Genomic DNA, 55425 nt, shown 5'->3' with positions numbered 1-55425 from the left:
GGTGTCGATCAGCGCGCCTTCCAGGATCGAGCGCAGTCCGCGCGCGCCGGTCTTGCGCGCCAGCGCCTTGCGCGCGATGGCCTTGAGCGCGCTGGAGCGAATCTCCAGCTCGACCCCTTCCATCTGCAGCAGGCGCGAGAACTGCTTGACCAGCGCGTTCTTGGGCTCGGTGAGGATCTGCACCAGCGCGTCCTCGGTCAGCTCGGCCAGCGTGGCCACCACGGGCATGCGGCCGATCAGCTCGGGGATCAGGCCGTACTTGATCAGGTCCTCGGGCTCGACGTCCTCGAAGGCCTCGCTGATCGAGCGCTGCTGCTTGCTGCGCACGGTGGCGCCAAAGCCGATGCCGCTGGCCTCGGTGCGCGCCTCGATCACCTTCTCGAGGCCGGCAAAGGCGCCGCCGCAGATGAACAGGATGTTGGTGGTGTCGATCTGCAGGAAGTCCTGGTTGGGGTGCTTGCGCCCGCCCTGCGGCGGCACGCTGGCCATGGTGCCCTCGATCAGCTTGAGCAGCGCCTGCTGCACGCCCTCGCCCGAGACGTCGCGCGTGATGCTGGGGTTGTCGGCCTTGCGGCTGATCTTGTCGATCTCGTCGATGTAGACGATGCCGCGCTGCGCGCGCTCGACGTCGTACTCGCAGCTTTGCAGCAGCTTGCTGATGATGTTCTCGACGTCCTCGCCCACGTAGCCGGCCTCGGTCAGCGTGGTGGCGTCGGCCATGACGAAAGGCACGTCGAGCTGGCGCGCCAGCGTTTGCGCCAGCAGCGTCTTGCCGCTGCCGGTGGGGCCGATGAGCAGGATGTTGCTCTTGCTCAGCTCGACGTCGCCGCCCTTCTTGTCGCTCTTGTGCTTGAGGCGCTTGTAGTGGTTGTACACCGCCACCGCCAGCGTGCGCTTGGCGCGCTCCTGGCCGATGACGTAGTTGTCCAGGTTGGACTTGATGTCGGAGGGCGTGGGCAGGTCGCTCTTGGGCTGGCCCTCGGCCGCGCCCTCGGGCACTTCCTCGCGGATGATGTCGTTGCACAGGTCGATGCATTCATCGCAGATGAACACCGACGGGCCGGCGATCAGCTTCTTGACCTCGTGCTGGCTCTTGCCGCAAAAGGAGCAGTAAAGCGTTTTCTCGCTGGAAGAGCCTTTTTTCTCGGCCATTGACGAACACTCAGTGGATGGATCGAACCATGATAGCGAAATCTCGCCGCGTCGCCCGCGTCACGGACGCTGGGCCAGCACCTGGTCGATGATGCCGTAGTCCTTGCTCTCGTCGGCGGTCATGTAGTAGTCGCGCTCGGTGTCGTGCACCACCTTCTCGTAGGGCTGGCCGGTGCGCTCGGCCAGGATGCGGTTCATCTGCTCCTTGGTGCGCAGGATGTCGCGCGCCTGGATCTCGATGTCGGTGGCCTGGCCCTGCGCGCCGCCCAGCACCTGGTGGATCATGATCTTGCTGTTGGGCAGCGAATAGCGCTTGCCCTTGGCGCCGGCGGCCAGCAAAAAGGCGCCCATGCTGGCGGCAAAGCCCAGGCACATGGTGGACACGTCGGGCTTGATGAACTGCATGGTGTCGTAGATCGACATGCCGGCCGTCACGCTGCCGCCGGGCGAGTTGATGTAGAACGAAATGTCCTTGTCGGGGTTCTCGCTTTCCAGGAACAGCAGCTGCGCCACCACCAGGTTGGCGGTCTGGTCGTTGACCTCGCCCACCAGAAAGATCACGCGCTCCTTGAGCAGGCGCGAGTAGATGTCGAACGACCGCTCGCCGCGGCCGGACTGCTCGATCACCATCGGGATCAGCCCGAGGTTCTGGGGGGTGGCAAGTGCGCTCATGAAAGCTCCGTCAGGGAAATCAAATGGCAAATGGGGCCGGAACCGCCGGATTCCAGACCCCATTGTCGCCGCCGGGCCGCACCCGGCAAGTTCATCAATCAAAACAGGCTTTGGCCCGCGTCCAGCAAGCGCCAAATGCTCCGTTTTCAATAGTCGTCAAGCCTGCTGACCCATCAGCTCGTCGAAGCCCAGCGCCTTGTCGGTCACCTTGGCCTGGCCCAGCACGTGCTCGGTCACGTTGTTCTCGATCACCATCGCCTCCACGTCGGCCAGGCGGCGGTTGTCGGCGTAGTAGTAGCGCACCACCTCGGCGGGCTTCTCGTAGCTGGCGGCCAGCTCCTCGACCTGGGCCTTGATCTGCTCGGGCGTGGCCTGCAGCTTGGCCGTCTTGACCAGCTCGGCCACCACCAGGCCCAGGCGCACGCGGCGCTCGGCCTGCGGGCGGAAGGCGTCCTCGGGGAAGGGGAACTTCTCGATGTCCTTGTCCTTCAGGCCGCGCGCCTTCAGGTCGCCCCGCGCGCTTTCGACCATGCGGTCCACCTCGGCCTGCACGCTGGCCTTGGGCACGTCCAGCTCGGACTTGGCCAGCAGCGCATCCATCACGGCCTGCTTGTTGCGCGCGTTCAGGCGGAACTTGATCTCGCGCTCCAGGTTCTTCTGGATGTCGGCGCGCAGACCCTCGACGGTGCCGCCCTCCACGCCCAGCGACTTGGCCAGCTGCTCGTTGACCTCGGGCAGGTGCGCGGCCTCGATCTTCTTGACCGTGACCATGAAGTCGGCCGTCTTGCCCGCCACGTCCTTGCCGTGGTAGTCGGCCGGAAAGGCCAGCGGGAAGGTCTTGCTCTCGCCCACCTTCAGGCCGCGCACGGCGGTCTCGAACTCGGGCAGCATCTGGCCCTCGGCGATGACGAAGGCAAAGTCCTCGGCCTTGCCGCCCTCGAACGGCTCGCCGTCGATCTTGCCGGCAAAGTCCACCGTCACGCGGTCGCCGTCCTCGGCCGGCGCGCCTTGCGCGCGCTGGGCGAAGCTGCGGCGCTGCTTGCGCAAAATCTCCAGCGTGCGGTCGATCGCCTCGTCGCTCACCTGGGCGCTGGCGCGCTCGATCTCGGCCGTGGCCAGGTCGCCGATCTTCACCTCGGGAAACACCTCGAACACCGCGTCGAACGCCATCTGCCCCTCGGGCGCGCCGTCCTTCTCGGTGATGGTGGGCTGGCCCGCCACGCGCAGCTCGGCCTCGTTGGCGGCGCTGAAAAACGCCTCGCCCACCTTGTCGTTCATCACCTCGTACTGCACCGAATAGCCGTAGCGCTGCGCCACGATGCTCATCGGCACCTTGCCGGGACGAAAGCCGTCCATCTTGACGGTGCGGGCCAGCTTGCGCAGACGCGCATCCACCTCGCTGCGGATGGTGTCCATCGGCAGGGTGAGCGTCATCTTGCGCTCGAGTTTTTCCAGGGTTTCGACATTCACGGCCATGGGGATCTCTCAGTCATGTTGATGGTGGTGCGCGGGGGGGGACTCGAACCCCCACACCCTCGCGGGCGTCAGGACCTAAACCTGGTGCGTCTACCAATTTCGCCACCCGCGCGAACAGGGTTCAAACGAATCGGACGGCTGGCGCCCCTTGGCGCGAGCCGCCTCATTGGAATGCGGCGAACCGAGTATTTTATCCGCATGACGCGCGCCGGACGGCAATCGCGCGGAAGCGGGCGCGCGGGCGGGCCCGCCGGCGCCGGTCCATCCGCGGGGCCAGGCCGCGCCTTTTGCGCCGGTGGCACGCGGCACCGGCAAACCGCTATAATGGCGGGTTCTTCACGGACACGAGCGGCACCGCAGCCGATCGGGCACCGCGAAGCCCACGGGGCCACCGCCACCCCTTTTCATGGCGAGGTGAGGTCCGAGCGAGTCGCGCAGCAAGGCGCGGCGCCAGCAAAGACCGGATGGACTGGAGAGCATTTCTCATGGCACGCGTGTGCGAAGTCACGGGCAAGAAGCCCATGGTCGGAAACAACGTTTCCCACGCCAACAACAAAACCAAGCGTCGTTTCCTGCCCAACCTGCAGTACCGCCGCTTCTGGGTCGAGAGCGAGAACCGCTGGGTGCGCCTGCGCGTGTCCAGCGCCGCGCTGCGACTGATCGACAAGAATGGCATCGAGTCCGTGCTCGCCGACATGCGCGCACGCGGCCAAGCCTGAACCACTGAAGGAACACCATCATGGCCACCAAAGGCGGACGCGAAAAGATCAAGCTGGAATCCACGGCCGGCACCGGTCACTTCTACACCACCAGCAAGAACAAGAAGACCATGCCCGAGAAGATGTCGATCATGAAGTTCGACCCCAAGGCACGCAAGCACGTCGAGTACAAGGAAATCAAGCTGAAGTGATCTTCGGCCCCTGAAGCGACGAAAACCCGCTGCCTGCAGCGGGTTTCTTTTTTCCAATTCACGGCCGGGCCCACGCCCCGGCCGATAGAATTTCAGCCTTCACCCGCGGAAGGGTGGCAGAGTGGTCGATTGCACCGGTCTTGAAAACCGGCGACGCGCAAGCGTCCGTGGGTTCGAATCCCACCCCTTCCGCCAGATCGGGCCCTCGAGGAGACTCTCGCCGCGGCTCGCGAGAGTCTCTCCCGGGATTGCCGGCTCAGAACGATGCCGGCAACGTGTTGGAGGCCGCGCGGAACGTCAGGGTGCGTGCGTTCGAGCTGGCCTTGACCAGCCAGACCGTTCCGCCGTCGGCCACGCTACCACCCGATACCGTGGTTGGCCTGAGATAGCGAGCCTTGGGCAGGCGCCAGACCATCTCCTTCAGGCTGACCGGATGCGAGGCGCTGAACTGCGTCACCCCGTTGGCCAGGCTCTGCTGATTCCACTGCACCTGGTTGCGCTTGGCCATGAAGTCGGCCAGTCGCGGCATGGTGTACCAGGCGACCTGCGAGCTGCCCTTGCCACGCACATAGGCTTCCAGGGTCTGGACGACGTCGATCCAGTCGTAGGCACCCGGCGGGTGGGCGTAGACCATGCGCGCGGTGTTGTGCGCGAGATCGAAATCCACCAGGTCGAGGTACCAGTTGACGACGTCCGCCTTCGGCACGTTGAAATCCTGGAACTCCTCGAAGGTGGCGTAGTTGCCCATCGGGGTCACCGGGACCACCCACAGGCTGGGGGTGTGCAAGGTGCCATCGCGATAGTCGCGCGTCACGCCAAGCCCGGTATGGCCGGCGAAATACGCGGACACGACGCCCTGCTGCGCGAGCCAGTCCATGGCCCAGAGCGGATTGTTGCCTTCCGGCGCCGAATAGTCCCGGGTGGCATGTCCCACGGCGTTGTCCACCGCCTGGCGATTGAGCACCAGGTACGGCAGGAAGGTGGCGCTGTTGGTTTCGTTGGCGTTCAGGCCGTAGTAGTCATGAATCCAGCCTCCATGCGAGCCGATCGAGTGTCCCTTCGCGTCCATGCGACGCAGGAAGGCCTGCATGGTCGGGTTGTTGTTCAAATCGAAGCCCAGCTTGTCCCCAGGGGTCACCGCGTCCGGGCCGGCGGTCATGTGGATGCTCATCGTCCCGACATTGAAGATGCCGGCGCGCTCCAATTGCAGCGCGGGTTGCTGGGCCTCCTTGGAGTCCAGGTGCCAGTTGAAGATCATTCCCGCAACCCCGTTGGGCATGCTGGAAAGCTGAGCACCGCCCAGCAGATGCTGCACGAAGTATTGAAGGAACCCGTGCATGGGCAAGGCGTCCGTACGCCCCTTGAGGTAGGTCAGCGGAAGGTTGACGAACAGCACGCGGCCGGCACCGAACGACTGCACCCCCGCCACCAGGCCGAACTGCGGCGAAGTCGCCAGGACGGTCCCGGCGTACGAGCCTTCGGTGACGTAGCTCGGGTAAACCAGAAATCCCAGCGCGTACCCGTTGTAGGCCTGCAGGACGTCGGGGCCATTGTCGCCAAGCCCATTTCGAACGACGGCACGGCCACCCGCAGTGCTTCCGGAGCCGCCGCCAAAAGCGCCGAACGCCTTCGTGCCGGCCGGGAAGAACCGACTGGCCTGATCCGGCGCGGCGGCCCGCACGGCCTGGCCAAAGCCAACCCCCGCCTTCAGCTCCTTCAACCGATCCGGCGACCGAAGTTCGCTGGGCGACGCCATCGGCTGGATCTGGTACTGCTGCGGGTCGAAGCCATGGACACCGCCCGGGTCACTGGGACTCACCGGAAGATAGAGGGCCTGCCCGGGCCCGACGCCCGCTGCCTTCAACAACGGCACCTGGCTGCCCAGATCCGAGGCGCTGGCGGGAGCAGCGAGCATGCGATCCTTGGTCGTCCCCGAGGTGCCGGCTCCACCGTTGGCGGTCAGCGAAGCAACGGAGGCCGTCGTGGGGAAGGGCTCGGACTTGCCGGGAGGAACCAGCAGCTCGCGCAGGGTGCTGCGCATCGCCGTCACCGGCCCCAGGCCCACCGTATGGTCGAGGTACTTGTCGTACAGGACGTAGTCCACCCCGGCCAGATCGCTGAGGCGGGATTTGGGGATCGGATAGACCAGGGGTCCGTCGGCGCGGCGCGTCAATGCGGCAAAGTCGAACGTCAGCAGGGTTCGGCCGCCGGCGCTCGTGAAATCGCGCACCGCCTGCACCAGCTGATCGGTGGCCACGGTGTGAATCTGGTCAGGCAACACCAGGCCGGCGTAGGCCAGGGCGCCACTTGTACCCAGGCCCAGGAACTGGGAATCGGTGATGGGCGCCATGCGGACGCCCACTTCGCGGGCGGCATCCTCCCAGGCCATGATTCCGGGATCCTGGTCATCGATGCCGTCGGGCACCAACAGAAGCAGCAAGCCCGGATCGGGCGCCGCCAGGCTCACGGCAGCCTTGACAGGCTGGTCGGCGGAGCCGTTCGCCGCCGCAGGTGCCGCGCTGTCCCCGGCATTGCCTTGCGGCACGCTGGCGACGGCGCTTTGTGGATTGGCGGCCTCCGTATCGGCGCCTCCGCCGCAGCCGACCAGACTCACGCACAGCAGCAACGCCGCGAGCCAAGCCACCGGAGCAGGCCGGAACCTGCCTGAAAACCGGGTACTGGGGCCAGCAAGGGTGAGGGTCGGTTTCATGGTCTTCTCCTGGGAAAAAAACGTTGTGCGGGCAGCAATACCTGGTCAACCCGGCGTCGGCGGCCGATGGACCAGGCTCATGAAAAATCCATACACGCCAAGCTGCCCCAGCAACTGAGGCAGGAAACTTGCCAGCAAATGGATGGGCAACACGACCAACTGGCTGCCATGCGCAAGCAGCCAGGCCAGTGTCCCGACCTGCAACGGAATGCCGACGGCGACCAGCAGCAGCGCCGCCAGCGTGGCGGCCAGCTTCTGCAGCAGGCTCTGGGGAAAGATGTACAGAACCAGGGCGTGAATCAAGGGCAGCGACCACAGCAGCGCCATTCCCAGCGTCAACAGCTGATTGAGCACGGCGTCGGCGGGCATGATGGCGTCCGGCCCGAGCGCGGCCGCCACGACCAGGCTGGCCGCGCACAGCGCAGCGACCAGGCGCAGGAAGTAGATCGCTGGCAGCCGCTCGCGCGACAGCCGCAAGGAAGCCGCCGTCAGGGCCAGCGCCACGCCAGCAACGGCCCACCAGTGAATCAACTCAGGCCCCGGCACCGACAGCGCCACGTCCAGGGACTGCATGGACCCGCCCGGGACGGCCACCTCGACGAGGTGAACCTGCGAGGCCTCTCCGATGCCCAGGTGGGGCCACGCCCATGCAAGCGCACGCCACCAGGCTTCGATCACGCTGTCGTAGGCCACCACCACGACGGCCAGGGAAACACCCATCGTGCCCAGCACACCCAAGGTGTCGCGACCGCGCCAGACGTAGCTGCGCAAACCGCGGTGCTGCGGCGTCAGGCGCGGCGGCTGGCGTTTCATCGGCTGCGCAACGGCCAAGGGGCGGACATCAGAAGTCAAAGAACACCTCCACGGTCACGCCGGCGCGCTTGTAATAGGGATTGCGGTAGTACTGCAGGCCCACCGTGTAGCCAAAGTCCCGGCGCAGCCATTGCCGCCAGACCGTGCCCACTTCAGTCGACGTGAACGCGACGCTGCTGGGAGCCCCCCCGACGGTGGCACCCGCTGGAAGGTAGGCCTCCCGGCCATGGTCGATGCGCGTCATCCACAGGTGGTGTCCTTGCTGGCCGACCGTCAGCGCCCCGTAGGCGCGCGCCGCACGGACGGAACCGGGTTGCGATCGGTTGAACATCGCCCCGCCCTCGGCGACCCAGCCGTTCGTCGAGTAATACGCCACGGTGAGGCTCGGCATCGTGTCGCGGTGGACGTGATCGCCCCCCAGGCCCCGCATGAGCGTCAGGCCCGTGACCCACTGCCGCGTGGCGCCCCACTTGCGATAGATGCCGACGTCGCCTCGCAGGCGGTACTGAAACTCTGCGCTGCCACTGCTCACGCCGGCCATCACGAACCAGTCCGCGGACAGGTCCTGCAGGATCGAGATGGCGCCCAGCGTGCCACGCTGATTGAAATGCCCCTGGCTTGCAAGCTCGGCGTTGATGGTGGTGCCGGGTGCCGGGCGCACATAGCCGCGGACATACACGTCGCGCCAGTCGCCGTCGGCGCCATTGAGGTGCGCCGCACCCACGCCCGCCTCGATTCTTCCGGTGGTGGGCGGCGGTGGCGCGGCCGGGGCTGGCGCGGCATGGTCTGCCAGCGCCGGCTTTCCAGCGTCGGCCTGAGCCAGCGCCGGCAACACCGGCACCAGCACGCCCAGCACCACCATGCCAAGCCATGGGCGGATCGCGATCGGGATGCGGGTCATCGTGTGCCGTCCTGTTGTTTCGTTGGGGTCAGCCTGGGTCATGGTCGCTCGGCCGTCAGCGGGGACACCCGACACCGATGCCGCTGTGCTGCAAGGCCGCATCCACGCCGGCATCAAGCACCGTCCAGCCGATGGCGCTTGAATAAGGGCGCACGGAGTGCCGCCAGCAGGCGGCCTCGATGGGCGCCAGCTGGTGCAGGTTCCAGGCCACCAGGCCCCAGGCAAAGTGGTCGTCCATGCGGCGGCGCCAGCGGTCACCGTACTGGGCCATCCAGCTGGCCATGTCGGCCCCCGCCTCGGCCGGGGTGGTGAACAGGCCCGGAACCCAAAGAAAGCTGCGTGCCAGCGCGTGCGGATAAAAACTCGGCTGGTCGAAACGAGGCCAGGCAGGCTGCCAGGTGCCTGCCTGGTCGAACTGCTGGCGAATGGCCTGCGCCAGTGCGTCGGCCGCCTTGCTGCGGCCGCTGGCCACCAGGGCGGTGTAGACCTCCACGTTGTCCATCAGGTAGTACGTCGGGGTGTCCACGAACACCTGGTAGATGCCGGTCTGCGGATTCTTGAGCCGGGCCAGCATCGCCTCGCTGCCGCGGACCGCCGCTGCCAGTTCCGGCTTCACGCGGTCGGAAACCAGGCCGCCACGCATCGCCCGATGCAACAGCTCGAGGGTGGTGGCCGCCGTGGCATCGTCGGCGTCCGCCTTTCGGCACGCCGTCCAGTCACGGTCGTCCGCCCGGCAATAGCGGTCGAACCCGCCGTCGGCACGCTGGCGCGGCAGCAGCCAGGCGAGCCACCGATCCAGCGCAGGGCGCACGTCGACGCGCGCCTGCAGCAGGACGATGAACGTCTTGTTGACAAAATACGGGTCGACCAGGTCTCCACCCACGGTGGTGACGTAGGCGCCATCACCGGTCTCGAAGTCGGCCATGCCCGGCGGCTGGACCATCGCATGCGCCGGCCCCGCAAGCAGGGCTGCGACCAGCCCCGCGGCCAGCAGCCGGGCAGGCCCGCGGCCCATGACGGACAAGCCGCGCGCCATCACAGGGCTTCTCCCGTTTCGACACAGGTGATGCGCCCGAACACGGTCACGTCGTGCTCCAGCCGGACTTCCCAGGCCGAAACGCTCCCTGCGGCGTGCGCGTTGCCGACCACGGAGTCCGCCCTCAGCCAGACGCTCCGGCCGGCCGCCAGCGGCCCCGACAACCGATTGCGGCCGTGGCAGTGCACGGAGCCCTGCGCGAACAGCGCCCCGTCCAGCGCGGCACCCGCCAGCAAGCAGGCGTCGCCATGGACCTTGACGTTGCCCACGAGAATCGCGTCCTGGCCCAATGTCAGTGCTCCCTGGACGACCAGGTCGGCCACCAGCGTCGTCGACGCGGGGAGCTCGAAATCTCCCGCGTGGCAATGGCGTGGTCGGCTCGGCGCATCGGCCCGTGAAGGCTCGAGCTTGTCCTCGCGCGGGTGGTCCGGGCCACGCACCTCGGTTCGTATGACGGGGGCGCAAAGGACGCCAAAGCGCGAGCCCGCGCCCAGGTCGATGGCGATCGTGGCGCTGACGGTGTGCGGCAGCCGTGCGCCATGGCTGCGCACGTGTCGGGCACGCAAGGCCGAGTCGATCCGCGCGCCGGCTTCGACGGTGACATCGCCACCGTGATCAACCTCGTGACGGCGATCGCCGCTGCGCAAGGTCAGCTCATCTGCGGTCTGGCTTGCGGCCGATTCAGGCCGCGGCCCGGCCTCCTGCCCCTGCAAGCCTTCCCCGCCAACGGCCAGCCCCGAGGGAACCGGCAGCGGCGTCACGTCGCTGGGGCGACGGACCTCGCGCCAGGCCGGCCACAGGGGCATGCCCAGGACCAGCATCGTGGCACCCAGCCACAGCACGACCCACAGCGCGCGCAGCCCATCAGGTTCCATGGTTCAACCTCTGGGCGGCGTCCTGGCCGATCGGGCGATAGCGGACCGTCTTGTCCCACGTGAACTGGCGCCGCAGGAGCCGGTCCAGCACCAGGCCATCGATGGCCGCCTTGGACAGGGAAACCATGCTGACCAGGAAGCTCGCGAACAGCAGGGGCAGCAACCGGATCCGGGCCCGGTTGCCGTCGAGGTGGACCGCCGCCGCGACCTCGAAGAAAGCCGCAAAGTTACCCAGGCAACTGCAGGCGGCCAGCCCCATGAACGCCAGCAGGCCGATCGGCACCAACTGGCCGGAACTCAAACCTGCCGTCAGCACGACGATGATGGACAGCATCCAACCCAGCAGCATCACGGGTGCCATGGCGTAGACCCCCAGCAGCGCCAGCCCGTCCCAGTGCGCCATCGGGTTCATGGCCCGGCTGCCCGCCACCCCGCCGGCGTAACGGGCCAGGGCCTGGTTGTGGCCCTTGGCCCAACGCCCGATCTGGCGAAAGCGCACCGGCCAGCTTTGCGGCACCTCTTCATAGCATTCCGCATGCGCCAGGTAGGCCACGCGCCAGCCGCACATGAGCAGGCGATAGGTCAGATCGGTGTCCTCGGCCAGCACGCCGTCGTGCCAGCCTCCCACATCGTCCAGCGCACTCAGGCGCACGCCGCCCACGGTGCCGCCATACTGCGCCACCGCGCCCAGGTTGAACCGGGCCTGCTGGTCCACCTGATAGCCACCCGAGCGCTCCAGGTCGAGCAGGCGCGTCAGCAGGTTGACGCCGGCGTTCTGGGGCACGACACGGCCCATCACGGCGCCGATCTCGGGGTCGAGAAACGGCACCACCAGTTCCTTGAGCAGTTTCCGCCCCGGAAGATAGTCGGCATCAAAGATCAGGATGACATCGGCCAGGTTCTCCCGGATCACGATGTCCGTCGCATCCTTCAGCGCGGCGGCTTTGCCCGGCGGACCGGACTCCCGATGGAAAGGCCGCAGGCGCCCCGGATTCGCGTCGCAGCAGCGCTCGATGATGGCGCGCGTGCCATCCGTCGAGCGATCGTTGACGGGCATGATGACCAGACGATCGCGTGGATAGTCGGCCGCGAGCAGGCTGGCGATGCAGTCACCCACCACGGCCTCCTCGTTGTGCGCGGCGATGAAAACGGTCAAGCGCGGCCACTGGGAGGCCTCGATGTCGGCATAGAGCGAGCGCTGGCGCGCGAACAGGCGATTGAGCGTGAACAGGTAGTGCCTCGCCGTATAGAGCCCCAGGAGGATGGCAATCAGCACCAGCAGCGCCATCAACAGCATGGGCAGCCAGCCCGTCGCAGGCTGCATCGTCTCGACCGAACCATGCCGCATGGTGGATGGACACAGGTTCGCCACCGCAGCCGTGGTGGCGTACCGCGCGAACGTGCGCATCAGGTTCTTAAGCGCAGGCATGGTCGTCCACTTGCACGAATGGAGCCTTCCATGCGCCCACCGCGCACATCACGCCACGCCACTCCGGGCGTGTTCGATGGCTGCCGCGGCCGCGCACGCGCCGGATGCGCCGCCCAGGTCGAGCACGATGCCAAGAACCCCGTCGAAGCGGCGGATGCCCAAGGCGTCCATCACGGCCTGTTCCTGCGCCATGGTTTCCATGCGCAGGAAGCAGACGGCCTGGCGCCCCCCATCGTGGTTCGCCAGAAGGACATCGAGCTTTCGGACCCGCCCGAAGCGTGCGCACGCACTGCCCAGGCAGCGCCGCACGGTGGCAATGTCCGGATATTGTTGTTGTTCGCGAAGGGTGGTCATGCTCTCTCCCTGGCAACCGACGTACTCCATGCAACACCTCGAACCCTTGGGTTGCCTGCTGACCTTACTGCCCGGGCGCTGGCGCGGAAATACCCAGAAATATCGGCATCCCACTACCGCAGCGCGACCGCAACCACGTGTTACTTGCGCCCATGGTTGGCGTCAAAAACAAAATCGACAAAACCAAATGGGTAGTTAGAACATCATTCAAGTGTTTCTAATTGCAATTTTTCGATGGGTATCGGGCTTGCACAGGCAAGTAGCAGTCAAGAAAAAGCAAGTGCCGCTGCCCGCCTCGGCGCCACCGGAGTCCAGGCGCGACCTTTACAGCTTCAAGCGGCTTCAGCGCGCCGGCTCGCTCGGCCGGGCACGCACGCCGCCCGCCGGGAACTCGACCGCAAACACCGAGCCGCACCCCAGCACGCTGCTGATCTGCAGCTGCGCGCCGTGGCGCTGCAGCACGTGCTTGACGATGGCCAGGCCCAGGCCGGTGCCGCCGGTGTCGCGCGAGCGGCTGCGGTCCACGCGGTAAAAGCGCTCGGTGATGCGCGGCAGGTGCTCGGGGGCGATGCCCGGCCCGCTGTCAGCCACGACCAGGCGCGCGCCGCCGCCCACCAGGGGCTGCCACTGCACCTCGATGCGCCCGCCGGCGGGCGTGTAGCGCACGGCGTTATTGACAAGGTTGGCCAGGGCGCTGTGCAGCTCCTGCGGACTGCCGGCCACCTGGCCCGCCGAGCGCAGCACCTCGGCGGCCGGAAAGACGATCCGCTGCGCGGCACGGCCCGCGCCCTCGTTCAGGGCGTGGGACAGCGCGCGCGCTTCCTGCTCGCAGCGCGCCAGCAGCAGCGCCACGTCGGTCCATTCGTGCATGTCGGGCAGCGGGCTGCCTTCCAGGCGCGAAAGGGTCAGCAGGTCCTGCACCAGGTGGTGCATGCGCGTGGCCTGCTGGGCCATCAGGCCCAGGTAGCGCTGGCGTTCGTCGTCGGGCAGCGGCAGGGTTTGCAGCGTCTCGACAAAGCCCATCAGCACGGTGAGCGGCGTGCGGATTTCGTGCGAGACGTTGGCGACGAAGTCGCGGCGCATGGCCTCGGCCTGCTCCAGCGCGGTGATGTCGCGCGACAGCAGCAGCAGCCGGCCCTCGCCATAGGGATGCAGCTGCGCCGACACGCGCACCGGGTGCGAGTCGGTGCTGTGGCGCCCCGGCAGCACCACGTCGTGCGAGAAGTCGCGCGCGGCGCAGTAGGCGCTGAAGGCCGGGTCGCGCACCAGGTTGCCGATGGACTGCAGCGCGTCGCGCTCGGCGTCCAGGCCGAAGTGCTCTTGCGCGATGCGGTTGCACCACTCGATGCGGCCCTGCGCGTCGAGCAGCGTCACACCATTGGGCGAGGCCTGCAGCGCGGCCAAGATGCCGCGCAGCTGCGCCTGGCTGGCCGCCTCGCGCTGCTGGCCCTGGCGCAGCAGGCGCCGCGCCCGGTCGGCCACCTCGCCCCACAGGCCGCGCAGGCGCGGAGCCGCCGCGGCATCGCCCTGGCGCAGCCAGGCCAGCACGCGCGCGCCGCGCCACGCGTCCCAGGCCAGCCACAGCCACGTGCCCACGCAGGCACCCGCCAGGGCGCCCCAGGCGCCGGCGCGCCACCCGCCCAGGGCCGCGCCCAGGACTTGGGACACCAGGAACGTGGTCAGGCGCAGCAGCATGAACCGACGGTTACTATCATTGATGTAGCTAACGGGGCTTGATCGACGCCGGCTGCAGGCATGAAAAGCTTGAAATGAACGCCGCCATCATCGCATGCGCCGCGGTTTACTTGCCGCTGTGCGCCGAGGGCGCCGCCGTCAGCCGGTAGCCGGCACCACGCACGGTCTCCAGCATGGCGCTGGCCTCGCCCAGCGCCTCGCGCAGGCGCTTGACGTGCACGTCCACCGTGCGCTCCTCGATGAACACGTGGTCGCCCCAGATCCTGTCGAGCAGCTGGGCGCGGCTGTGCACGCGCTCGGCGTGCTTCATCAGGTAGTGCAGCAGCCTGAACTCGGTGGGCCCAAGCTTCAGCGGCTGGCCGGCGTAGCTGGCGCGGTGCGTGGCGGCGTCCAGCTGCAGGCCACCGACGGCCACGCTGTCGGCCACCTGCTCGGGCGCACGCCGGCGCAGCACGGCGCGGATGCGCGCCAGCAGCTCCTGGGTGGAAAAGGGCTTGGTGACGTAGTCGTCGGCGCCGGCGTCCAGCCCCGCCACCTTGTCGGGCTCGCCGCCGCGCGCGGTCAGCATCAGGATGGGGATGGACTTGGTGCGGGCGTCGGCACGCCACCGGCGCGCCAGTTGCAGGCCGCTGGCGCCCGGCAGCATCCAGTCGAGCAGCACCACGTCGGGCAGCACGGCGTCCAGCTCGCGCTGCGCCGCCTCGGCGTCCTCGGCCCAGACGGGCGTGAAGCCGTTGTGCCGCAGGTTGACGGCGATCAGCTCGGCAATGGGGGCTTCGTCCTCGACGATGAGGACGCGGGGAGAAGGTTTCATTGGACGACGGATTCGATGCTTTCCAGCGCCTGATGCCGGATGTCCTTGCCTTCGACCAGGTAGATGATGAGCTCGGCGATGTTCTTGGAATGATCGCCGATGCGCTCGATGGCCTTGGCCAGGAACAGCAGGTCCAGGCTGGGCGAGATGGTGCGCGCGTCTTCCATCATGTAGGTGATGAGCTTGCGCACGAAGCCGTCGAACTCACGGTCGATCAGGTCGTCCTCCTTCAGGATGGCCAGCGCGGCCCGGGTGTCCAGGCGCGCGAACGCGTCCAGCGCCTTGCGCAGCAGGCCCGAGGCCAGCTCGGCCGCCACGCGCAAATCGCTCGACGGCAGCGCGCGCGCCGCGCCGCTCTCGATGATGGAGCGGACCATGCGCGCCATGCGGGCGGCCTCGTCGCCCATGCGCTCCAGGTTGGCGGTGGCCTTGGAAAAGGCCATCAGCAAACGCAGGTCGCGCGCCGTGGGCTGGCGCCGGGCGATGATGGTGATGAGCTCGTGGTCGATCTCCACTTCCATCTGGTTGACGCGGTTCTCGATGAACTGCACGCGCTCGGCGGCCTCGGTGCTGAACTCCGACAGCGCGACGATGGCCTGGCGGATTTGCGATTCGACCAGGCCGCCCAGCTCCATCACGCGGGCCGAGACCTGGTTGAGTTCGCTGTCGAACTGGGTCGAAAGGTGTTTGTCGGTCATGTCTGTTCCTTGTCATGAATGGCTAGGCGCAGTGCGTATGCTGCTGGCGCAGCCTAGGCCAGGGCCGCCGCGCAAGGGCCGCCCCGCCGCGCTGGCGGCGTCCCCCCTCCGCGTAGCGCAGCGGAGCAGAGAGGGGGGAAGCGGCGCAGCCGCTCAGGGGGGTCATCCAAACCTCCCGGTGATGTAGTCTTCCGTCTCTTTGCGCTGCGGCTTGAAGAACAGCTGCTCGGTGGCGCCGAACTCCATCAGCTCGCCCAGGTACATGTAGGCCGTGTAGTCGCTGCAGCGCGCGGCCTGCTGCATGTTGTGCGTGACGATGACCACGGTGTACTCGCTTTTCAGCTCGGCGATCAGCTCCTCGATCTTGGCGGTGGAGATGGGGTCCAGCGCCGAGCAGGGCTCGTCCAGCAGCAGCACCTCGGGCTGCACCGCGATGCCGCGCGCGATGCACAGGCGCTGCTGCTGCCCGCCCGACAGGCTGGCGCCGCTTTGCGTGAGCTTGTCCTTGACCTCGTCCCACAGCGCAGCCTTGCGCAGCGCCCATTCCACGCGCTCGTCCATGTCGGTTGGACTCAGGTCCTCGAACAGCTTCACGCCGAAGGCGATGTTGTCGTGGATCGACATGGGAAAGGGCGTGGGCTTCTGGAACACCATGCCCACCTTGGCGCGGATCAGCGCCACGTCCTGGCGGCTGGCCAGCAGGTCCTCGCCGTCGAGCAGGACCTGGCCCTGCGCACGCTGCTCGGGATACAGCTCGAACATGCGGTTGAAGGTGCGCAGCAGCGTCGACTTGCCGCAGCCCGAGGGGCCGATGAAGGCGGTGACCTTGTGCTCGGGAATGTCCAGGTTGATGCCCTTCAGGGCGTGGAACCTGCCGTAGTAGAAGTTCAGGTCGCGCGCCGCCAGCTTGGCGGGCGGCATGGACGAATCGACGGACATGGAGCATTTTCCTTATTGGGGGCGCGTCAGCAGACGAGCCAGGATGTTGAGGCCGAGCACCGCCAGCGTGATCAGAAACACCGCCGCCCAGGCCAGCTGCTGCCAGTTCTCGTAGGGGCTCATGGCGAACTTGAAGATGGTCACCGGCAGGCTGGCCATGGGCTTGGAGAGGTCCCCGTTCCAGAACTGGTTGTTCAGCGCGGTGAACAGCAGCGGCGCGGTCTCGCCGGCGATGCGCGCCACCGCCAGCAGCACGCCGGTGATGACGCCGGCGCGCGCCGCGCGCAGCGTGATCCGCGTGACGACGCGCCACTTGGGGGCGCCCAGGGCATAGGCCGCCTCGCGCAGGCTGGCCGGCACCAGGGCCAGCATGTTCTCGGTGGTGCGGATGACCACCGGAATCACGATCAGCGCCAGCGCCGCGATGCCGGCCCAGGCCGAGAAGCTCTTCAAGCGCGCCACCACCACCGCGTAGACGAACAAGCCGATGACGATGGAAGGCGCCGACAGCAGGATGTCGTTGACGAAGCGCGTGATGCCCGCCAGCCAGCCGCGCGGGTCGTACTCGGCCAGGTAGACGCCGGCCATCACGCCGATCGGCGTGCCGATGAAGGTGGCCATGGCCACCATCACCAGCGAGCCGAAGATGGCGTTGGCCAGGCCGCCCGCCTCGTTGGGCGGCGGCGTCATCTCGGTCAACAGGGCCAGCGACATGCCGCCCAGCCCCAGCCGCAGCGTCTCCCACAGGATCCACACCAGCCAGAACACGCCGAAGGCCATGGCGGCCAGCGACAGCGCCAGCGCCACCCGGTTGACGCGCTGGCGGGCGGCGTAGCGCGCCTGGCGCGCCTGCGCCGCTTGCGGGGCCGTCGTCATGCCCGCCCTCCCTCGGCCTTCTTCAGGCGGCCCAGCAGCAGCTTGGACAGCGCCAGCACCACGAAGGTGATGAAGAACAGCACCAGCCCCAGGTACATCAGCGAGGCCTGGTGCAGCCCCTGGCTGGCCTCGGCAAACTCGTTGGCCAGGGCCGAGGTGATGCTGTTGGCCGCCTCGAACAGCGACAGCGACTGCAGCTGGTTCATGTTGCCGATGACGAAGGTGACCGCCATGGTCTCGCCCAGCGCCCGCCCCAGGCCCAGCATGATGCCGCCCAGCACGCCGGTCTTGGTGTAGGGCAGCACCACCTGCCACACCACCTCCCAGGTGGTCGCGCCCAGGCCGTAGGCGGACTCCTTCAGCAGCGCCGGGGTCACCTCGAACACGTCGCGCATCACCGAGGCGATGAAGGGAATCACCATGATGGCCAGGATGATGCCGGCCGACAGGATGCCGATGCCCACCGGCGGGCCCGACACCAGCGCGCCCAGATACGGCACGCCCTGGAAGAGCACCTGCAGCGGCTGCTGCACCCAGGCCGCCAGGATGGGGCCGAACACCATCAGCCCCCACATGCCGTAGACGATGGAGGGCACGGCGGCCAGCAGCTCGATGGCGGTGCCCAGCGGGCGCTTGAGCCACGCGGGCGACAGCTCGGTGAGGAACAGCGCGATGCCGAAGCTCACCGGCACGGCGATCAGCAAGGCGATGGCCGAGGTGGCCAGCGTGCCGTAGATCATCACCAGGCCGCCGAACTCGCCGGCCACCGGGTCCCACTGGCTGCGCACCAGAAACGACAGGCCGTAGCGCTCGATGGCCGGCCAGGCGCCGATGAGCAAGGACATCAGGATGCCCAGCAGCAGCGCCAGCGTGAGCAGCGCGGCGGCGCGCGCCGCGCCGGCAAACAGGCGGTCGGCCAGGGCGTTGCCGAGCCAGGGCGCGCGCGGCGTTGAACCCATTATTTCAAGGCCACCGGCTGGCCCGCCGCGTCGGTGATGCGCGCCCAGGACTTGGCGATCACGCCTTTGACGGCCTCGGGCATGGGCACGTAGTCCAGCGCCATCGCCGTCCCGTCGCCATGACTGTAGGCCCACTGGAAGAACTGCAGCGTGGCGGCGGCCTGGGCGGGATTGTCCTGGCTCTTGTGCAGCAGGATGAAGGTGGCGCCGGTGATGGGCCAGGCGGCCTTGCCGGGCTGGTTGGTGAGGATCTGATGAAAGCTCTTGCTCCAGTCGGCGCCGGCGGCGGCGGCCTTGAAGTGAGCGTCGTCGGGCGCCACGAACTGCCCTTCGGCGTTCTGCATCTGCGCCCAGGCCATCTTGTTCTGCTTGACGTAGGCGTACTCGACGTAGCCGATCGAGTTGGGCAGGCGCCCCACGAACGCCGCCACGCCCTCGTTGCCCTTGCCGCCCGCGCCGGTCGGCCAGTTGACCGCCGTGCCCTCGCCCACCCTGGCCTTCCACTCGGCGTTGACCTTGCTCAGGTAGTTGGTGAAGATGAAGCTGGTGCCCGAGCCGTCGGCGCGGCGCACCGGGGCAATGGCGACATCGGGCAGCGGCAGGCCGGGGTTCAGCGCCTGGATGGCCGCATCGTTCCAGCGCGTGATCTTGCCCAGGTAGATGTCGCCCAGCACCGGGCCGCTGAGCCTGAGCTGGCCGGCCGCGATGCCCTTGATGTTGACCACCGGCACCACGCCGCCGATCACGGTGGGAAACTGCACCAGGCCTTTCTTGGCCAGATCCTCGTCGGTCAGCGGCGCATCGGAGGCGCCGAAGTCCACCGTCCTGGCCTCGATCTGGCGCAGCCCGGCGCCCGAGCCGACAGACTGGTAGTTGATCTTCACGCCCGTGGCCTTGTGGTAGTCGGAGGCCCACTTGGCGTACAGCGGCGCCGGAAAGCTGGCGCCCGCGCCCGTGGCCTCGGGCGCCGGCTGGGCCCACGAAACAGCGGTGATCGACAGCAGGGCGGCCACCAGAGCCGGCTTGAACGTTGGAGTCATCACAAGGACCTTCTTGAGTGTCGGGTTGAACAACAACCCGGACTCTAGAAGCGCCGTGTGACACCCGTGTGACGGCAGCGCACCCGTCAAAGGTCGTAAAAGCGCCGGATCACCTCCCAGGCCTCGGCCGGCTCGTCGACCACGTCGTACAGCTGCAGGTCTTCCGCCGCGATGGCGCCCTCGTCCACCAGCATCTGCAGGTTGAGCAGGCGGCTCCAGTAGTCCTTGCCGAACAGCACGATGGGCACGCGCTTGACCTTGCGCGTCTGCACCAGGGTCAGCACCTCGAACAGCTCGTCGAGCGTGCCGAAGCCGCCCGGAAACGAAACCAGCGCCTTGGCCCGCATCATGAAGTGCATCTTGCGCAGCGCGAAGTAATGGAACTTGAACGAGAGGTAGGGCGTGATGTAGGGGTTGGCGTGCTGCTCGTGCGGCAGCGCGATGTTCAGCCCCACCGAGGGCACGCCCACGTCGTGCGCGCCGCGGTTGGCCGCCTCCATCACACCGGGGCCGCCGCCGGTGCAGATGAACAGGCGGTCCTGCGGCTGCTGGTGCTGGCTGTGCTCGGCCACCATGCGCGCGAACGCGCGCGCCGCCGCGTAGTAGCGCGCGCCCTGCCGGGCCCGCTCGGCCCGGGCAACGGCCGCCTCGTCGCCGGCGGCGCGCGCGGCGGTCCATTGCGCCTCGGCCGCCTCGGGGTCGACCACGCGCGCGCTGCCGTACACCACCACCGTGTTGTGCACGCCGGCAGCGGCCAGGCCCATGTCGGGCTTGAGCAGCTCGAGCTGGAAGCGGATGCCGCGCGTTTCGGTGCGCAGCAGGAACTCGGGGTCGGCAAAGGCCAGGCGGTAGGCGGCGGGCTCCAGCGGCTGGCCGTTCTGCGCGTGCGCCTGCAGCGTGGCCCAGGCGTCGACGATGGCTTCGCGCGACGATTCCTTGATGTCTTGTGTGGTTTCCATGGGCGCCATGGTATTCAATGCGCACGCACCAACGAAAAAGCGCCGCAAGCGGCGCTTTTGAGAGGAGCGAATCCGGATCAGACGCGCTTGCGGTATTCGCCCGTGCGGGTGTCGATCTCGATGCGGTCGCCCTGGCTGACGAACAGCGGCACGGGCACCTCGAAGCCGGTGGCGATCTTGGCCGGCTTGAGCACCTTGCCCGAGGTGTCGCCCTTGACGGCCGGCTCGGTCCAGGTGATCTCGCGCTCGACCGAGGTGGGCAGCTCCACCGAGATGGCCTTGCCGTCGTAGAACACCACCTCGACGGCCATGCCGTCTTCCAGGTAGTTCAGCGCGTCGCCCATGTTCTCGGCCTCGACCTCGTACTGGTTGTACTCGCCGTCCATGAAGACGTACATCGGGTCGGCGAAGTACGAATAGGTGCAGTCCTTGTGGTCGAGGATGACCTGCTCCATCTTGTCGTCGGCCTTGAAGACGACCTCGGTGCCCATGTTGTTGAGCAGGGCCTTGAGCTTCATGCGCACGGTGGCGGCGCCGCGGCCGCCGCGGGCATATTCGGTCTTCAGGACGATCATGGGGTCCTTGCCGTGCATGATGACGTTGCCGGCGCGGATTTCCTGGGCGATTTTCATGGGTCGAATTCCAGTGAGTGGGGGAGCGTGGGCCGCTCGTGCACGGAGTCCGGGGCGGACCGTGAAAAATTCGCGCGCGCGGGCGACATGCGCTGCAAGCCGGCTTGCGTGCACTCGTCCAGGCGAGCCGGCTGTTTTTGCAAAGCCCTCTATTCTATCGTTTTTCGGCCACGAAGCCGATGAGCTGGCTGGCCAGGTCGGCCTGCCGCATCAGCCGCGCGCGCGCGGCGCGGACGCAGGCGCGCCAGGCCGGCTCGTCCAGCGGCGGCAGCGGCTCGGCAGGGGCGCCCGACCAGGCGCGGTGAAAGGCGCGCAGCCCCGGCGGCGCCTGCAGCCAGTCCAGCCAGGCCGCCAGCTTGGCGTGGTGCGCGCCGTCGTGCTGCGGATAGGGCTGCCACACCAGGGGCCGGCCGGCCCACAGGGCGCGCACCAGCGAGTCCTCGCCGCGCACGAAGTTGACGTCGCTGGCCCACAGCAGCCCGTCGTAGGCCCGCTGATCCAGATACGGCAAGTATGAAATCGATAGCTGACCGCGCTTGTCTTGTGCCGGATGCAGGCTGTTTTGATGCCAAAAAACGGCGCGCACGGCCTGCGTGGCACGCCCCGCCGTCACCAGCAGGCGCGCGGGTTGCGGCCCGTGCTCCAGCTGCGCCAGCAGCGCCGCCAGCGCCGGCGGCTCGTAGCAAAACAGCGACAGCAGCCGCTCGCCCTGCCAGGGCACGCCCTGCGCGGCCAGCCAGGCCGCGCGGTCGAAGGCGGCCTGGCGCGCGGGCAGGTCGGCCTCGCGCAGCAGCCCGCCGGTGCGCGGCGTGAAGCCGGGGTAATAGAACCACTTGGTCCAGCCCGCCGCCGGCCCCTGCAGCACGGGCGAAGGCAGGCCGTGCATGCGCTCGACGTACGGCTCGGCGCTGAGGTATTCCAGGTTGATCCACACCGGCGCCGTGCCGGCCCGCGCGCCGTGGGCCACGAAGGCCGGCGGCAGCTCGCAGCCGAAGGCCTCGATCCACACGTCGGCCGGCGGCAGGCCGGCCAGGGCCGCGGCATCGAAGGGCTCGCGCCACGGCCGCACCTGCACCCCCGGCACCTGGCCGCGCAGGCCCTGCGGCGCCATCCAGGCCAGGGCGCTGGCGTCGTCCACCCACAGGCGCGCCTGCTGGCCGCGCGCCGCCAGCTCGCACGCCAGGCGCCAGCACACGCCCAGGTCGCCGTGGTTGTCGATCACGCGGCAAAACAGGTCCCAGACGGTCGGCGCGGCAGGCATGGGGCCATTGTGCCCACGCCCATGCGGCCAGGCGCCCGCCCCGTAAACTGCCCGCCATGAGCGACCCCACCGCGCCGCCCCCCGACCCCGGCCACCCACCCGAGCTGCTGGCCCAGGTGGCCGCCCTGCCCGGCCTGCCCGGCGTGTACCGCTACTTCGACGCGGCCGGCGCGGTGCTGTACGTGGGCAAGGCGCGCAACCTGAAGAAGCGCGTGTCCAGCTACTTCAGCAAGAACCACGGCGGCACGCGCATCGGCCACATGGTGGGCAAGATCGCGCGGCTGGAGACCACGGTGGTGCGCTCCGAGGCCGAGGCGCTGATCCTGGAAAACAACCTGATCAAGCAGCTGGCGCCCAAGTACAACATCCTGTTTCGCGACGACAAGAGCTACCCCTACCTCAAGCTCACCGGCAGCGGCGCGCCCCGCCCCGACCCCGGCCCCGGCGCGCCCGACCCGGCGGCCTACGCGCGCGTGGCCTACTACCGCGGCGCCACCGACAAGCGCCACCGCTACTTCGGCCCCTACCCCAACGCCTGGGCGGTCAAGCAGACCATCGAGCTGCTGCAGAAGGTGTTTCGCCTGCGCACCTGCGAGGACACGGTGTTCGCCCACCGCACGCGCCCCTGCCTGCTGTATCAGATCAAGCGCTGCACGGCGCCCTGCGTGCGCCTGATCGGCGACGCGGACTACGCCGAGGACGTGGCGCACGCCGAGCAGTTCCTGCGCGGGCAGACGCAGGAGCTGCTGCAGGTGCTGGAGCGGCGCATGATGGCGCACTCGGACGCGCTGCGCTTCGAGCAGGCGGCGCTGATCCGCAACCAGATCCAGTCGCTGTCGCGCGTGCTGCACCAGCAGGCGGTGGAGGTGGGCAGCGACGCCGACGTGGACATCCTGGCCGTCAAGGTGCAGGGCGGCCGCGCCTGCGTCAACCTGGCCATGGTGCGCGGCGGACGCCACCTGGGCGACCGCGCGCATTTCCCCAGCCAGATCGAGGACGCGCAGGCGCTGGCGGCCGAGCGCGAGGACGCCGAGCTGACGACGGTGGAGGCCCAGGTGCTGGACGCCTTCATCGCCCAGCACTACCTGTCGGTGCCGGCGCCGGCGCAGCTGATCACCAGCGAGCCGGTGGCGCGCGCGCTGCTGCAGGCGCTGTCGGACAAGGAGGAGCGCGCCATCACCGCCACCCATGCGCCGCGCGGCCAGCGCCGCATCTGGCTGGAGATGGCGCAGCAGAACGCCGCGCTGCAGCTGACGCGCCTGCTGGCCGAGGAAGGCTCGCAGCAGGCGCGCACGCGCGCGCTGGCCGAGGCGCTGGAGCTGCCCACCGACCAGCTCGATCAGCTGCGCATCGAGTGCTTCGACATCAGCCACACCGCGGGCGAGGCCACGCAGGCCAGCTGCGTGGTGTTCCAGGGCCACCGCATGGCCAGCGGCGAATACCGCCGCTTTCGCATCGACGGCATCACCCCCGGCGACGACTACGCCGCCATGCGCCAGGTGCTGCAGCGGCGCTACGGCAAGATCGCCGAGGCGCTGGCCGAGCAGGGCAACGCCGCCAGCGTGCGCATGCCCGACCTGGTGCTGGTCGACGGCGGCAAGGGCCAGGTCAGCATGGCGCGCGAGGTGTTCGCCCAGCTGGCGCTGGACGTGTCGCTGATCGTCGGGGTGGAAAAAGGCGAAGGCCGCAAGGTGGGCCTGGAGGAGCTGGTGTTCGCCGACGGCCGGCCCAAGGTCTATCTGGGCCACGACTCGGCCGCGCTGATGCTGGTGGCGCAGATCCGCGACGAGGCGCACCGCTTCGCCATCACCGGCATGCGCGCGCAGCGCGCCCGGGTGCGCGTGGGCGGCGGCCGGCTGGAGGAGATCGCCGGCGTGGGGCCCAAGAAGCGCGCGCGCCTGCTGCAGCGCTTCGGCGGCGTGCGCGGGGTGGAGGGCGCCAGCGTGGAAGACCTGATGACGGTGGAAGGCATCTCGCGCACGCTGGCCGAGCAGATCTACCGCGCCCTGCACTGAATCTTAAGGTCCAATCGGGCTCCAGCCGGCACCGATCAAGCGACATAAGCTATCCAATCAATAGCATTGGCCCGACCCGCGATGCACCGGCAGGCCGCGGCCAGCGCATGCCACAATCGACGTCATGTTCCTCACCGTGCCGACCCTGCTGACCTGGACGCGCATCGTCGCCATCCCGCTCATCGTCGGCGTGTTCTACCTGCCGCTGCCGGCCGAGGTGCGCAACCTGGCGGCCACGGTGATGTTCGTGGTGTTCGCCTGGACCGACTGGCTGGACGGCTACCTGGCGCGCAAGCTCGAGCAGACCTCGGCCTTCGGCGCCTTCCTCGACCCGGTGGCCGACAAGTTCCTGGTCTGCGCCAGCCTGCTGGTGCTGGTGCACCTGCAGCGGGTGGACGTGTTCGTGGCGCTGATCATCATCGGGCGCGAGATCGCCATCTCGGCGCTGCGCGAGTGGATGGCCAAGATCGGCGCCAGCAAGAGCGTGGCCGTGCACATGCTGGGCAAGCTGAAGACGGCGGTGCAGATGGTGGCCATCCCCTTCCTGCTGTACGACGGGCGCCTGCTGGACGTGGACACGCGCCTGTGGGGCCAGTGGCTGATCTGGCTGGCGGCCATCCTCACCGTGTGGTCGATGGTCTACTACCTGCAGAAGGCGCTGCCCGAAATCCGCGCGCGGGTGCGCTGACCCACCGATGGGCCCCATGCCCAACAACCGCGCCCTGCTGCGCTGGATGCCGGCGGTGTTCGTGCTCATCTGGGCCACCGGCTTCATCGTGGCGCGCTACGGCATGCCGTATGCGCCGCCCTTCACCTTCCTGCTGCTGCGCTACCTGCTGTCCATCGCCTGCTTCGGCGCGTGGATCGCGCTGGCGCGCGTGCGCTGGCCGTCCACGCGCCAGCAGTGGCTGCACCTGGCCGTCACCGGCATGCTGATGCACGGCGGCTACCTGGGCGGGGTGTGGGCCGCCGTCAAGGCCGGCATGGGCTCGGGGCTGTCGTCGCTGATCGTCGGCATCCAGCCCGTGCTCACCGCCGTCTGGCTGGCGGCCTTCGGCAGCGCGCAGCACCGCGTCGGCGCCCGCCAGTGGCTGGGCCTGGCCCTGGGCTTTGCCGGCCTGGTGCTGGTGGTGTGGCGCAAGCTGACCGAAGGCAGCCCGGGCGACCAGGTCAACGCCGCCAACCTGGCCTGGGCCGTGGGCGCGCTGCTGTGCATCACCGCCGGCACGCTCTATCAAAAGCGCTGGGTGGCGCCCTGCGACGTGCGCAGCGCCAACACCGTGCAGCTGATGGCCGCCGCGCTGGTGACGGCGCCGCTGGCCTGGCTGGAGCCCGAGGCCATGCACTGGAACCTGCAGTCCGCCGGCGCCATGGCCTGGTCGGTGCTGGGGCTGACGCTGGGCGGCAGCTCGCTGCTGTTCATGCTGATCCAGCGCGGCGCCGCCGCCTCGGTGGCCAGCCTGATGTACCTGGTGCCGCCCACCACGGCGCTGCTGGCCTGGCTGCTGTTCGGCGAGCCGATCACCCCGGTCACGGTGGCCGGCATCGCGCTGACCGCGCTGGGCGTGGCCCTGGTGGTGCGTTCGGGCCCGGCGACACCTGGCAAGACCTGAGTCAAATAGTCAGCCGGCACGCAACTTTTCGCACGCTTGTTGCGCCGTCGCAGCAGCCGGGGAAAACCGCGAGGGACAGCCCCCGGAATCGGTCTAGAATCCATCGCTCGCTGACGTCGCTTTCGTGAGCCAGCCCTTGTGCCACAAGGCTTGGGCATGGATCAAGGATGCGGCTTGGGCGCACGTCAGGCGAACGAGGGGGCCGGCATGATTGGCGCAGCAATCCCGACGTCGCCATTTCCGGACTCCTGACACATTCTTGAAGAGGGGCACTTTCGTGAACAAGACCGAGCTGATCGAACACATCGCCAAGAACGCCGACATTTCCAAGGCCGCCGCCACGCGCGCGCTCGAGGCCACCATCGGCGCCGTCAAGACCACCCTGCGCAAGGGCGGCACCGTCTCGCTGGTGGGCTTTGGCACCTTTGCCGTCGGCAAGCGCGCAGCTCGCACCGGCCGCAACCCCCGCACCGGCGCAACGATTAAAATCAAGTCCGCCAAGGTACCCAAGTTCCGTCCCGGCAAGGCGCTGAAGGACGCGCTGAACTGACATTTGCATCGGTTCGGCTGGGGTGCTTAGCTCAGTTGGTAGAGCGGCGCCCTTACAAGGCGTAGGTCGGCGGTTCGACCCCGTCAGCACCCACCAATTGATGTGAAGGCGAACGACGGTTCGCCTTTTTTCTTGTTCCCCGCGCAGCCCCCGCACGCAACCCAGAGCCTCCCGCATGTTCGACGCCATCCGCAAGCACAACAAGATCATCATGTGGATCTTGGGTCTGCTGGTCTTTCCCTCGTTCATCTTCTTCGGCATCGAAGGCTACGGCCGCTTCAACGAGGGTGCCAACAAGGTGGCCGAGGTGGACGGCCACGCCATCACGCAGACCGAATGGGACAACGCCCACCGCCTGGAGGTGGACCGCGCGCGCGCGGCCAACCCCGCGCTGGACCTGAACCTGCTGGACTCGCCGGTGATGAAGTACGCCTCGCTCGAGCGCCTGGTGCGCGACCGCGTGCTGGCCGCCGCCGCCCAGGGCGAGCACCTGATGGTGAGCGACGCCGCGCTGGCCGCGGCGCTGGAGCAGGACCCCGCCATCGCCAGCCTGCGCGGCGCCGACGGCCGGCTGGACATGGAAGGCTACAAGCGCCTGCTGGCCGCCCAGGGCCTGACGCCCGAGGGCTTCGAGGCGCGCATGCGCAGCGACCTGTCGATGCAGCAGGTGCTGGCCGGCATCGCCAACTCCGAACTGGTCAGCCAGGCCAACGTGGACGCCGCCATGAACGCCTTCCTGGAGCGGCGCGAGGTGCGCGTGCTGCGCCTGGCGCCCAAGGACTTCACCGCCAAGGTCAACCCGACCGAGGCCGACCTGCAGGGCTACTACAAGACGCACGAGATGCAGTACCAGGTGCCCGAATCGGTCAACATCGAATACACCGTGCTCGACCTGGACAGCGTCAAGAAAGCCGTCAACGTCAGCGAGCAGGACCTGCGCACCTACTACGAGCAGAACGCCGCCACCCTGGGCTCGCCCGAGGAGCGCCGCGCCAGCCACATCCTGGTCGCCGCGCCCAAGGACGCGCCCGCGGCCGAGCGCGAGAAGGCCAAGGCCAAGGCCGAGGCGCTGCTGGCCGAGCTGCGCGCCGCGCCGGGGCAGTTCGCCGAGATCGCCAAGAAGAATTCCAGCGACGACGTCAGCGCGCCCAGCGGAGGCGACCTGGGCTGGTTCCAGCAGCAAAAAGGCACCGACCCCGCCATCGCCCAGGCCACCTTCAAGCTGGCCAAGGTGGGCGACATCAGCGACCTGGTGTCAAGCGACTTCGGCTACCACATCATCGAGTTGACCGGCATCAAGCCGGCCAAGGTGCCGCCCTTCGAGCAGGAGCGCCCCAAGCTGGAGGACCAGTTGCGCACGCAGCGCGCGCAAAAGCAGTTCGCCGAACTGGCCGACACCTTCACCAACGGGGTGTACGAGCAGTCCGACAGCCTCAAGCCCGTGGCCGACAAGCTGGGGCTGGCCATCCGCACCGCCGATGGCGTCACCCGCGCCCCGACCAAGGACGCCACCGGCGCCCTGGCCAACCCCAAGTTCCTGGGCGCGCTGTTCAGCGCCGACGCGCTGAACAACAAGCGCAACACCGAGGCCATCGAGGTGGGCCCCAACCAGCTCGCCTCCGGCCGCGTGCTGGCGCACACCGCCGCCCACGCCAAGCCCTTCGCCGAGGTTCAGGATGCCGTGCGCACGGCCTTCATCGCCCAGCGCAGCGCCGAGCTGGCGCGCGAGGACGGCCAGGCCAAGCTCAAGGCCTGGCTGGCCAAGCCCGCCAGCGCCACCGGCCTGCCGGCGCCGATCGCCATCTCGCGCGACGCGCCGCAGGACCAGTCCGCCGCCCTGGTCGAGGCCGTGCTGCGCGCCGACCCCACCAAGCTGCCCCACTTCGTCGGCGTGGACCTGGGCGCCGAAGGCTACGCCCTGGCCCAGATCGACAAGGTGCTGCCGCCGGCCGAGCAAAGCGCCGAGCAGAAGGCGCAAAGCCGCACCCGCTACACCCAGCTGTGGACCCTGGCCGAGGTGCGCAGCGACTACGACCTGCTCAAGGTGCGCTACAAGGCCAAGATCCTGGTGCCCATGCCCAAGGTGGACGAGCTCGGCGCCCCGCGCCGATAGGCCGAGCACGGTCGATAAAAAAACCGCCCTCGGGCGGTTTTTTTATCGACCAGGCATCGGTCACATGTGATCGATCATCACCTGCCCAAAGCCCGAGCAGCTCACCTGCGTGGCGCCCTCCATCAGGCGCGCGAAGTCGTAGGTGACCTTCTTGCTCTGGATGGCCGCCTCCATGGCCGCGATGATGGTGTCGGCCGCCTCCACCCAGCCCATGTGGCGCAGCATCATCTCGGCGCTGAGGATCTCGCTGCCTGGGTTGACGTAGTCCTTGCCGGCGTACTTGGGCGCCGTGCCGTGCGTGGCCTCGAAGCAGGCCACCGAGTCGCTCAGGTTGGCGCCGGGCGCGATGCCGATGCCGCCCACCTGCGCGGCCAGCGCGTCGCTGATGTAGTCGCCGTTGAGGTTGAGCGTGGCGATCACGCTGTACTCGGCCGGGCGCAGCAAAATCTGCTGCAAGAAGGCGTCGGCGATCACGTCCTTGACGACGATGGGCTTGCCCGTCCTGGGGTTCTTGAACTGGCACCACGGCCCGCCGTCGATGGGCTGGGCGCCGAACTCGCGCTGCGCCAGCGCGTAGCCCCAGTCGCGGAAACCGCCCTCGGTGTACTTCATGATGTTGCCCTTGTGCACCAGGGTCACGCTGGGCTTGTCGTTGTCGATGGCGTACTGGATGGCCTTGCGCACCAGGCGCTCGGTGCCCTCGATCGACACCGGCTTGATGCCGATGCCCGACGTGGCCGGAAAGCGGATCTTGGTGACGCCCATGTCCTGGGTCAGGAACTGGATGATTTTCTTCGCCTGGGCGCTCTGCGCCTCCCACTCCACGCCGGCGTAGATGTCCTCGCTGTTCTCGCGGAAGATCACCATGTTGACCTTCTCGGGCTCCTTGACCGGGCTGGGCACGCCCTTGAAGTACTGCACCGGACGCAGGCACACGTACAGGTCCAGCTCCTGGCGCAGCGCCACGTTGAGCGAGCGGATGCCGCCGCCCACCGGCGTGGTCAGCGGTCCCTTGATCGACACCACGTACTCCTTCAGCGCGGCCAGTGTTTCCTCGGGCAGCCAGACGTCGGGGCCGTACACGCGGGTGGACTTTTCGCCGGCGTAGACCTCCATCCAGTGGATCCTGCGGCGCCCGCCATAGGCCTTGGCCACCGCCGCGTCCACCACCTTGATCATCACCGGCGTGATGTCCAGGCCCGTGCCGTCGCCCTCGATGTAGGGCACGATGGGCTCGTCGGGCACGTTCAGCGAGAAGTCCGGGTTGACGGTGATCTTCTGCCCCTGGGCGGGGATCTGGATGTGCTGGTAGGCGGTCATGCGGTGTGTCTCCGTGCAATGCGACAAAAGGGGGATGCGCGCGGTGCGGCGGCGCGCGCCCCGGACGATGGAAATTCTACCGACACCGCCATGCACGTCCTGTGTGCGCGGCGCCGTCAACGGCCGGAACATCAGCGCCGTTAAGGAGGGGCAGCACGACGATCGCCGCTCTGCATTCCATCCAACCCTGTCCGGAAAACGTCATCATGAAAAAACTCCTCACCGCACTGACCGCCGCCCTCATCGCCTGCGGCGCATGGGCCCAGGCACCGGCCGCCGCCCCCGCTGCAGCGGCCGCGCCCACCGCCGCCGAGGCCCCGGCTGCTGCCCCCGCCGCCAAGGCCACCAAATCCAGCACCAAGAAGCACGCCAAGAAGTCTTCCAAGAAGCACGCCAAGAAAGCCGCCGCCAAGCCGGCCGCCTGAGCGACAAGGGGCCACAAGCCCCCTGACCCAAAGCCTGCAAAATGCCAGTCGTTTTGCAGGCTTTTGCATGCCTGTCCGTTTTTGATTTCCGACCACCCGAGAACCCATGTCCAAGCTCGCCCGCCGCCTGTTCCTGCTCATCAGCCTGACTGCCGGGTGCGCCGGCGCATGGGCGCAGGACGCGCCGCAGCTCAACCTGCCGCGCGTGCAGCTGGGCGTCGGCATGTACCGCATCGACGCCCAGGTCGCCAGCACCCCGCTGCAGCGCCAGACCGGCCTGATGCACCGCCGCCAGATGCCGCAGACCGAGGGCATGCTGTTCGTGTTCGAGCAGCCGGGCGAGCAGTGCTTCTGGATGAAGAACACGTTGATTCCGCTGACGGCGGCCTTCGTCGCCGACGACGGCACCATCGTCAACCTGGCCGACATGAAGCCGCTGGACGAGAGCAGCCACTGCTCGGCCAAGCCGGTGCGCTACGTGCTGGAGATGAACCAGGGCTGGTTCGCCGAGCACCACGTCAAGGCCGGGCACAAGCTGCGCGGCAGCGTGTTCCAGCACCCCTGAGTCTTGTTGCTTCCCACGAAAAAGCCGCCCGAAGGCGGCTTTTGCATGCGGATGAACGCCGATCAGGCGAAGTTCTTGCCCGCGAAGTCCCAGTTGACCAGCTTGTCGAAGAAGGCCTCGACGAACTTGGGCCGCGCGTTGCGGTAGTCGATGTAGTAGGCGTGCTCCCACACGTCCACCGTCAGCAGGGGCTTGTCGCCGGCCGTCATGGGGTTGCCAGCGTTGCTGGTGTTGACGATGTCGACGCTGCCGTCGGCCTTTTTCACCAGCCAGGTCCAGCCGCTGCCGAAGTTGCCGCCCGCGCTGGCGGCAAAGGCCTTTTTGAAGTCGGCGTAGCTGCCCCACTTCTTGGCGATGGCCGCGGCCAGCGCGCCGGCGGGCTCGCCGCCGCCTTGCGGCTTCATGCAGTTCCAGAAGAAGGTGTGGTTCCAGATCTGCGCGGCCTGGTTGAAGATGCCGCCCTGGGCCTTCTTGATGATGGCCTCCAGCTCCATATTCTCGAACTCGGTGCCCTTTTGCAGCTCGTTGAGCTTGTCGACGTAGGCCTTGTGGTGCTTGCCGTGGTGGTATTCCAGCGTTTCCTGGCTGTAGGCGGGCGCCAGGGCGTCGATCGGGTACGGCAGGGGGGGAAGGGTGCGTTCCATGCGGGTTCTCCTGTTCTCAACAATGAATCGGGCGCCGGGCGGCCAGCGGCCGCCGCGGCACACCCAGCCATTGTAGGAACTCAGCGCAAGCTGCGCCCGGTGACGGTCATCTCGAGCGTGCCGTCGGCCAGCGTGGCGGCCAGCGCCTGCCCGGCCTGGGCTTGCCGAGCGCGCGTCACCGGCTGGCCCGACGCGTCCTGCAGCCAGGCGTAGCCGCGCTCGAGCACCAGGCGCGGGTCGAGCAGGCCCAGGCGCAGCTCGGCGCGCTCCAGGCGCTGCTGCTGCGCCTGCAGGGCGCGTTGCAGCGCGACGGGCAGGCGCTCGGCGGCGCGGGCCACGCGCTCGCGCTCGCGCTGCAGGCGCCCGGCGCCGGCATGCTGCAGGCGCTGGCCCCAGCGCGCCAGGCGCAGCTGCTCGGTCGCGACGGCGCCCGAGGGCCGCCCCAGCCGCGCGGCCAGCCGGTCCACGCGCTGGGCCTCGGCGTCCAGCCGCCGCTGCAGCGCGCGCTGCAGGCGCTGCCCGGCCTGCTGCAGCTCGGCCAGCGACTGCGCGCGCGGCACGCAGGCCAGCTCGGCGGCGGCGGTGGGCGTAGGCGCGCGCAGGTCGGCCACGAAGTCGGCGATGGTGAAGTCGGTCTCGTGGCCGATGCCGGCGACCACCGGCACCGGGCTGGCGGCGATGGTGCGCGCCAGCTGCTCGTCGTTGAAGGCCCACAGGTCCTCGATCGAGCCGCCGCCGCGCACCAGCAGGATCAGCTCGATCGACGGAACCTGGTTTTTTTGATCCCAATCGGCATCCAGCCCGCGCCCATTCTGCGCCAGCAGATACAATTTTGATAGCGCATCGCGCAAGGCCTGGGGCGCCCCCTCGCCCTGCACCGGCGCGGGCGCCAGCAGCACGGGGACGTGCGGCACGCGCCGCGCCAGGGCCGTCAGCACGTCGTGCAGGGCCGCCGCGCCCAGCGAGGTGACGATGCCGATGCCGCGCGGCTGCGCCGGCAGGGCGCGCTTGCGGCCGGCATCGAACAGGCCCTCGGCCTCGAGCCTGGCCTTGAGAAGCAAAAACTGCTCGAACAGCTGGCCCTGGCCGGCGCGCGTCATCGACTCGACCACCAGCTGCAAATCGCCCCGCGCCTCGTACACCGACAGCCGCGCGCGCAGCTCCACCTGGTCGCCCTCGCGCGGCGCGAAGTCCAGCAGGCTGGCGGCGCGCCGGAACATGGCGCAGCGCAGCTGCCCGCCGGCGTCCTTGAGCGTGAAGTAGCAATGCCCGCTGGCCGCGCGCGCAAAGCCCGAAACCTCGCCGCGCACGGCCACGGGGTTGAAGCGCGCATCCAGCGCGTCCGCCACGGCGTGCGCCAGCGCCCCAACCGCCCACACGGGCGGCGTCCAATCAGGCTGGCGCGGCGAAAACCCAGTGTTCATGCGCTTTGGCGGGCGGTTTGGCGCTTGCGGGCCGCGCCACTCTTCCACAGCGCGACGCAGGCCCGTGTGGGTCGGGGCATCGGCGCCCATCGCACGACCGTTCGGAGCAAGTTGTTGATTTTCAAGATGTTTTATTCGCTTATCTTGTAAGCAATTTGTCACAAGCCGCGCCAGCGCTGGATTTCGCCCGTCCCGACCCCGGGTTCTTCACAAAGTTATCCACAGATCCTGTTCATGAAACGGGCCTGCAGGAAACCCGCAGGCGGGCCGCGCGCGCCGGTGGTGGATAATCATGCGCGCCCCACCCACTGCACCTGTTTCGACCGCCCCGGCAACGCCCGGGCGGCATCCGGAGAAGTCCCTTTGCTTTCGATCATACAAGCGGCCGGCTGGCCGATCTGGCCGCTGATCCTGTGCTCGGTGCTGGCGCTGGCCTTCATCGTCGAGCGCTTCATCCAGCTCAAGCCCTCGCGCGTGCTCTCACCCGGCCTGGTGGACGAGGCCATCGGCGTCTCGCTCGGCGCGCCCCCCACGCCCGAGATGGTCAACCAGCTGGAGCAGCACAACCACCTGGGCCAGGTGCTGGCCGCCGGCTGGCGCGCCATCAACAACAACCCGCGCTGCACCGCGTCCGAGATGCGCGCCGCCATGGAGGCGGCCGGCCGCACCGCCGCGCACCGGCTGGAGCGCTACCTGCCCGCTCTGGGCACCATCGCCTCGGCCGCGCCGCTGCTGGGGCTGTTCGGCACCGTCATCGGCATGATCGAGATCTTCGGCTCGCAGGCGCCCACCGGCTCGCTGTCGGGCGGCAACCCTGCTAGCCTGGCGCACGGCATCTCCATCGCGCTGTACAACACCGCCTTCGGCCTGATCATTGCCATCCCGGCGCTGATCTTCTGGCGCTACTTCCGCGCCCGGGTGGACGGCTACGTGCTGGAGCTGGAGCTGGCCGCCGAGCGCTTTGCCCGCCACCTGGAGCCGCTGTGCCCCGGCGGCTCGGGAGACGCGCGGTGAAGTTCCGCCCGCGTCAGCCCGAGGAGCCGCAGATCGACCTGGTGCCGTTCATCGACGTGCTGCTGGTGATCCTGATCTTCCTGATGCTGACCACCACCTACAACCGGTTCACCGAGCTGCAGCTGACCCTGCCGGTGGCCAACGCCGACGCCGCGCACGACCGGCCCAAGGAGATCGTCGTCGCCGTGGCCGCCGACGGCCGCTACGCCGTCGACAAGCAGCCGCTGGCCGGGCGCAGCGCGGAGGCCGTGGCCGACGCCCTGCGCGCCGCCCAGCCCGCGCCCGACACGGTGCTGATCATCAGCGCCGACGCGGCGGCCACGCACCAGGCGGTGGTCACCGCCATGGAGGCCGCGCGCCGCCTGGGCCTCACGCGCATCACCTTCGCGGCGCAGACCGGCGCCGCCCGTTGACGTCCCCGCCATGCCCGCAGGCGCCCGCGCCCGGCTGGAGCAAGGCCTGACGCAGGCCTGGACCGCGCGCGGCCCGCTGGCCTGCGCGCTGTGGCCGCTGTCGCGGCTCTATGGCGCGCTGCTGGGCCTGCGCCACGCGCTGTACCGCGCCGGCGTGCTGAAAACCGAGCGCCTGCCGGTGCCGGTGATCGTGGTCGGCAACGTCATCGCCGGCGGCGCCGGCAAGACGCCCACCACCCTGGCCGTGGTGCAGCACCTGCAGGCGCAGGGCTGGCGCCCCGGCATCGTCTCGCGTGGCCATGGCCGCCGCACCAAGGACGTGCGCGAGGTCACGCCCGACGCCGACCCGCGCGACGTGGGCGACGAGCCGCTGCTGCTGCGCCGCCGCGCCCGGGTGCCGGTGGTGGCGGCCCGCCGCCGCGCCGCCGCCGGCCACGCCCTGCTGGCGGCCCACCCCGAGGTGGACGTGCTGGTGTGCGACGACGGCCTGCAGCACCGGGCCCTGGCGCGCGACGTGGAAATCGTGGTGTTCGACGCGCGCGGCACCGGCAACGGCTGGCTGCTGCCCGCCGGCCCCCTGCGCGAGCCCTGGCCGCGCCCGGCCGACCTGGTGCTGTGGACCGAGGCGCCGCCAGCCCCTGCCCCCGGTGGGCCAGCCCAGCCCGCCTTCACCGCCACCCGCCGGCTGGCCGACCACGCCCTGCGCGCCGACGGCAGCGCCGTGCCGCTGCGCACGCTGCAGGGCAGGCCGCTCACCGCCGTGGCCGGCATCGCGCGGCCCCAGGCCTTCTTCGGCCTGCTGCGCCAGGCCGGGCTGACGCTGGCGCAAACGTTCGCCCTGCCCGATCACTACGATTTCAATAGCTGGTTTGGCATGACTGATGAGGGCCAGACCCTGATTTGCACCGAAAAGGACGCCGTCAAGCTGTGGCGCCACCACGCCGGCGCCCTGGCCGTGCCGCTGCAGCTGGACGTGCCCGCCGCCTTCTTCGCCGCACTGGACGAGCGCCTGGCCGCGCTGCGGGCGCGGCGATAAACTGCCCCTTTCTTCCATCTCCGCGCACCGCCCCATGGACGCCAAACTGCTCGCACTGCTGGTCTGCCCCGTCACCAAGGGCCCGCTGGACTACGACCGCGACCGGCAGGAGCTGATCTCGCGCTCCGCCCGCCTGGCCTACCCCATCCGCGACGGCATCCCCATCATGCTGGAGACCGAGGCACGCACGCTGTCGGACGAGGAGCTGGAGGCCCTGCCGCCGCGCACGCCGGCGGTGTGACGCACGCGGGCGCCCCTTGCCGGGGTGCCGCCACCCCCTTACGATGCCCCCCGGGTCACCGAACCCATGACAACGAGGAGGATCGAGGCATGAAACTCACCCTGGCATCGCGCTGGCTGACCGGCGCCGCCCTGGCCACCACCATGACCCTGACTGCCTGCGGAGGCGACGATTCGCTCGTCACGCGCAACACCGCCTACGGCCCCGTCGAGGGCGTGAACGACAACGCCCGCTCGGGCACCCTGTTCTGGAAGGGCATCCCCTTTGCCCAGGCCCCGGCCGGCGCGCTGCGCTGGAAGGCGCCGCGCCCGCCCGTGCCGTGGACGGGCACGCTGCAGGCCAGCCGCTTCGGCGCCTCGTGCATCCAGAACCCGCGCCTGTACAGCCCCGGCAACGCCAACACCTTCGACGCCACGGTGGGCGACAACCTGGCGACCGGCAACACGCCCGGCAGCGAGGACTGCCTGTCGCTCAACATCTGGCGCCCGGCCCACGACGGCAAGGACCTGCCGGTGATCGTGTTCATCCACGGCGGCAGCAACATCACCGGCTACAGCGCCGACCCGCTGTACGACGGCGCGGCGCTGGCCAAAAGGGCCAACGCGGTGGTGGTGACGGCCAACTACCGGCTGGGGCAGCTGGGCTTCTTTCGCCACCCGGCGCTGCGCGACGCCGCGGTCGACCCGACGCTGACCGCCGACGACCAGTCGGGCAACTACGCCGTGCTCGACATCATCCAGGCGCTGAAGTTCGTGCAGGGCAACATCGCCAGCTTCGGCGGCAACAAGAACAACGTCACGCTCTCGGGCCAGTCGGCCGGCGCCATCAACGTGCTGGCCGTGATGACGGCGCCGGGCCAGCGGGCGGCCGGGCTGTTCCACAAGCTGGTGCCGCTGTCGGGCGGCATCTCGGTGGCCAGCAGCCCGGGCTTTCCGCAACCGCCCAACAACCTGGCCGGCAACAACGGCTACATCCCGGCGCTGAACCCGGTGGCCACCTACGAGGCGCTGTCCAACGTGCTGCTGATGAAGCTGCTGATCGACGACGGCAGCGCCGCCGACGCGGCTGGCGCCACCGCCTGGGTGCAGGGCCACTCCAACGCCGACATCGCCGCCTACCTGCGCGGCAAGCCGGCCAGCACCATCCTGAAGGTGGGCCTCAAGAGCGTGGGCGGCCTGCCCAACAGCACGGCCAGCGGCCCGATCCCCGAAGGCACGGTGGTGGCCGCCGACCCGATCGCCGCCATCCTGGCCGGCGACTACGTCAAGGTGCCGGTGCTGTCGGGCATGACCGCCAGCGAATCCAAGCTGCTGTCCAGCTTCCTGCCGCTGGTGGGCCACCCGCCGGGCATCAAGCTGCCGGACGCGCAGCTGTTCCCGTTCCTGTTCGACCCGGCCCAGGCCAGGGCCGCCACCTTCGGCGACATCGTCAACCCGGCCTACCCCGACGGCGCCACCTACGACGCCGCCATCGCCGAGCTGGACGCCAAGTTCTTCACCGCCATGCGCGACAACCACATGAACGCGCTGGCCACGCAGACGCCCGGCCAGGTGTGGTCCTACCGCTTCGACTGGAAGCAGGAGCCCGCGCCCTGGGACGAGGTCTACGGCGCCGCGCACGCATTCGACCTGGCCTTCCTGCTGGGCAACTTCGGCCCCTCGCTGTACGCCAACGCGATCGTCAGCGACGCCAACCAGGCCGGCCGGCTGGCCCTGTCCGACGCCATGATGGGCGCGCTGGCCGCCTTTGCCCGCAGCGGCGACCCCAACACCGGGGCACTGGGCGTGGCCTGGCCCAACTGGCCGCGCGTGCTGCACTTCGACGCCACGCCGACGGCGCGGCACATTTCGGTGCCATGAGCTTCACCGTCCTGATCCCGGCGCGCCTGGCCTCCACGCGCCTGCCCGACAAGCCGCTGGCCGACATCGGCGGCAAGCCGATGGTGGTGCGCGTGGCCGAGCGGGCCGCCCGGTCGGGCGCCGCGCAGGTGGTGGTGGCGGCCGACGCGCCCGCCATCCTGGAGGCCTGCGCCGCCCACGGCGTGCGCGCCATCGCCACCCGCGCCGACCACCCGAGTGGCAGCGACCGCCTGGCCGAGGCCTGCGCGCTGCTGGGCCTGGACGGCGACGAGGTCATCGTCAACGTGCAGGGCGACGAGCCGCTGATCGAGCCCGCGCTCATCGGCGCCGTCGCCGGTTTGTTGCAAAACGAGCCACTGGCCAGCATGGGGACTGCCGCACATGCTATCGAAACAGTAGAAGAGTTCGTCAACCCCAACGTCGTCAAGGTGGTCACCGACGCGCAGGGCCTGGCCCTCGCCTTCAGCCGCGCGCCGCTGCCCTGGTGGCGCGACGGCTTCGCGCAGGGCATCACCGCGCTGCCCACCCAGCCCGCGCCGCTGCGCCACATCGGCATCTACAGCTACCGCGCCGCGTTCCTGCGCGCCTTCCCGCGGCTCGCGCCCGCCCCCATCGAGCGGTGCGAGGCGCTGGAGCAGCTGCGCGCCCTGTGGCACGGCCACCGCATCGCCGTGCACGTCACGCCCCACGCGCCCGGCCCCGGCGTGGACACGCCCGAGGACCTGGCGCGCGTGCGCAGGCTGCTGGCCTGAAAGCCCCTGATCCCGCCCGGCCCCGTCAGCTTGGCGTCGGGGTGCGCATGCTATTCTTGATCGCACGGCGCCAGGCGCCAGCGGCCCGAGGGAGAACCGGCCGCGGATCGGACCACCACTCTTGAGGATTTGCATGAAACTGATTCTTCTGGGCCCGCCCGGCGCCGGCAAGGGCACGCAGGCCGCCTTCATCTGCCAGAAGTACGGCATCCCGCAAATCTCCACCGGCGACATGCTGCGCGCCGCCGTCAAGGCCGGCACGCCGCTGGGCCTGCAGGCCAAGGCCGTGATGGACTCGGGCGCCCTGGTCAGCGACGACATCATCATCGGCCTGGTCAAGGAGCGCATCGTGCAGCCCGACTGCGCCAACGGCTTCCTGTTCGACGGCTTTCCGCGCACCATCCCGCAGGCCGAGGCGATGAAGGACGCCGGCGTCAAGCTGGACTACGTGCTGGAGATCGACGTGCCCTTCGACGCCATCATCGAGCGCATGAGCGGGCGGCGCAGCCACCCGGCGTCGGGGCGCACCTACCACGTCAGCTTCAACCCGCCCAAGGTCGCAGGCCAGGACGACGTGACCGGCGAGCCGCTGGTGCAGCGCGACGACGACCGCGAGGAAACCGTGCGCAAGCGCCTGGAGGTCTACAGCCAGCAGACCCGCCCGCTGGTGGACTACTACAGCGGCTGGGCCGCGCGCGAGCCGGCGGCCGCGCCCAAGTACCGCGCCATCAGCGGCACCGGCACCGTCGAGCAGATCACCGAGCGGGCGCTGGCGGCGCTCAAGAGCTGAGCCCGCGCTTGCCCCTCCCAAAAAGCCGGCAGCCTGCCGGCTTTTTGGCTTCAAGGGGGCCGAAAAAAGGTCAGCCGGCTGATCTTGCCGCTGCGCGGGGCTCCGGCTTCAGAATCCAGGCGATGGGCTTGCCTTGACAAAAAAACTGTGCAAAACTACAGTTACTGTAAATCGATACAGGCAGCCGCCGACCCACCCGAGGATTTGCCATGCAAGACAGTCCCAAGCTCACCGCCCGCCAGCAGCAGATCCTGCAGCTGGTGCAGCGCGCCATTGCCCGCACCGGCGCGCCGCCCACGCGGGCCGAGATCGCGTCCGAGCTGGGCTTCAAGTCCGCCAACGCGGCCGAGGAGCACCTGCAGGCGCTGGCGCGCAAGGGCGTGATCGAGCTGGTCAGCGGCACCTCGCGCGGCATCCGGCTCAAGGGCGCGGCCCGCAGTGCGCTGCGCGGCGAGGGCCTGAGCCTGACGCTGCCCGGCATGGCGCAGCTGGCCCTGCCGCTGATCGGCCGCGTGGCCGCCGGCTCGCCCATCCTGGCACAGGAGCACGTCGACCAGACCTACCACCTCGAGCCCACCCTGTTCGCCCAGCGCCCCGACTACCTGCTGCGCGTGCGCGGCATGTCCATGCGTGACGCCGGCATCATGGACGGCGACCTGCTGGCCGTGCAGTCCACGCGCGAGGCGCGCAACGGCCAGATCGTGGTGGCGCGCCTGGGCGACGACGTCACCGTCAAGCGCTTTCACCGCCACAAGAACCAGATCGAGCTGCACGCCGAAAACCCCGACTACCCCACCATCGTGGTGCAGCCGGGCGAGCCCTTCGAGATCGAAGGCCTGGCCGTCGGCCTGATCCGGGGCAACATGCTGATGTAGCCCCGCCCCCTTCGGCACCTGCGCAGGTGGCGGGCGTGCAGATGGCGATCCATCCCGGATGACGGCCATTCACACCCTGCGGCGGTGCCGGCAGCGCGCACGAGCCCCAGGGCTGGCGCACGCGGCGCATCCGTCAATCTCGCCTGTGTCCGACCTCCGCCCCGAAAGGTTTTACATGGGACTCCTGCAAGACATCCGCCCCGCCTCGTCCAAGGTCCTGTACCTGGCCGACCATCGCACCCCCAGCCTCCAGCGCCGGGCCGCGCAGCTGCGCCAGCAACCCCTGGGCACGCCCGGCGCCTGGACGCGCATGGCGCAGGCGCGCGCCCTCGGCCACGCGGCCCCCGAGCCCGCCCACCCTGCCCTGCCCAAGGCCGCGGCCGTCCGCCCGGTGCGCGTGACGCACTTTGCCGAAGCCGCCGGCACCCACGGCGCCGTGCGCCGGCTGCGCATCTGCGGGCGCCTGGCCGACGTGTGTGCCGAACTCGAGCGCCTGGCCGCCGCCGAAGCGCGCCAGGCCGCGCTGCCGCGCCGCGCCTGACACCGGCCGGCGCCCGCCGGTCGGGGCTCCTTGCATTCGCGAACATCGCGCCGCGCGCCGCACGGCACAATGCGCGCATGAACATCGTCATACTCGATGACTACCAGGACGCCGTGCGCAAGCTGGCCTGCGCCGCCCGGCTGGAGCCCTACCCGGCCAAGGTCTACACCAACACCATCAAGGGCCTGGGGCAGCTGGCCGTGCGCCTGCGCGACGCCGAGGTGCTGGTGCTGATCCGCGAGCGCACGCACATCGCGCGCCAGCTGATCGAGAAGCTGCCGCGCCTGAAGATGATTTCGCAGACCGGTCGGGTGGGCGCCCACATCGACCTGGCGGCCTGCACCGAGCGCGGCATCGTGGTCGCCGAGGGCGTCGGCTCGCCCATCGCGCCCGCCGAGCTGGCCTGGGCGCTCATCATGGCCGCCATGCGCCGGCTGCCGCAGTACATCGGCAACCTCAAGCACGGCGCCTGGCAGCAGTCGGGCCTGAAAAGCGCCTCCATGCCGCCCAACTTCGGCCTCGGCAGCGTGCTGCACGGGCGCACCCTGGGCATCTGGGGCTACGGGCGCATCGGCCAGATCGTGGCCGGCTACGGGCGCGCCTTCGGCATGAACGTGATGGTCTGGGGCTCGCCCGAATCGCTGGCGCGCGCGCGCGCCGACGGCCATCACGCGGCCCCCACGCGCGCCGAGTTCTTCGCCCTGTCCGACGTGCTCTCGCTGCACCTGCGCCTGACCGACGCCACGCAGGGCATCGTCAAGCTCGACGACCTGGCGCGCATGAAGCCCTCGGCCCTGCTGGTCAACACCTCGCGCGCCGAGCTGATCGAGCCCGACGCGCTGGTCACCGCGCTCAACCGCGGCCGCCCCGGCATGGCGGCGGTCGACGTGTTCGAGAGCGAACCCATCCTGCAGGGCCATGCGCTGCTGCGGCTCGAGAACTGCATCTGCACGCCGCACATCGGCTACGTCGAGCAGGACAGCTACGAGCTGTACTTCGGCGCCGCCTTCGACAACATCGTCAACTACCTGCGCGGCACGCCCACCAACATCGTCAACCCGGGCGCCCTGCAGGTGCGCCGCTGAAATGGACCACCCCCGTTGCTCCACTCGCTGCGCGATGTTGCGGCATCCCCCCTCAAGGGGGCGCACCCAGTGGCCGGGGAGACCCCGGCCACAGGTGCCACTGGCATAGCCTGCTCCGCAGCCGTTCAATTCTTTGGGCTTGATGCGCAGCACTATAAAAAACCGAGATGAACACACCACCGCCCCTGCACCTGATCTCCTCCATGGCCACGCAAAAGCTGCTGGCCGAGCTGCTGGCCGCCGACGCCCTGGCCCACCCCGAGGTGGCGGTGCGCCTGGAGTCCGTGGGCGGCGTGGACGCCGCCAGGCGCGTGGCCGCGGGCGAGGCCTTCGACGCCGTGGTGCTGGGCGCCGACGCGCTGCAGCGCCTGATGGCCGGGGGCCACGTGCACCCGGATTCGCGCGTGGACCTGGTGCATTCGGGCGTGGCCGTGGCCGTGCGCGCCGGCGCGCCGCGGCCCGACATCGGCACCGAGGCAGCGCTCAAGGCCGCCGTGCTGGCCGCGCGCAGCGTGGGCTGCTCCACCGGCCCCAGCGGCGTGGCGCTGGCCGCGCTGTTCGAGCGCTGGGGCATCGCCGACGCGGTGCGGGCCAAGCAGGTCACGCCCCCGCCGGGCACCCCCGTGGGCGCGCTGATCGCGCGCGGCGAGGTCGAGCTGGGCTTTCAGCAGCTCAGCGAGCTGATGCACCTGCTGGGCATCGCGCTGCTGGGCCCCTTGCCCGACGCGATCCAGATCGACACCGTTTTTGCCGGCGGCGTGGCCGCCAGCGCCCGCCAGCCCGAGGCCGCGCGCGCCCTGCTGGCGCGGCTGGCGGCGCCCGCCACCGCCGCCATCAAGCAGGCCCACGGCATGACGCCCGCGTGACGCGGCGCCATCGTCCGATCGAACGAATCCCTCCACCATAATCCCCGTCATGACCACTCCCGCATTTCCCACCGTCGGCATCGTCGGCACCGGCGCCATGGGGCGCGGCATCGCGCAGATCGCCGCCCAGGCCGGCTCCGTGGTGCGCCTGTTCGACACCCAGCCCGACGCCGTCGCCAAGGCCCGGGCCGCGCTCGGCGCGCAATGGGACAAGCTGGCCGAAAAAGGCAAGCTCACGCCGGACGCCGCGGCCGCCTGCAAGGCGCGCCTGACACCCGCCGCCCAGTTGGCCGCGCTGGCCGACTGCGACCTGGTGGTCGAGGCCATCGTCGAGCGCCTGGACGTCAAGAAGAGCCTGTTCGCCGAGCTGGAAGGCATCGTGCAGCCCGGCGCCGTGCTGGCCACCAACACCTCCTCGCTGTCGGTCACGGCCATCGCCGCGGGCCTGAAGCGCCCGCAACAGTTCGCCGGCTACCACTTCTTCAACCCGGTGCCGCTGATGAAGGTGGTGGAGTGCATCGCCGGCCTCAAGACCGACCCGGCCGTGTGCCAGCGCCTGGCCGACTATGCGCGCCAGATGGGCCACACGCCGGTGCAGGCGGGAGACACGCCGGGCTTCATCGTCAACCACGCCGGGCGCGGCTACGGCACCGAGGCGCTGCGCATCGTCGGCGAGGGCGTGGCCGACTTCGCCACCATCGACCGCATCCTGCGCGACCAGGTGGGCTTTCGCCTGGGCCCGTTCGAGCTGTTCGACCTGACGGCGCTCGACGTCTCGCACCCGGTGATGGAGTCGATCTACCACCAGTACTACGAGGAGCCGCGCTACCGCCCCAGCGTCATCACCGCGCAGCGCCTGGCCGGCGGCGTGGTGGGCAAGAAGAACGGCGACGGCTTCTACGCCTACGTGGACGGCAAGGCGCAGCTGGCGCCCGAGCCGCCCGTGCCGCAGGTGGCCGAGCTGCCGCCGGTGTGGGTGTCCCCCCGCGCCGCGCGCCGCGCCGAGCTGCTGCAGCTGCTGAAGGACCTGGGCGCCCGGATCGAGACCGGCCAGTCGCCCTCCTCGCAGGCCCTGACGCTGGTGGCGCCGCTGGGCTTCGACGTCACCACCGTCGCCGTGGTCGAGCGGCTCGATCCGGCGCGCACCGTGGGCATCGACCTGCTGGTGGAGGACGCCGCCACCAAGCGCCGCGTGCTGGCCACCAACCCGGCCACGCGCGCCGACATGCGCGATGCGGCGCACGCCCTGTTCGCCAGGGACGGCAAGGCCGTGAGCGTGATCCGCGACTCGGGCGGCTTCGTCACCCAGCGCGTGGTGGCCACCATCGTCAACATCGCCGCCGACATGTGCCAGCAGCGCGTGTGCACGCCGCAGGACCTGGAGACCGCCGTCACCCTGGGCCTGGGCTACCCGCTGGGCCCGCTGGCCATGGGCGACCGGTACGGCCCGGCCAACGTGCTGGAGGTGCTGTTCAACCTGCAGACCGTGTACGGCGATCCGCGCTACCGCCCCAGCCCCTGGCTGCGCCGCCGCGGCGCCATCGGCCTGAGCCTGATGCACGAGGAGCCATGACCGCCGAACTGCGCAGCACCATGGAGGGCAGCACCCTGGTGCTGACCCTCAGCAACCCCGAGCATCGCAACGCCCTGGGGCCCGAGATCTACGCCGCGGGCGTGGAGGCCCTGGGCGCCGCCGAGAGCAACGCCGACGTGCGCGCCGTGCTCATCACGGGCGAGGGCAGCACCTTCTGCGCCGGCGGCAACCTGCAGCGCCTGCTGGCCAACCGCGAGCAGCCGCCGGCGGTGCAGGCGCGCTCCATCGAGGGCCTGCACGACTGGATCGAGGCCATCACCACCTGCCCCAAGCCGGTGATCGCGGCCGTCGAGGGCGCGGCCGCCGGCGCCGGCTTTTCGCTGGCGCTGGCGTGCGATTTGATCGTGGCCGCGCGCAACGCCATCTTCGTCATGGCCTACAGCAACGTGGCGCTGTCGCCCGACGGCGGCGGCAGCTGGCAGCTGGCGCGCGCGCTGCCGCGCCAGCTGGCCAGCGAGCTGCTGCTGGGCGGCGAGCGCATCGGCGCCGAGCGCCTGCACCAGCTGGGCGTGGTGGGCCGCGTGTGCGAGGCCGGCCAGGCGCTGGACACGGGCCTGGCCTGGGCCGCCCAGCTGGGCGCGCGCGCGCCCAACGCGCTGGCCAGCATCAAGGAGCTGGTGCAGGACGCGGGCGGACGCAGCCTGCACGAGCACCTGGCGGCCGAGCGCGAGCACTTCGTGCGCAACCTGCACCACCCCAACGGCGGCATCGGCATCGCGGCCTTCCTGGGCAAGCACCCAGCGCGCTACGAATAGCGCGCCCCCCGCGCCGGTCTCCCGCGTGACAATGGAGACTCTTGCAGTCACTCAAACGACAGGCTATGGACGAGCCCATTCTTACCATGGAGGAACGAGAGGCGATCAACGGCGGACGCTGGTTCGCCTCGCTCTCCCCATCCCTTCGCCATGACATTCTCCGATGCGCATTCGTCAAACGCTACCCCGACGGCGCGCTGATCAGCGCCCGCGGCGACGCGCCCGAGCAATGGATCGCCTGCGCCAAGGGCGCCGTGCGCGTCAGCTCGACCACGCTGGCGGGCAAGCAGGTCACGCTCACCTACGTGGAGCCGGGCGTGTGGTTCGGCGACGTGGCCATGTTCGACGGCGACCGGCGCACGCACGACACCTACGCCCATGGCGCCACCACCATCCTGTGCGTGACGCGCGCCGATTTCCAGAAAATCCTGGCCCAGCACGTCGAGCTGTACGAAGCGCTGATGCGCCTGCAGGCGCGGCGCATCCGCCTGCTGTTCGGCCAGGTCGAGGACCTGAGCAGCCTGCCGCTGCGCGCGCGCCTGGCCAAGCAGCTGCTGCACCTGGCGCGCAGCTACGGCGTGCCCAACACCCCGGTGGACGACGAGCTTCGCATCTCGCTGCAACTGGCGCAGGAAGAGCTGGCGCAGCTGCTGGGCGCCTCGCGCCAGCGCGTCAACCAGGAGCTGAAGACCATGGAGCGCGAGGAGGTCATCCGCATCGAGCCGGCCGGCCTCATCGTGCGCGACCGCGCGGCGCTGCTGCGCATCGGCGAGGGCGAGCCCTAGCGACAACATCCGGGAGACCAACATGAGCAGCAACCCCACCGACGCCTTCGTGGGCACGCGCCCGGTCTCCGCCACCCACGCCTTCGACGTCGATGCACTCGCCGCCTGGCTGGCAGGCAACGTGGCGGGCTTCGCCGGCCCGCTCACGGTCGAGATGTTCAAGGGCGGCCAGTCCAACCCCACCTACAAGCTCGTCACGCCGGGCCGCACCTACGTGATGCGCGCCAAGCCGGGGCCCGTGGCCAAGCTGCTGCCCTCGGCGCATGCCATCGAGCGCGAGTTCGCCGTCATGAAGGGCCTGGCCGGCACCGCCGTGCCGGTGGCCCACATGCATGCGCTGTGCGAGGACGAAGCCGTCATCGGCCGCGCCTTCTACATCATGGAGTTCGTCGAAGGCCGCGTGCTATGGGACCAGTCCCTGCCCGGCATGAGAGCAGCCGAGCGCGGCGCCCTCTACGACGAGATGAACCGCGTGATCGCCGCGCTGCACACGGTGGACTTCAAGGCCCAGGGCCTGGAGCACTACGGCAAGAGCGGCAACTACTTCGAGCGCCAGATCGGTCGCTGGAGCAAGCAGTACCTGGCCTCGGTCACCCAGCCCATCGCCGAGATGGACCGGCTGATCGAGTGGCTGCCCGCGCACATGCCGGCCAGCGCGCGCACCGACCTGACGTCCATCGTGCACGGCGACTTCCGCCTGGACAACCTGATCTTCCACCCCACCGAGCCGCGCGTGCTGGCCGTGCTGGACTGGGAGCTGTCGACCCTGGGCCATCCGCTGGCCGACTTCAGCTACCACTGCATGTCCTGGCACATCGACGCCAGCCAGTTCCGCGGCATCGGCGGGCTGGACCTGGCGGCGCTGGGCATCCCGAGCGAGGCCGAATACATCCGCCGCTACTGCGCGCGCACCGGCCTGGCCACGCCCGAGCAGCTGGCGCCGGACTGGAGCTTCTACCTGGCCTACAACATGTTCCGCATCGCCGCCATCCTGCAGGGCATCGCCAAGCGCGTGGAGGCCGGCACCGCCAGCAGCGAGCAGGCGCGGGCCAACGGCGCGCGCGCCCGGCCGATGGCCGAGCTGGCCTGGCGGTTTGCTCAAAAAGCATAGCTGCTCGCGCTTTATCCACCTGGGCTGGAGCCCGATTTTTATCATAAGGAGTGATCCATGGAGTTCGACTACAGCCCGAAGGTCAAGGACATGCAGGCGCGCCTGCTGGCCTTCATGGACGAGCACATCTACCCCAACGAAAACGCCTACTACGACGAGGTCGCGGCCAACCGCGCCAAGGGCAACGCCTGGATTCCGACGCAGATCATCGAGCAGCTCAAGCCCAAGGCGCGCGCCGCCGGCCTGTGGAACCTGTTTCTGCCCAAGTCCACGCGCGCCCCCGAGGGCCTGTCCAACCTCGAATACGCGCCGCTGTGCGAGATCATGGGCCGCGTGGCCTGGGCGCCCGAGGTCTTCAACTGCTCGGCGCCCGACACCGGCAACATGGAGACCATCGAGCGCTACGGCAGCGAGGCCAACAAGGACCAGTGGCTCGAGCCCCTGCTGCGCGGCGAGATCCGCTCGGCCTTCCTGATGACCGAGCCGGCCGTGGCCTCGTCGGACGCCACCAACATCGAGTGCCGCATCCAGCGCGACGGCGATCACTACGTCATCAACGGCCGCAAGTGGTGGTCCTCCGGCGCGGGCGATCCGCGCTGCGCCGTCTACATCGTGATGGGCAAGACCGACCCCGAGGCGCCGCGCCACTCGCAGCAGTCCATGATCCTGGTGCCCGCGGGCACGCCGGGCGTCAAGGTCATCCGCGCGCTGACAGTGTTCGGCATGGACGACGCGCCGCACGGCCACATGGAGGTCGAGCTGAAAGACGTGCGCGTGCCGATCGCCAACCTGCTGGTGGGCGAGGGCCGGGGCTTCGCCATCGCCCAGGGCCGCCTGGGGCCGGGGCGCATCCACCACTGCATGCGCTCCATCGGCGCGGCCGAGCGCGCGCTGGAGCTGATGTGCCAGCGCCTGAACCACCGCGTGGCCTTCGGCCGGCGCATCGCCGAGCAGGGCGTGTGGCGCGAGCGCATCGCCGAGTCGCGCTGCCTGATCGACCAAGCGCGCCTGCTCACGCTCAAGGCCGCCTACATGATGGACACCGTGGGCAACAAGGTGGCGCAGGCCGAGATCGCGATGATCAAGGTCGTCGCCCCCAACACGGCCCTGCGCGTCATCGACTGGGCGATCCAGGCGCACGGCGGCGCCGGCATCAGCAACGACTTTCCGCTGGCCTCCATGTACGCCCACCAGCGCACGCTACGCTTTGCCGACGGCCCCGACGAGGTGCACCGCAACGCCATCGCCAAGCTGGAGCTGGCCAAGCACATGCCGGGCGCCAAACCGGTGGACATGCCCATCACGCGCGGCAGCTGAGCCGGCGCGCAGGCCGCGTCAGCGCGGCACCCAGACCTGCCCCGTCATCAGCCGCCGCGCGCTGCGGCTGACGCTGACGCGGCGGATGCGCCAGACGCCGCCGGCGTCCTGCGCCGCCTCGGCCTCGGTCTCGATGCAGCCCGCCGGGTGGCCCATGCGCAGGCCGGCGCCGTCCGCGCCGCTGCCCGGCGCCAGCAGCGTGCCGGGCAGTGCCGCGGCCGACGCCAACGCGATCGCGCCGGTGCCCGGCAGCGCGTGGTGAAACTGCCCCATCGAGACCATGCGCACCAGCACATCCATCTGGCCGGCGGCCACGGCGCGGCCGTCGCTGGCCACGTAGCCGGCGGGCGCACCCACCAGCGCCAGCTTGGGCGTGGCCGGGCGCTCGCGCGTGGCCTGCGCCGGCGTGGCGGCCAGGCCCATGGCCACGGCGCCCTGGGCGCGCACCGCCTCGCAGCGCGCCAGCAGCGCCGCGTCGGCGTTCAGCGCGCGCGGCAGCTCGGTGCCGGCCAGGCCCAGGCTCGCCGCGGGCACGATGACGGTGGCGTTGCCCGAGTTGACCAGCGTGGCCGGCACGGGCCCCAGGCCAGGCACCTGCAGCACGTCCTGCGCCCGGCCCGTGGGCAGCAGCGGCAGGCCGCCCCCGCCGGCCGGGTCCAGAAAGTCGAGCCGGATCTCGGCGGCGGGGAACGGCACGCCGTCCAGCACGAAGTCGCCCAGCTCCTGCACCTGCCCGCCGCGCATCGGCACGTGCGCCACGATGCGCTGGCCCAGGTTGGCCTGCCAGATGCGGACGGTGGCCAGCCCCTCGGCAGGCGCAGGGTCGAGCAGGCCGGCGTGCAGCGCGAACGGGCCGACGGCGGCCGCCAGGTTGCCGCAGGAGCCGCTCCAGTCGATCAGCGGCCGGTCGATGGCGACCTGGCCGAACAGGTAGTCCACGTCGCAGCCGGGCTGGGCCGAGCGCTGCACCAGCACCACCTTGCTGGTGCTCGAGCTGGCGCCGCCCAGGCCGTCGATGTGGCGCGCGTACGGATCGGGGCTGCCGATGGCGCGCAGCAGCAGCGCGTCGCGCGCCGCCGGCTCGGCCGGCAGGTCGGAGGGCCGAAAGAACAGGCCCTTGCTGGTGCCGCCGCGCATGAGGGTGGCGGCGATGGCGAGGGTCTCAGTCGGCATAGCGTTGCTCCAGCGCGTCCCAGCGCGGCTTGTCGACCAGGCGCTGGCGCTCGGCGAAGGGCGCCACCAGGGCCGGGTCCTCGCTGAGCGCGCCGCTCGCCTTCAGCTGCCCCAGCGCCCGCGTCATGCCCGCCACCGCCGCCTGCAGCGCGGCGTTGGCGTACAGCACCAGGCCGTAGCCGGCGGCGGCCAGCTCGGCCTGCGGCAGCACCGGCGTGCGCCCGCCCAGCACCAGGTTCATCAGCAGCGGGGGCTCGAGCAGGCCCGGCAGCGCGCGCACCTGCCCGGCCTCGGTCAGCGCCTCGACGAACAGGATGTCGGCGCCCGCCTCGGCGTAGCGCGCGGCGCGCTCGACGGCGGCCTCGAAGCCGTGCACCGCCGCCGCGTCGGTGCGCGCCATCACCAGCAGGCCGCTGTCGGCCCGCGCGTCGACGGCGGCGCGAATCTTGCCCACCATCTCGGCGGTATCGACCACGTCCTTGCCGCCGAAGTGGCCGCAGCGCTTGGGGCTGGTCTGGTCTTCCAGCTGCACGCAGTCGGCGCCCGCGCGCTCGAGCCGGCGCACCGTGTGGTAGACGTTGACGGCGTTGCCGAAGCCGGTGTCGGCATCGACGATCAGCGGCAGCCGCACCACGTCGCGGATGCGCTGGGTGTGCTCGGCGATCTCGGCCAGGCCCATGAAGCCCTGGTCGGGCAGGCCCAGGCTCATGTTGGTCACGCCCGCGCCGGTGACGTAGATGGCGGCAAAGCCCAGCTCCTCGATCACGCGCGCCGACAGCGCGTTGAAGGCCCCCGGCACCAGGGTGGCCTGCCGCCTGTGCACCAGTTGCAACAGGGTTTTGCGGGTATCTTCGACGGTCATGTGGCATCTCCAGACCGATGATGCTACCCAACGAGGAGACCCCCCATGCGCATCCTGCTGGCGGAAGACGAACCCGACCTGGCCAACTGGCTGGCGCGCGCGCTGGAGCGCGACGGCCTGCTGACCGACTGGGTCAGCGACGGCCGCGACGTGCTGCCCAGCCTGGCCGCGCGCAGCTACGACGCGCTGGTGCTGGACCTGGGCCTGCCCGGGCTGGACGGCCACCAGGTGCTGGCGGCCCTGCGCGCGCGCGACGAGCGGCTGCCGGTGCTGATCCTGACCGCGCGCGACTCGCTGCGCGCGCGCGTGGGCACGCTCAACCAGGGCGCCGACGATTTTCTGGCCAAGCCCTTCGACCTGGCCGAGCTGCAGGCGCGCCTGCATGCCCTGATCCGGCGCGCGCGCGGCAGCGCCCACTGGCACCAGAGCTGCGGCCCGCTCGCCTGGGACGCCACCACCAAGGGCTTTGCCCTGCACGGGCAGCCGCTGGCGCTGACGCCGCGCGAGCACGCCGTGCTGCGCGTGCTGATCCAGCACCTGGGCGAGCCGCTGTCCAAGACCGAAATCCTCGACCGCGTGGTCTCCGACGCGCACGACGTCAGCCCCGAGGCCGTCGAGGTGCTGGTGCACCGCCTGCGCAAGCGCCTGGACGGCCGCGGCGTGCGCATCACCACGCTGCGCGGCCTGGGCTACGTGCTGGAGCCCGCGCCGTGACGCCGCGCGGCGCCAGCCTGCGCGGTACGCTGGTGGTGGTGCTGGCCGTCGGCATGGTGCTGGCCTCGGGCATCGGCCTGTGGGGCGCCTGGCGCACCGCCGCGGCCGCCGCCAACGCCGCCTACGACCGCTCGCTGGCGGGCGCCATCAAGGCCATCGACGCCAACATCAGCACCGCCAGCGGTGGCCTGGGCGTCGAGCTGCCCTACGCCATGCTCGAGTTCTTCGAGCTCACCGCCGGCGGCGCGGTGTACTTTCGCGTCGCCAGCGAAGACGGCCTGGTGGAGATCGGCAACACCGACCTGCCTGCGCCCGAGGCCACGCTCATCAACGGCCGGCCGCGCTTTCGCGACGCCCGCTACCACGGCCAGCTGCTGCGCCTGGGCTCGTACACGCGGGTGCTCGACCCGCCCCTGGCCGGGCACGTGGACAAGCCGCGCGTGATCATCCAGGTGGCCGAGACCCTGGCCTCGCGCCAGGACTTCACGCGCGCCCTGCTGCTGGAGGCCGTCACGCGCAACGCGCTGCTGGTGGCGCTGGCGCTGGCGCTGATGGCGCTGGCCACCGGCTGGGCGCTGCGGCCGCTGGCGCGCCTGTCGGCCGAGCTGCAGGCGCGCTCGCCCGAGGACCTGACCCCCATCCCGGAGGGCGCGGTGCCCACCGAGGCGCGTCCGCTGGTGGCCGCCATCAACCACCACATGGCGCGCCACCAGCAGGCCAGCGAGGCGCGCCGCCGCTTCGTCGACGACGCCTCGCACCAGCTGCGCACGCCGCTGACCACCCTGGTCACCCAGGCCGACTTCGCCCTGCGCGAGGCGCCGCCCGGCCCGGTGCGCGAGGCCCTGCAGGCCATGCGCCAGCAGCTCGACGAGGCCACGCGCCAGGTCAACCAGATGCTGGCGCTGGCGCGCGCCGACGCCGCCGAGCTGGACCGGCAGGCCGTCGACCTGGTGGCGCTGGCGCGCGAGCTGACGCGCCCGTGGTGGCCGCATGCCCGCGCCGCCGCCATCGACCTGGGCTTCGAAAGCGGCGTGCCGGCACTGCAGGTGCCGGTCAACGCCGCCCTGCTGCGCGAGGCGCTGGCCAACCTGCTGCACAACGCGCTGCGCTACGCCCCGGCGGGCAGCCACGTGACGGTGCGCGTGGACGCCGCCGGCGGCGAAGCCGTGCTGGCGGTGCTGGACGACGGGCCCGGCCTGGCGCCCGACGAGCTGCCGCACGCCAGCGAGCGCTTTTTTCGCGGCCGCCACGCGCGCGTCGGCGGCAGCGGCCTGGGGCTGGCCATCGTGCGCGCCGTGGCCGAGCGGCACGGCGGCCGGCTCGAGCTGGCGAGCGGCCCGGGCGGCCGCGGCCTGGCCGCGCGCCTTCATCTCCCGCTCGCTACGGCGGCCCCGCCCGAGGCACGTCCAACCGCGGGTTAACCCCGAACGACGTGCCGTGATTTGAAAGCGGGCTGAAAGCACGCCCTGGCTAGAGTCGCCTTGCGCTCCGCCATCCGCCCGCGGATGCGGCGCACGACCTTTCCCACGCACACCTTCAAGGAGACCGCTCGATGAAACTCACCCACGCCCTCGCGACCCTGGCCCTGGCAGGCGGCATGGGCCTGGCCCACGCCGGCCCGCTGGACAAGACCGAATGCATCGCCCCGGCCAAGCCCGGCGGCGGGTTCGACCTGACCTGCAAGCTGGCGCAGTCGGCCCTGCTGGACGGCAAGTTCATCGGCACGCCGATGCGCGTGACCTACATGCCGGGCGGCATCGGCGCCGTGGCCTACAACGCGATCGTGGCGCAGCGCCCGGACGAGAACAACACCATCGTCGCCTTCTCGGGCGGCTCGCTGCTGAACCTGGCGCAGGGCAAGTTCGGCCGCTACCACGTGGGCGACGTGCGCTGGCTGGCCGGCGTGGGCGCCGACTACGGCGCCATCATCGTGGCCGACAGCTCGCCCTTCAAGTCGCTCAAGGACGTGGTGGCCGCCATCGGGGCCGATCCCAGCAAGGTGGTGTTCGGCGCCGGCGGCACCGTGGGCAGCCAGGACTGGATGAAGGCCGCGCTCACCGCCAAGGCCGCCGGCCTGGACCCCCGCAAGATGCGCTTCGTCGCCTTCGAGGGCGGCGGCGAAGCCATCACCGCGCTGCAGGGCGGCCACGTGCAGATCTACTCGGGCGACGCCTCCGAGGCCGAGGAGCAGATCAAGGCCGGCGCCAAGATCCGCGTCATCGCCGTGCTGGCCGACAAGCGGCTGGAAGGCGGCCTGGCCAAGGTGCCCACCGCCAAGGAGCAGGGCATGGACGTCGAGTGGCCCATCATCCGGGGCTTCTACATGGGCCCGAAGGTGAGCGACGCGGACTTCAAGGTCTGGGTCGACACCTTCAACAAGATGATGGCCACGCCCGAGTTCGCCAAGCTGCGCGCCGACCGCAGCCTATTCCCCTTCGCGCTGACCGGCGCCGAGCTCGACGCCTACGTGAAGAAGCAGGTCGAGCGCTACAGCAAGCTGGCCGCCGAACTCGGCCTGGCCGTCGCCAAGTAAGGGCGGCGCAACGCCCCGACGGCGGCCGCTGCCCGCGGCCGCCCCATCCGGAGACCCGACATGAGTGACCGCATTCTCGGCGCCGCCTGCCTCGCGGCGGGCGCCGCCATGGCCTGGGCGGCCAAGGACTACGCCGCGCCCATCTCCTACGAACCCGTGGGACCGCGCGCCTTTCCCATGCTGCTGGCGGCGCTGCTGGCCATCGGCGGCGCCTGGCTGCTGGTGCGCCCCGGCGCCCACGGCCGCTGGCTGCACACGGTGCCGCTGAAGGCGCTGTCGCTGGCGATCGCCGCGGTGTTCGCGTACGTGCTGCTGTTCCAGTGGCTGGGTTTCACGCTGGCCACCCTCGTGATGGCGGTGCCGGTGGGCATGGCCTTCGGCGGCAGCCTGCTGCAGTCGCTCGGCGGCGGCCTGGGCCTGGGCCTGGTGGGGTTCTTCCTGTTCGACAAGGCGCTCGACGTGGTCCTGCCGACTGGTCTGTTGTCCTTCCTGCTCGGAGGCCGCTGATGGATACCCTGCAATACCTGCTCAACGGCTTCGGCGTCGCGCTGACCGTGACCAACCTGGTGGTGGCCGCGCTGGGCGCGCTGATCGGCACCATCGTCGGCATGCTGCCGGGCCTGGGGCCGATCAACGGCGTCGCCATCCTGATGCCGATCGCCTTCGCGCTCAAGCTGCCGCCGGAGACCGCGCTGATCCTGCTGGCGGCCGTCTACATGGGCTGCGAGTTCGGCGGCCGCATCTCGGCCATCCTGCTGAACGTGCCCGGCGACGCGGGCGCCATCATGACCACGCTGGACGGCTACCCCATGGCCAAGGCCGGCCAGGCCGGCGTGGCGCTGTCCATCTCGGCCTGGTCCTCGTTCATCGGCGGCATGGTGGCCACCACCGGCTTCGTGCTGTTCGCGCCCCTGCTGGCCCGCTGGGCCCTGGCCTTCGGCCCGGCCGAATACTTCGCGCTGATGGTGTTTGCCTTCGCCTGCATCACCGGCCTGATGGGCGACGCGCCGATGAAGGCCGCGCTGGCCGCCGTCATCGGCCTGGCGCTGGCCACGGTGGGGCTGGACTCCAACTCGGGCGTGTACCGCTTCACGGCCGACAACGTGCACCTGTCCGACGGCATCCAGTTCATCGTCGTCGTGATCGGCCTGTTCTCGGTCAGCGAGGTCCTGCTGATGCTGGAGCAGCACTTCCAGAGCAGCGGCATGATCAAGTCGACCGGCCGCTCCATGTTCAACCTCAGGGAGCTGGCCCACACCTGGTGGGGCACGGTGCGCTCGTCGGTGGTGGGCTTCGTCGTCGGCGTGCTGCCCGGCGCCGGCGCCACCATCGCCAGCGCCATGACCTACACGATGGAAAAGAACATCGCCGGCGCCAGCGGCACCTTCGGCAAGGGCGACATCCGCGGCGTGGCCGCGCCCGAGGCGGCCAACAACGCCTCGGCCGGCGGCTCGTTCGTGCCGATGCTGACGCTGGGCGTGCCCGGCTCGGGCACCACGGCGGTGATGATGGGCGCGCTGGCCCTCTACAACATCACGCCGGGGCCGGCGCTGTTCACGCAGAACCCCAACCTGGTGTGGGGCCTGATCGCCTCGATGTTCGTCGCCAACGTGCTGCTGCTGGTCATGAACATCCCGCTGGTGGGCGTGTTCTCCAGCATGCTGCGCACACCCAACTGGCTGCTGGTGCCGGGCATCCTGGCGGTGAGCACGGTGGGGGTGTATTCGGTGCACGCCACCACGTTCGACCTGACGCTGATGGCGGTGTTCGGCGTGGTCGGCTACCTGCTGCGCAAGCAGGGCGTGCCGATGGCGCCGCTGATCCTGGGCTTCGTGCTGGGCGAGATGATGGAGCAGAACCTGCGCCGCGCGCTGTCCATCACCAACGGCGAGCTGGGCATCCTGCTCGAAAGCCCGATCTCCAAGGGCCTGTGGCTGATCGCCGTGCTGATGGTGGTGGTGCCGCCACTGCTGCGCCTGCGCCGTCGGCGCCTGGCGGCGCAGGCGGCCTGAGCCGGGGCCCGTCACCGCCACCGCGGCGCCTTCGGGCGCCGTTTTTTGCCGCTCAAATCGGCTCGCCACGCCCGGCCAGGCCGTCCGAATGGCCTAGGCACGGCACTCCGGCGGCTGGCCACAGGTCCGCCGTTGATGTACGGCAACATGGCTGCACAAAAAGACACGGCACCGGGCTTAACCGTGCGCGCCAACGGCCAACCCCCTTGGCCGCCCACGCCACCAGC

55 protein-coding genes and 3 tRNA genes (1 of these 58 running past the window's edge) are annotated in these 55425 nt (G+C 69.8%); 32 read left to right on the top strand and 26 right to left on the bottom strand.

All coding sequences use genetic code 11. The annotated features are described in order from the left end of the window. From clpX to H6927_08375, 4 genes are all read right to left on the bottom strand, one after another. Positions 1 to 1152: the 5' portion of an ATP-dependent Clp protease ATP-binding subunit ClpX gene (gene clpX, locus H6927_08390; protein ID MCP5218119.1), read on the bottom strand. It extends 114 nt beyond the left edge of the window; 1152 of the gene's 1266 nt are visible here — the first part of the coding sequence; it begins with the start codon at positions 1150 to 1152; the stop codon falls past the left edge of the window. Positions 1153 to 1212: 60 nt separating this feature from the next. Continuing rightward, entirely contained in the window at positions 1213 to 1824 is a 612-nt protein-coding gene (gene clpP, locus H6927_08385) for an ATP-dependent Clp endopeptidase proteolytic subunit ClpP (protein MCP5218118.1), read from the bottom strand. A 156-nt stretch (positions 1825 to 1980) separates the two neighbouring features. Further along, on the bottom strand, positions 1981 to 3300 hold the full coding sequence (locus H6927_08380; GenBank protein ID MCP5218117.1) for a trigger factor: 1320 nt from the start codon (positions 3298 to 3300) through the stop codon (positions 1981 to 1983). Between the two features lie 25 nt (positions 3301 to 3325). Continuing rightward, a tRNA-Leu gene (locus H6927_08375) sits at positions 3326 to 3412 on the bottom strand. A gap of 373 nt (positions 3413 to 3785) precedes the next feature. Between H6927_08375 and rpmB the strand changes: the two genes are divergently transcribed. From rpmB to H6927_08360, 3 genes are all read left to right on the top strand, one after another. Next, positions 3786 to 4019: a 50S ribosomal protein L28 gene (gene rpmB, locus H6927_08370; GenBank protein ID MCP5218116.1), complete on the top strand. Its 234-nt coding sequence runs from the start codon at positions 3786 to 3788 to the stop codon at positions 4017 to 4019. Between the two features lie 20 nt (positions 4020 to 4039). Further along, the gene (gene rpmG / locus H6927_08365; GenBank protein MCP5218115.1) at positions 4040 to 4210 is read left to right on the top strand and encodes a 50S ribosomal protein L33; all 171 of its coding nucleotides are present in this window, start codon (positions 4040 to 4042) and stop codon (positions 4208 to 4210) included. Positions 4211 to 4317: 107 nt separating this feature from the next. Continuing rightward, positions 4318 to 4405: transfer RNA gene (locus tag H6927_08360), tRNA-Ser, on the top strand. A 61-nt stretch (positions 4406 to 4466) separates the two neighbouring features. Here the strand turns inward: H6927_08360 and H6927_08355 are convergent. The 17 genes from H6927_08355 to earP form a co-directional block, all read right to left on the bottom strand. Continuing rightward, on the bottom strand, positions 4467 to 6920 hold the full coding sequence (locus tag H6927_08355) for a hypothetical protein (GenBank protein MCP5218114.1): 2454 nt from the start codon (positions 6918 to 6920) through the stop codon (positions 4467 to 4469). A gap of 45 nt (positions 6921 to 6965) precedes the next feature. Continuing rightward, positions 6966 to 7751 (bottom strand): hypothetical protein, encoded by a 786-nt coding sequence (locus H6927_08350; GenBank protein ID MCP5218113.1) that lies wholly within the window; start codon positions 7749 to 7751, stop codon positions 6966 to 6968. A gap of 10 nt (positions 7752 to 7761) precedes the next feature. After that, positions 7762 to 8634: a YaiO family outer membrane beta-barrel protein gene (gene yaiO, locus H6927_08345; GenBank protein ID MCP5218112.1), complete on the bottom strand. Its 873-nt coding sequence runs from the start codon at positions 8632 to 8634 to the stop codon at positions 7762 to 7764. 55 nt (positions 8635 to 8689) lie between these two features. Continuing rightward, positions 8690 to 9670, bottom strand: coding sequence for a hypothetical protein (locus H6927_08340; GenBank protein ID MCP5218111.1), 981 nt, complete (start codon positions 9668 to 9670; stop codon positions 8690 to 8692). After that, entirely contained in the window at positions 9670 to 10545 is an 876-nt protein-coding gene (locus tag H6927_08335; GenBank protein ID MCP5218110.1) for a hypothetical protein, read from the bottom strand. The genes H6927_08340 and H6927_08335 overlap by 1 nt, the downstream gene beginning before the upstream one ends. Then, entirely contained in the window at positions 10535 to 11974 is a 1440-nt protein-coding gene (locus H6927_08330; GenBank protein MCP5218109.1) for a glycosyltransferase family 2 protein, read from the bottom strand. The genes H6927_08335 and H6927_08330 overlap by 11 nt, the downstream gene beginning before the upstream one ends. A gap of 48 nt (positions 11975 to 12022) precedes the next feature. Next, positions 12023 to 12328, bottom strand: coding sequence for an RNA-binding protein (locus H6927_08325; protein ID MCP5218108.1), 306 nt, complete (start codon positions 12326 to 12328; stop codon positions 12023 to 12025). A gap of 342 nt (positions 12329 to 12670) precedes the next feature. After that, positions 12671 to 14023 carry a phosphate regulon sensor histidine kinase PhoR gene (phoR, locus tag H6927_08320; protein MCP5218107.1) on the bottom strand — a complete coding sequence of 451 codons (1353 nt, stop codon included), beginning with the start codon at positions 14021 to 14023 and terminating at the stop codon, positions 12671 to 12673. Between the two features lie 106 nt (positions 14024 to 14129). Then, positions 14130 to 14837 (bottom strand): phosphate regulon transcriptional regulator PhoB, encoded by a 708-nt coding sequence (phoB, locus tag H6927_08315; GenBank protein MCP5218106.1) that lies wholly within the window; start codon positions 14835 to 14837, stop codon positions 14130 to 14132. Continuing rightward, entirely contained in the window at positions 14834 to 15535 is a 702-nt protein-coding gene (phoU, locus tag H6927_08310) for a phosphate signaling complex protein PhoU (GenBank protein ID MCP5218105.1), read from the bottom strand. The genes phoB and phoU overlap by 4 nt, the downstream gene beginning before the upstream one ends. Positions 15536 to 15697: 162 nt before the next feature. Continuing rightward, the gene (gene pstB, locus H6927_08305; GenBank protein ID MCP5218104.1) at positions 15698 to 16474 is read right to left on the bottom strand and encodes a phosphate ABC transporter ATP-binding protein PstB; all 777 of its coding nucleotides are present in this window, start codon (positions 16472 to 16474) and stop codon (positions 15698 to 15700) included. Positions 16475 to 16486: 12 nt separating this feature from the next. Next, positions 16487 to 17350, bottom strand: coding sequence for a phosphate ABC transporter permease PstA (gene pstA / locus H6927_08300; protein MCP5218103.1), 864 nt, complete (start codon positions 17348 to 17350; stop codon positions 16487 to 16489). Continuing rightward, positions 17347 to 18309, bottom strand: coding sequence for a phosphate ABC transporter permease subunit PstC (gene pstC, locus H6927_08295; protein MCP5218102.1), 963 nt, complete (start codon positions 18307 to 18309; stop codon positions 17347 to 17349). The genes pstA and pstC overlap by 4 nt, the downstream gene beginning before the upstream one ends. Next, positions 18309 to 19349, bottom strand: a complete 1041-nt coding sequence (gene pstS, locus H6927_08290) for a phosphate ABC transporter substrate-binding protein PstS (GenBank protein ID MCP5218101.1) — start codon at positions 19347 to 19349, stop codon at positions 18309 to 18311. Before pstS ends, pstC begins: the two co-directional genes overlap by 1 nt. Positions 19350 to 19435: 86 nt before the next feature. After that, positions 19436 to 20308: a TIGR00730 family Rossman fold protein gene (locus H6927_08285; GenBank protein MCP5218100.1), complete on the bottom strand. Its 873-nt coding sequence runs from the start codon at positions 20306 to 20308 to the stop codon at positions 19436 to 19438. Positions 20309 to 20385: 77 nt separating this feature from the next. Then, entirely contained in the window at positions 20386 to 20940 is a 555-nt protein-coding gene (gene efp, locus H6927_08280) for an elongation factor P (protein ID MCP5218099.1), read from the bottom strand. Between the two features lie 154 nt (positions 20941 to 21094). Then, positions 21095 to 22201 (bottom strand): elongation factor P maturation arginine rhamnosyltransferase EarP, encoded by a 1107-nt coding sequence (gene earP, locus H6927_08275; GenBank protein MCP5218098.1) that lies wholly within the window; start codon positions 22199 to 22201, stop codon positions 21095 to 21097. 56 nt (positions 22202 to 22257) lie between these two features. Here earP and uvrC point away from each other — a divergent pair, with 56 nt between their 5' ends. The 6 genes from uvrC to H6927_08245 all read left to right on the top strand — a co-directional run bounded on the left by uvrC (position 22258) and on the right by H6927_08245 (position 28492). Beyond that, positions 22258 to 24216 carry an excinuclease ABC subunit UvrC gene (gene uvrC, locus H6927_08270; GenBank protein MCP5218097.1) on the top strand — a complete coding sequence of 653 codons (1959 nt, stop codon included), beginning with the start codon at positions 22258 to 22260 and terminating at the stop codon, positions 24214 to 24216. Positions 24217 to 24340: 124 nt separating this feature from the next. Next, positions 24341 to 24904, top strand: coding sequence for a CDP-diacylglycerol--glycerol-3-phosphate 3-phosphatidyltransferase (gene pgsA, locus H6927_08265; protein ID MCP5218096.1), 564 nt, complete (start codon positions 24341 to 24343; stop codon positions 24902 to 24904). 46 nt (positions 24905 to 24950) lie between these two features. Next, positions 24951 to 25829 (top strand): DMT family transporter, encoded by an 879-nt coding sequence (locus H6927_08260; GenBank protein MCP5218095.1) that lies wholly within the window; start codon positions 24951 to 24953, stop codon positions 25827 to 25829. Between the two features lie 277 nt (positions 25830 to 26106). Then, the gene (locus H6927_08255) at positions 26107 to 26379 is read left to right on the top strand and encodes an HU family DNA-binding protein (protein ID MCP5218094.1); all 273 of its coding nucleotides are present in this window, start codon (positions 26107 to 26109) and stop codon (positions 26377 to 26379) included. A 20-nt stretch (positions 26380 to 26399) separates the two neighbouring features. Then, a tRNA-Val gene (locus tag H6927_08250) sits at positions 26400 to 26475 on the top strand. A gap of 79 nt (positions 26476 to 26554) precedes the next feature. Beyond that, positions 26555 to 28492 carry a SurA N-terminal domain-containing protein gene (locus tag H6927_08245; GenBank protein ID MCP5218093.1) on the top strand — a complete coding sequence of 646 codons (1938 nt, stop codon included), beginning with the start codon at positions 26555 to 26557 and terminating at the stop codon, positions 28490 to 28492. Positions 28493 to 28552: 60 nt separating this feature from the next. On the opposite strand, the gene icd is transcribed toward H6927_08245, so the two are convergent. Further along, on the bottom strand, positions 28553 to 29812 hold the full coding sequence (icd, locus tag H6927_08240) for an NADP-dependent isocitrate dehydrogenase (protein ID MCP5218092.1): 1260 nt from the start codon (positions 29810 to 29812) through the stop codon (positions 28553 to 28555). A gap of 206 nt (positions 29813 to 30018) precedes the next feature. Here icd and H6927_08235 point away from each other — a divergent pair, with 206 nt between their 5' ends. Next, on the top strand, positions 30019 to 30237 hold the full coding sequence (locus H6927_08235) for a hypothetical protein (GenBank protein MCP5218091.1): 219 nt from the start codon (positions 30019 to 30021) through the stop codon (positions 30235 to 30237). Positions 30238 to 30343: 106 nt separating this feature from the next. Beyond that, a complete protein-coding gene (locus tag H6927_08230; GenBank protein MCP5218090.1) occupies positions 30344 to 30802 on the top strand; it encodes a DUF192 domain-containing protein in 459 nt (152 codons plus the stop codon). A 62-nt stretch (positions 30803 to 30864) separates the two neighbouring features. On the opposite strand, the gene H6927_08225 is transcribed toward H6927_08230, so the two are convergent. After that, positions 30865 to 31446, bottom strand: coding sequence for a superoxide dismutase [Fe] (locus H6927_08225; GenBank protein ID MCP5218089.1), 582 nt, complete (start codon positions 31444 to 31446; stop codon positions 30865 to 30867). Positions 31447 to 31526: 80 nt separating this feature from the next. Further along, on the bottom strand, positions 31527 to 32870 hold the full coding sequence (xseA, locus tag H6927_08220) for an exodeoxyribonuclease VII large subunit (protein MCP5218088.1): 1344 nt from the start codon (positions 32868 to 32870) through the stop codon (positions 31527 to 31529). Positions 32871 to 33233: 363 nt separating this feature from the next. Between xseA and H6927_08215 the strand changes: the two genes are divergently transcribed. The 16 genes from H6927_08215 to H6927_08140 all read left to right on the top strand — a co-directional run bounded on the left by H6927_08215 (position 33234) and on the right by H6927_08140 (position 47904). Continuing rightward, complete coding sequence (locus tag H6927_08215; GenBank protein ID MCP5218087.1) at positions 33234 to 33884, top strand: MotA/TolQ/ExbB proton channel family protein; 651 nt, start codon at positions 33234 to 33236, stop codon at positions 33882 to 33884. Continuing rightward, positions 33881 to 34297, top strand: coding sequence for a biopolymer transporter ExbD (locus tag H6927_08210; GenBank protein ID MCP5218086.1), 417 nt, complete (start codon positions 33881 to 33883; stop codon positions 34295 to 34297). Before H6927_08215 ends, H6927_08210 begins: the two co-directional genes overlap by 4 nt. Positions 34298 to 34307: 10 nt before the next feature. Next, positions 34308 to 35333, top strand: coding sequence for a tetraacyldisaccharide 4'-kinase (locus H6927_08205; GenBank protein MCP5218085.1), 1026 nt, complete (start codon positions 34308 to 34310; stop codon positions 35331 to 35333). Between the two features lie 34 nt (positions 35334 to 35367). Next, a complete protein-coding gene (locus tag H6927_08200) occupies positions 35368 to 35574 on the top strand; it encodes a Trm112 family protein (protein MCP5218084.1) in 207 nt (68 codons plus the stop codon). Positions 35575 to 35717: 143 nt separating this feature from the next. After that, a complete protein-coding gene (locus H6927_08195; GenBank protein MCP5218083.1) occupies positions 35718 to 37433 on the top strand; it encodes a carboxylesterase family protein in 1716 nt (571 codons plus the stop codon). Further along, positions 37430 to 38185 carry a 3-deoxy-manno-octulosonate cytidylyltransferase gene (kdsB, locus tag H6927_08190; protein MCP5218082.1) on the top strand — a complete coding sequence of 252 codons (756 nt, stop codon included), beginning with the start codon at positions 37430 to 37432 and terminating at the stop codon, positions 38183 to 38185. The genes H6927_08195 and kdsB overlap by 4 nt, the downstream gene beginning before the upstream one ends. Before the next feature lie 133 nt (positions 38186 to 38318). Further along, the gene (gene adk / locus H6927_08185; GenBank protein MCP5218081.1) at positions 38319 to 38975 is read left to right on the top strand and encodes an adenylate kinase; all 657 of its coding nucleotides are present in this window, start codon (positions 38319 to 38321) and stop codon (positions 38973 to 38975) included. 209 nt (positions 38976 to 39184) lie between these two features. Then, a complete protein-coding gene (lexA, locus tag H6927_08180) occupies positions 39185 to 39850 on the top strand; it encodes a transcriptional repressor LexA (GenBank protein ID MCP5218080.1) in 666 nt (221 codons plus the stop codon). Between the two features lie 175 nt (positions 39851 to 40025). Beyond that, positions 40026 to 40391, top strand: a complete 366-nt coding sequence (locus tag H6927_08175; protein MCP5218079.1) for a hypothetical protein — start codon at positions 40026 to 40028, stop codon at positions 40389 to 40391. Positions 40392 to 40468: 77 nt separating this feature from the next. Further along, positions 40469 to 41476 (top strand): D-2-hydroxyacid dehydrogenase family protein, encoded by a 1008-nt coding sequence (locus H6927_08170; protein MCP5218078.1) that lies wholly within the window; start codon positions 40469 to 40471, stop codon positions 41474 to 41476. 203 nt (positions 41477 to 41679) lie between these two features. Next, positions 41680 to 42342, top strand: a complete 663-nt coding sequence (locus H6927_08165; GenBank protein ID MCP5218077.1) for a substrate-binding domain-containing protein — start codon at positions 41680 to 41682, stop codon at positions 42340 to 42342. 49 nt (positions 42343 to 42391) lie between these two features. Then, positions 42392 to 43915, top strand: coding sequence for a 3-hydroxyacyl-CoA dehydrogenase (locus H6927_08160; GenBank protein MCP5218076.1), 1524 nt, complete (start codon positions 42392 to 42394; stop codon positions 43913 to 43915). Beyond that, a complete protein-coding gene (locus tag H6927_08155) occupies positions 43912 to 44691 on the top strand; it encodes an enoyl-CoA hydratase/isomerase family protein (GenBank protein ID MCP5218075.1) in 780 nt (259 codons plus the stop codon). The genes H6927_08160 and H6927_08155 overlap by 4 nt, the downstream gene beginning before the upstream one ends. A 65-nt stretch (positions 44692 to 44756) precedes the next feature. After that, positions 44757 to 45476, top strand: a complete 720-nt coding sequence (locus tag H6927_08150; protein ID MCP5218074.1) for a Crp/Fnr family transcriptional regulator — start codon at positions 44757 to 44759, stop codon at positions 45474 to 45476. A 22-nt stretch (positions 45477 to 45498) separates the two neighbouring features. Then, positions 45499 to 46587, top strand: a complete 1089-nt coding sequence (locus tag H6927_08145) for a phosphotransferase (GenBank protein MCP5218073.1) — start codon at positions 45499 to 45501, stop codon at positions 46585 to 46587. Between the two features lie 57 nt (positions 46588 to 46644). Next, positions 46645 to 47904, top strand: a complete 1260-nt coding sequence (locus H6927_08140) for an acyl-CoA dehydrogenase family protein (GenBank protein ID MCP5218072.1) — start codon at positions 46645 to 46647, stop codon at positions 47902 to 47904. Between the two features lie 18 nt (positions 47905 to 47922). On the opposite strand, the gene prpF is transcribed toward H6927_08140, so the two are convergent. Together prpF and H6927_08130 are read right to left on the bottom strand one after the other, a co-directional pair. Next, the gene (gene prpF, locus H6927_08135; protein ID MCP5218071.1) at positions 47923 to 49077 is read right to left on the bottom strand and encodes a 2-methylaconitate cis-trans isomerase PrpF; all 1155 of its coding nucleotides are present in this window, start codon (positions 49075 to 49077) and stop codon (positions 47923 to 47925) included. Beyond that, positions 49067 to 49939: an oxaloacetate decarboxylase gene (locus H6927_08130; GenBank protein ID MCP5218070.1), complete on the bottom strand. Its 873-nt coding sequence runs from the start codon at positions 49937 to 49939 to the stop codon at positions 49067 to 49069. Before H6927_08130 ends, prpF begins: the two co-directional genes overlap by 11 nt. A 45-nt stretch (positions 49940 to 49984) precedes the next feature. Between H6927_08130 and H6927_08125 the strand changes: the two genes are divergently transcribed. From H6927_08125 to H6927_08105, 5 genes are all read left to right on the top strand, one after another. Then, complete coding sequence (locus H6927_08125) at positions 49985 to 50653, top strand: response regulator (GenBank protein ID MCP5218069.1); 669 nt, start codon at positions 49985 to 49987, stop codon at positions 50651 to 50653. Between the two features lie 53 nt (positions 50654 to 50706). After that, a complete protein-coding gene (locus H6927_08120) occupies positions 50707 to 52074 on the top strand; it encodes a sensor histidine kinase N-terminal domain-containing protein (protein ID MCP5218068.1) in 1368 nt (455 codons plus the stop codon). Positions 52075 to 52205: 131 nt separating this feature from the next. Further along, entirely contained in the window at positions 52206 to 53186 is a 981-nt protein-coding gene (locus H6927_08115) for a tripartite tricarboxylate transporter substrate binding protein (protein MCP5218067.1), read from the top strand. A 60-nt stretch (positions 53187 to 53246) separates the two neighbouring features. Continuing rightward, positions 53247 to 53693 carry a tripartite tricarboxylate transporter TctB family protein gene (locus H6927_08110; GenBank protein ID MCP5218066.1) on the top strand — a complete coding sequence of 149 codons (447 nt, stop codon included), beginning with the start codon at positions 53247 to 53249 and terminating at the stop codon, positions 53691 to 53693. Beyond that, positions 53693 to 55198: a tripartite tricarboxylate transporter permease gene (locus tag H6927_08105; GenBank protein ID MCP5218065.1), complete on the top strand. Its 1506-nt coding sequence runs from the start codon at positions 53693 to 53695 to the stop codon at positions 55196 to 55198. Before H6927_08110 ends, H6927_08105 begins: the two co-directional genes overlap by 1 nt. Positions 55199 to 55425: the final 227 nt, after the last annotated feature.

The organism is Burkholderiaceae bacterium, assembly GCA_024235995.1.
Lineage (GTDB): Bacteria > Pseudomonadota > Gammaproteobacteria > Burkholderiales > Burkholderiaceae_C > Ottowia.
Note: the sequence above shows the minus strand (reverse complement) of the source record. Positions and strands in the feature narration are given on the sequence as shown.

What these genes read in the sequence shown, in the direction of transcription:
- H6927_08160 (MCP5218076.1), top strand. Translation starts at nt 42,392, where the DNA reads ATGACCACTCCCGCATTTCCCACCGTCGGCATCGTCGGCACCGGCGCC.
- efp (MCP5218099.1), bottom strand. Translation starts at nt 20,940, where the DNA reads ATGAAAATCGCCCAGGAAATCCGCGCCGGCAACGTCATCATGCACGGC.
- H6927_08235 (MCP5218091.1), top strand. Translation starts at nt 30,019, where the DNA reads ATGAAAAAACTCCTCACCGCACTGACCGCCGCCCTCATCGCCTGCGGC.
- icd (MCP5218092.1), bottom strand. Translation starts at nt 29,812, where the DNA reads ATGACCGCCTACCAGCACATCCAGATCCCCGCCCAGGGGCAGAAGATC.
- lexA (MCP5218080.1), top strand. Translation starts at nt 39,185, where the DNA reads ATGCAAGACAGTCCCAAGCTCACCGCCCGCCAGCAGCAGATCCTGCAG.
- H6927_08170 (MCP5218078.1), top strand. Translation starts at nt 40,469, where the DNA reads ATGAACATCGTCATACTCGATGACTACCAGGACGCCGTGCGCAAGCTG.
- H6927_08225 (MCP5218089.1), bottom strand. Translation starts at nt 31,446, where the DNA reads ATGGAACGCACCCTTCCCCCCCTGCCGTACCCGATCGACGCCCTGGCG.
- H6927_08125 (MCP5218069.1), top strand. Translation starts at nt 49,985, where the DNA reads ATGCGCATCCTGCTGGCGGAAGACGAACCCGACCTGGCCAACTGGCTG.
- yaiO (MCP5218112.1), bottom strand. Translation starts at nt 8,634, where the DNA reads ATGACCCGCATCCCGATCGCGATCCGCCCATGGCTTGGCATGGTGGTG.
- adk (MCP5218081.1), top strand. Translation starts at nt 38,319, where the DNA reads ATGAAACTGATTCTTCTGGGCCCGCCCGGCGCCGGCAAGGGCACGCAG.
- phoR (MCP5218107.1), bottom strand. Translation starts at nt 14,023, where the DNA reads ATGCTGCTGCGCCTGACCACGTTCCTGGTGTCCCAAGTCCTGGGCGCG.
- H6927_08355 (MCP5218114.1), bottom strand. Translation starts at nt 6,920, where the DNA reads ATGAAACCGACCCTCACCCTTGCTGGCCCCAGTACCCGGTTTTCAGGC.
- H6927_08150 (MCP5218074.1), top strand. Translation starts at nt 44,757, where the DNA reads ATGGACGAGCCCATTCTTACCATGGAGGAACGAGAGGCGATCAACGGC.
- pstS (MCP5218101.1), bottom strand. Translation starts at nt 19,349, where the DNA reads ATGACTCCAACGTTCAAGCCGGCTCTGGTGGCCGCCCTGCTGTCGATC.
- uvrC (MCP5218097.1), top strand. Translation starts at nt 22,258, where the DNA reads ATGAGCGACCCCACCGCGCCGCCCCCCGACCCCGGCCACCCACCCGAG.
- H6927_08245 (MCP5218093.1), top strand. Translation starts at nt 26,555, where the DNA reads ATGTTCGACGCCATCCGCAAGCACAACAAGATCATCATGTGGATCTTG.
- H6927_08120 (MCP5218068.1), top strand. Translation starts at nt 50,707, where the DNA reads ATGGTGCTGGCCTCGGGCATCGGCCTGTGGGGCGCCTGGCGCACCGCC.
- H6927_08110 (MCP5218066.1), top strand. Translation starts at nt 53,247, where the DNA reads ATGAGTGACCGCATTCTCGGCGCCGCCTGCCTCGCGGCGGGCGCCGCC.
- H6927_08115 (MCP5218067.1), top strand. Translation starts at nt 52,206, where the DNA reads ATGAAACTCACCCACGCCCTCGCGACCCTGGCCCTGGCAGGCGGCATG.
- clpP (MCP5218118.1), bottom strand. Translation starts at nt 1,824, where the DNA reads ATGAGCGCACTTGCCACCCCCCAGAACCTCGGGCTGATCCCGATGGTG.
- H6927_08140 (MCP5218072.1), top strand. Translation starts at nt 46,645, where the DNA reads ATGGAGTTCGACTACAGCCCGAAGGTCAAGGACATGCAGGCGCGCCTG.
- earP (MCP5218098.1), bottom strand. Translation starts at nt 22,201, where the DNA reads ATGCCTGCCGCGCCGACCGTCTGGGACCTGTTTTGCCGCGTGATCGAC.
- pstA (MCP5218103.1), bottom strand. Translation starts at nt 17,350, where the DNA reads ATGACGACGGCCCCGCAAGCGGCGCAGGCGCGCCAGGCGCGCTACGCC.
- H6927_08285 (MCP5218100.1), bottom strand. Translation starts at nt 20,308, where the DNA reads ATGGAAACCACACAAGACATCAAGGAATCGTCGCGCGAAGCCATCGTC.
- phoU (MCP5218105.1), bottom strand. Translation starts at nt 15,535, where the DNA reads ATGACCGACAAACACCTTTCGACCCAGTTCGACAGCGAACTCAACCAG.
- H6927_08340 (MCP5218111.1), bottom strand. Translation starts at nt 9,670, where the DNA reads ATGGCGCGCGGCTTGTCCGTCATGGGCCGCGGGCCTGCCCGGCTGCTG.
- prpF (MCP5218071.1), bottom strand. Translation starts at nt 49,077, where the DNA reads ATGCCGACTGAGACCCTCGCCATCGCCGCCACCCTCATGCGCGGCGGC.
- pgsA (MCP5218096.1), top strand. Translation starts at nt 24,341, where the DNA reads ATGTTCCTCACCGTGCCGACCCTGCTGACCTGGACGCGCATCGTCGCC.
- H6927_08165 (MCP5218077.1), top strand. Translation starts at nt 41,680, where the DNA reads ATGGCCACGCAAAAGCTGCTGGCCGAGCTGCTGGCCGCCGACGCCCTG.
- pstC (MCP5218102.1), bottom strand. Translation starts at nt 18,309, where the DNA reads ATGGGTTCAACGCCGCGCGCGCCCTGGCTCGGCAACGCCCTGGCCGAC.
- H6927_08175 (MCP5218079.1), top strand. Translation starts at nt 40,026, where the DNA reads ATGGGACTCCTGCAAGACATCCGCCCCGCCTCGTCCAAGGTCCTGTAC.
- H6927_08330 (MCP5218109.1), bottom strand. Translation starts at nt 11,974, where the DNA reads ATGCCTGCGCTTAAGAACCTGATGCGCACGTTCGCGCGGTACGCCACC.
- H6927_08325 (MCP5218108.1), bottom strand. Translation starts at nt 12,328, where the DNA reads ATGACCACCCTTCGCGAACAACAACAATATCCGGACATTGCCACCGTG.
- H6927_08380 (MCP5218117.1), bottom strand. Translation starts at nt 3,300, where the DNA reads ATGGCCGTGAATGTCGAAACCCTGGAAAAACTCGAGCGCAAGATGACG.
- H6927_08200 (MCP5218084.1), top strand. Translation starts at nt 35,368, where the DNA reads ATGGACGCCAAACTGCTCGCACTGCTGGTCTGCCCCGTCACCAAGGGC.
- xseA (MCP5218088.1), bottom strand. Translation starts at nt 32,870, where the DNA reads ATGAACACTGGGTTTTCGCCGCGCCAGCCTGATTGGACGCCGCCCGTG.
- H6927_08195 (MCP5218083.1), top strand. Translation starts at nt 35,718, where the DNA reads ATGACCCTGACTGCCTGCGGAGGCGACGATTCGCTCGTCACGCGCAAC.
- phoB (MCP5218106.1), bottom strand. Translation starts at nt 14,837, where the DNA reads ATGAAACCTTCTCCCCGCGTCCTCATCGTCGAGGACGAAGCCCCCATT.
- H6927_08230 (MCP5218090.1), top strand. Translation starts at nt 30,344, where the DNA reads ATGTCCAAGCTCGCCCGCCGCCTGTTCCTGCTCATCAGCCTGACTGCC.
- H6927_08205 (MCP5218085.1), top strand. Translation starts at nt 34,308, where the DNA reads ATGCCCGCAGGCGCCCGCGCCCGGCTGGAGCAAGGCCTGACGCAGGCC.
- H6927_08130 (MCP5218070.1), bottom strand. Translation starts at nt 49,939, where the DNA reads ATGACCGTCGAAGATACCCGCAAAACCCTGTTGCAACTGGTGCACAGG.
- rpmB (MCP5218116.1), top strand. Translation starts at nt 3,786, where the DNA reads ATGGCACGCGTGTGCGAAGTCACGGGCAAGAAGCCCATGGTCGGAAAC.
- H6927_08335 (MCP5218110.1), bottom strand. Translation starts at nt 10,545, where the DNA reads ATGGAACCTGATGGGCTGCGCGCGCTGTGGGTCGTGCTGTGGCTGGGT.
- kdsB (MCP5218082.1), top strand. Translation starts at nt 37,430, where the DNA reads ATGAGCTTCACCGTCCTGATCCCGGCGCGCCTGGCCTCCACGCGCCTG.
- H6927_08155 (MCP5218075.1), top strand. Translation starts at nt 43,912, where the DNA reads ATGACCGCCGAACTGCGCAGCACCATGGAGGGCAGCACCCTGGTGCTG.
- H6927_08145 (MCP5218073.1), top strand. Translation starts at nt 45,499, where the DNA reads ATGAGCAGCAACCCCACCGACGCCTTCGTGGGCACGCGCCCGGTCTCC.
- H6927_08105 (MCP5218065.1), top strand. Translation starts at nt 53,693, where the DNA reads ATGGATACCCTGCAATACCTGCTCAACGGCTTCGGCGTCGCGCTGACC.
- rpmG (MCP5218115.1), top strand. Translation starts at nt 4,040, where the DNA reads ATGGCCACCAAAGGCGGACGCGAAAAGATCAAGCTGGAATCCACGGCC.
- H6927_08260 (MCP5218095.1), top strand. Translation starts at nt 24,951, where the DNA reads ATGCCGGCGGTGTTCGTGCTCATCTGGGCCACCGGCTTCATCGTGGCG.
- pstB (MCP5218104.1), bottom strand. Translation starts at nt 16,474, where the DNA reads ATGTCCGTCGATTCGTCCATGCCGCCCGCCAAGCTGGCGGCGCGCGAC.